This is a genomic window from Vibrio sp. R15-SG3-ISO1B, from assembly GCF_059833835.1.
Genome location: NZ_JCBDGG010000037.1, coordinates 1 through 54,265, shown reverse-complemented (window position 1 = coordinate 54,265; position 54,265 = coordinate 1). Strand labels below are relative to the sequence as shown.

The following is a 54,265-nucleotide window of genomic DNA, read 5'->3' as shown; positions in this document are numbered from 1 at the left end:
GACAAACCCACTTAACGCGAGGGCGGTGATTAACGTGGCGTTGAGAGTTTTCATTCTTTCATCCTTGTTGTATTGATTTGACTGGTCACCAGTCGTGTAGGGTTGAAGTGGGCGCGACAGGTTTAGCCTGCTTAACATGGCGCTCCGTTTTTTGTTGTGACCCATTGGGTATAGCAAGGGGTTTGCCAACTTGTTGTGATAATGTTAACTGTTTGCGCCGAGTCCGGTGATGAGAGGGCTGAGCGAGCCGACTAGGCGTGATGAACGGCGCAATTTAGACGCAGCAACAAGAAAATCGGCCAAATTTGGCTCATCCTTGTGGGGGCTGAGTGATTGGATGCGCCAAATTTGGCCGATGGCAGCGAGTGCTATTTGTGTACCTATTAAGATTCACGCCGTCGCGCGTCCATCAGGCTTGTTGCTAAGCGGCAGAGGGTACAGGCTGGCGCGGTTTTTGAGTTGCTTAAGTTCAGTGAAAGGCACAATCGTCGTCGTACAACAGAGAAGGGAAATCATGGTCAGTAAACCGGCGTGGTGGGCGCTGCACCTCGAGAGCAGTAGAAAAGTCACGGTCTGGATCGTGGTGATTGCAACGGTACTGGCTATTGTTATGGCTCGGTTATGGATCGAGAGTATCGAGACACGACATTTTGCGCAGCTTGATACCGTCGGTGAAGAGAGGCTGAACCTCTACGCCTCTACCGTTGAGGCTGAGTATCAACGCTTTCACTATCTTCCGTTTATTGCCGCGCAAGATGATGACGTGCAGCAGCTGCTGGCAACGCCAAAGAAAACGCGGCTGATTGACGAAGTGAACCAAAAACTGGCTCAGTGGCAAAGTGAATCGGGTGCGGATGCACTGTATCTAATGGACAAATCAGGGCAAGTCCTTGCCAGTAGCAACTGGAACCAAGAGGGCAGCTTTGTCGGTCATGATTACCACTTTCGCCCTTACTTTACCGAGGCGATGGCGGGCCGCAATGGTCGATTTTTTGCCATTGGCGTGACCACAGGTGAACCGGGTCTGTTTCTCTCTCGTCCTGTTCGCGTCGAAAACCAGATTGTTGGTGTCACTGTCCTCAAAGTGGACATGTCTCAATTAGAAGCGAGTTGGCACGCAGGTGGCGAAGGGGTTTGGGTCAGTGATGCTGACGGTGTGATCTTTTTGGCCAGTCAGCCGCATTGGCGATACCGCACCTTGGGCGCGATTTCTGACCAAGTCCGAGAGGCATTACGCCAAGCAAAAAAGTACGCCAATCACCCGATTGAGCCGCTGAGCTATACGGCTTTGCCTAGCTCACCACAAGGAAAAGCAGTGTTGGATCTTCGCGGCGAGGATGGCGTTGCGACACGCTACGTTCTCCATCAACGCGATATTCGTGCGCTCGGTTGGCGATTGGTCTACCTCAGTGATCTGCAAGACCTTACCCAAAGCAAATACAACGCGATGATCGTCTCCGCCTTGCTAACGACGGTGTTAGCGCTGGTGGCGCTCTATTTGATGAGCCGCTTTCGCCATCAGCAGCAGCTCGAATGGCGGGTGGCGCAGCGTACCAACGCCCTCAGGCAGAGTAACTCGCAACTCAAACGAGAGATCGAAGAGCGTATCCGTACGGAAAACATCTTGCGGCAAACCAACGAAGAGTTGATTCAGGCAGAAAAATTGGCCGCGTTGGGTCAACTGTCTGCGGAGTTGGTGCACGAAATTAGTCAGCCATTGCAAGCCACGTTGACCTATCTAGCCAGTACTCAATTATTGGTTGAGCGCGGTGGCTATGAGATGGCCCAAGAGAATCTCGACGAGATCGACCACCTTATTCGCCGCGTGACGAAAATCATCTCACGCTTGAAACACTTTGCCAGCAAGTCGGTCAGCGCGCTATCGCCCGTTGATATCGCGCAGTCAGTGCGCAACGCGCTGGTGGTGGTTCAACCTAGGTTAGACAAACATCACATTGTACTCGATTGGCAGCCGCCGGAATCACCGCTGCTTGTACGCGCGGAGGAGATCAAGTTAGAGCAAGTGTTAGTGAATGTGCTGCGCAATGCCGCCGATGCGATTGCTGAAGACGCCAATACCGCAAAAGAAGACGACACAAACGGGCATCGAGAGCACGGTAAGATTCAGATTCGCACTTGGCAGCAGGGCAGCGAGGTGTTGCTCTCGGTGACCGACAATGGCGCCGGCATCGCGGCGGAACACTTGGCGAGTTTGTTTGAGCCATTTTTTACCACCAAACCGGCAGGGAACGGGGTGGGCTTAGGGCTTTCCGTCTCACGCACGATTGTCGAAGAGTTTGGTGGGCAGTTGGAGGTGATTGCCGCCGACAAGGGCTGCGAGTTTCAGTTGAAACTCCAGTGCGCCGAATCGCCTGAAGCAGAATTAAGGAGTTCCTCATGACACACCCTTTTCCCCCGTTAGACGAGTTGGCGACGCTTGGTCACTCTTTGCCGCCCGAAGTCATCTTGGTTGATGATGAAAGTGCAATCCGCCGAGCGACCAAACAGTGGTTGCAGCTGGCCGGATTGAGGGTGCGAGATTTCGCCGATGCGCAGAGCGCCTTGGCCACCATTGATGCCCAAAGCCATTGTGTGGTGGTGTCTGACATCCGAATGCCAAAAATGGATGGCCTAGCGTTTGCCAAGGCAGTACAAACCATCGACAGTGATATTCCGGTGCTGTTGGTCACGGCGCATGGGGATGTCAAAATGGCGGTCGACGCGATGCGCGGTGGTGTGTATGACTTCATTGAAAAACCAGTAGAGCCAGATTTGTTGATTGACAGAATTCAGCGCGCAGGCGAGAAGCGGCGGCTTGTGTTGGAAAACCGGAACTTGCAGCGCTTACTCAGTCAGCGCCCTACGCTTGAAAGCAGAATGATTGGCGAGTCGCCAGTAATGAATGCCCTTCGTCAGCAGATCTTAATGCTCGGCCAAACTCCCCTGGATACAGTGATCAATGGCTCGACCGGGACCGGTAAAGAGCTGGTGGCGCGATGTTTACATGAGGTGAGCGCACGGCGTGATCATCCCTTTGTGGCGGTCAACTGCGGCGCCATACCGGACAATTTGTTTGAAAGTGAGCTGTTTGGCCATGAGAAGGGCGCGTTTACCGGCGCTCAGTCTAAGCGCATCGGGAAAATTGAGCACTCGAACAAAGGGACGCTGTTTCTTGATGAAATAGAGAGTATGCCGATCAGTTTTCAAATTAAGCTGCTGCGTGTGTTGCAAGAGAGGAAAGTGGAAAGAGTCGGTTCTAACCAAGAGATCGCATTGGATTTGTGGGTGATCGCGGCAAGTAAAGTCGATCTCAAACAGGCGTCTGAACGGGGCGAGTTTCGTGAGGACCTCTATTACCGATTCAATGTCATGGAACTGCATTTGCCAGATTTGGCCGATCGCCGTGAAGACATTCCGCTCTTGTTCGAATTTTTTGCACGCAAAGCCGCGATGCAATACCAACGTGACTATCAGCCGCTCAGCGACCAGGAGAGTTTGCTACTGTGTGAACAAGAGTGGCCCGGCAATGTGCGCCAGTTGAAAAACAGTGCCGAGCGGTATGTATTGGGTATCGGCCAGGGCGTCAATTTGGCCAGTGTACTGGGGACGGAGCCGCTAACGCCGAGCCCGAGCTCAAACAACCTCGCGGATCGCGTGCACAGCTTTGAACGGCAGGTGATTGTTCAAGCGTTTAAACGCCATAAAGGTAACGTGCAAGCAGTGATGGACGAATTGGAACTGCCACGACGCACACTTAACAACAAAATGACGCAATACGATATCCAGCGCCGTGACTTTGTGGATTAAAAACGAGCCGCTAGGTTATTTGCCGTCATTGTCCTCGATGACCGATAATTTGGCGCGAATAAACTCGCTGTGATCCACATACAAGAGTTCAGCGGTTTTTCTGATCACGGCGTCTTCAAGTGGGTCGATGTTGCCGTCGGCGTGTGCGACTTGCCACATGGCTTGAATCAACTCAAAACGCGTCTCTTGGCTGAGTGAACGAAGTTGGGAAGTAAAATCATACAGCGAGGCAGAGTGCTGCGTCGTCTCTTTTGCTCGGGAGAGGAGGTGGGTTGCTTGTTGGTGATCAACCCCGACTAGACGCGACAGCAATTGCTGTTTGGCTTGGGCCTCTTCTGCGCTCACTTGGTGATCGGCACCGGCCACTTCGGACAGCAAACAGGCGATCGCCAGATGCGGATCTTGGCTTGATTGCTCTCCTAAGTCTTTGCCTTCCACCAATTGCTTAAAGAGTTTAGATAGCGCATTCATCATCGTTATGACCTCAATACATTCGATATGATATATACATAGTGATGATTGACAGCGATCACAAGCCTCTTTACACAATCCTTACTTAACGCCACCTAATCGCACCTAGTGGATGAAGTCGGGTCTAACGGGAACTCTTTATGGGTGGAAAAGCGATGCGCTTGCCTTCAGACGTCAAAATTTCGATCGATTTGGGGGCACCTTTTTCATCGAGGTGGAGCTCGCCAATCGCGCTGGCATTAATCAGTCTGCGCAGTCTCTGGCTATCAGGATCACGTTTACGAACCTTCAAACGCTTACGTTTGGTAAACCAGTTGAGTGGCGAGCGCGGTGAATAGAGCAGTCTGTCCGCGTGATCGCAGATCGCCAACAAGGGCTCTGGGAACTGGCTCTTAAAACCACTGCAGGTGAACTGATAAAGGTGTGGGCTATTTTTACGAAAGCGCAACTCTATGTCATAAGCGAAAGAGTAGTGCACATCGCCAGAGAGAATAACAAAGTTGGTCGGCGTCTGGGTATGAGTGAAAATACTCAGTAAGGTGTTGGCACTGCCCGGGTGCGCCATCCAGTTTTCCGCATCCACCATCAAAGGTTTACCTAATAGGGTAACAATGCGTTGTAGCGTTTCGATAAATTTAACGCCAAACATAGGGGCAGGAGAAACGATGATCACTTTTTCTTGATGGAGCAAGGCTTGTTGCAGTTCCATCAACGCTTCCCAATCCATCAAGCCCGACGGTTTGTTCATCCTAGATTCCGAGCGCCAGCGGCGGGTACGGGTATCGAGCACCACCACCTTAGGCGAGGTGTCAATGGTGTAATGCCACTGCTCAAAACTGAGCAAATGCGCGATAAAAGCATCGTGATGCTGGGGGGCGCGGTCTTCAAAATAGCGCTGCGCTAGACTGATAAACTCGGCGTCAAAATGGTCGGGCTCATTGCCCCAACCCTGACACAACCAGTAGCCGATGAGCGCGTTGCCAATAATCCGTTTGGAAAAGGGGTGCTGATAGACCTGATATTCCCAGCCGACGGTTAAATTCCAATCATCGGTGACATCGTGGTCGTCGAAAATCATGTAAGTGGGAATATGAGCCAACAACCGTGCTACCTTGGGCAAGCCCACCACAAACGCCTCCATGACGTTGGCTTCGTGCTCAAATGTGGTTTGCCATTGCTCGGGAATGGTCGGTAGTTCCGTCTCAGTGTTAGGCTTGTTGAGGCGTTCTCGATCCACATGTCGCCATAAGACGGGCGACCACACCAATAGATACATCGCGATAAATTCCGCGCAAGCAATCAGGTGGTTCTCTGCCCCCGTGGCGCTGAAAACAGGCTGCTCAGAGGGCTTAAAAAAGGCGTGCCACCAGCGCTTGTCTGGGTGGTAGGTGGGCAAAATGTGCTCTCGGCCATAAAGGTGATGAGTGTGTCGGCGCAGCGCTTTGTCATTGTCAACACAGGCCCCTTCAAACATCTCTCCTCTCAGACCGAGCAGAACGATAACTTGATCAATGGCATCTAATGTCGGCCCTGCAACATGATCGGCGTAGATTTGGTCACCGGCCATCATCAGCAAATCTGGCCGCTCTTCAGGTGATTGGGCAGAGACTTTCGCTTCCATTGCCACCAATGCATCACCGCTGGGGTGATGTGGGTTGCGGCACGACCCATGCACAACGTAGTTTGCTTGGGTCGACAGGTGAAAGTGTAAGCGGGTCTCACCGGGATAGAGCAAATAAGGCGCCAGTTCAGCCAGGCCACCGTGAGGGGTGACAAAGTCGTAACTCAGTGTTTCGTTGGCTGGGAAATGGCCGCGAAAATGTGCCAAGGTCACGTACGCGTGTTCGCCTATCTGAATCGATGAACACTGACTGAGTGAATCCTTCAATAGCGGTTGCCCTTGCTGGTAGAGCTCAAAAGAGCCGTGCAAAGGGGCAGAGGTGACCAACCAAAACACTAGGTGTTCAGGCGTCGCTTTGCGCAGGATAGGGCCTGCAATGAGGTAAGGTAGTGTCGTTTCTTTACTCATCACTCTCTTTGGGGGTTGATGGCTCGGGTGCCAGCTCGGGGCCTTCGAGTCGCTCTATCACTTCTGAACTGGATTGCTCATGCGCCATCAAGACCAAAGCCAGCAGTGCATCGATTTTGCTTTCGCTATCACTAGGCTCATTGAGTAGCGAGCCTAAGCGTTGTCGAATGAGCTCAATTTCGTGCTCGACAAAGCCTCGCCCTTCTTCCTCTCCGGAGGATTCATCAGGTGCAGTATCAAAATGCATAAACAGCAGATCACCGTCAACGTGAGTGTCGAGGAGTTGCTCGGGTAACCACTCATCGCCGGTGACGATGTCTGGGTCGTCACCTTGAGGTAACGCGCTTAGAAGTTTCTTTAGTTCAGATGCTTTCACAATGGTTCGATTTAAGAGATCATATAGCTATTCTAGCGGCTAACCGCGCTCAAACATAAGTACTAAGCACACTGATTGGCGACAAATTGTGTGGTTCAATCAATATTGGATACAAAATGGCAACAATCTCATCTCTTCATTGGCGCTCGTTTTCCTGCACCGCAGCGCTCACTTTAGCCGGCGTCAGTACTGCTCACGCAGACGTCTCTCAACCGGTTACGCAAAGTGAGCAGCAGTGGGGCATTGCAGCCATGGTGCGTACTGCGTCCATCCCATTTGATACGACGACTGGCGATCAATCGGTCAACACCTTCATTCCTATGCTGTTTTTTAGCGGCGACACCTTTTACATCGATGGCACTGAAGGCGGGGCGCATCTTTGGCGTGACGACAGCGAACAATGGCAACTTAATGCGTTGATGCGCTTGCGATTTGTCGACGTCCCTGCCTCAAAGCAAAACCAGCTTATCACCGACACGCTAGACGCCGGATTACAAGCACAATATAAGATCAATGATGAATGGCGAATGAATACCGAGTTAATGGCGGATTCGGATTTTCGCTTTCACGCCAACCTGACGTTTAAAGGGGAATATCAGTCGGGTGATTGGCAATGGTCACCGTATGCCAAAGTGCGCTACAAAGACGCTGACTTCAACAGCTACTACTACGCGATGTCCGAGTTTAGTGGCGAGACGGTCGGGGCAGGCGTTGATGTGAATGTGGGAATGAGTGCACGTTATCATGTGATCTCGAATCTCTATCTTTTGGGTGAGACCAGTGTAACGCGCCTTGATGATAATGCCTATCAGGCCAACATTGTTCAAGACCGCTATCAAGGTGAGCTGTTTCTCGGCTTTGGCTTTTTTAATGATCAAGCACGCGCGCCAAAGTCTGAGCTGAATAACCATCGTTATCTTCGCGTCGCACACGGCTGGGCGACACCATCGAATATCGGTGAAATCTTCCGTTTTGATGCGGAAAAAGATCCTGATAACAACCAGTTGACGTCGCTGTTTTATGGTCATCCCTTAACGGATGAGTTGTTTGGCTTGCCGCTGGATATTTATTTAACGCCGGGGATCGTTCACCACTGGTCATCGGACGTACAATCGGCGTCAACCGAATACGTCGCGGCGATCAAAGCCTACTACACGTTCAACTGGCCAACGCAATGGCGCTTTGGCGTCGCGGAGGGGATGTCGTACATTGACAGCATCACCCATATTGAGGGGACAGAAATGGAACGTAAAGATAGAGAACCCAGCAAGCTTCTCAACTATCTTGATTTCTCATTTGATGTCAATGTGGGGTCATTGCTCGGCAATACCGACCTGAAACGTCTCTGGTTTGGCTACTCTCTGCATCATCGCAGCGCCATTTTCGAAAAAGCCTCCCAGTATGGTCGCATTAAAGGTGGCAGTAACTACAACACCGTGTATCTGCAATACGAGTTCTAATGAGTGGGCGTATTGGCGCTTCCTTTTCCTGTCACGCGCCCAGCATGTTTGCGACGGGCGCGTCGCCACACAGTTGTGATACAATCCGCGCAGTTTTATCGACAGTAACAAAATAGGACATGCTTTGACCTCGTCACAGCCAGATAAAAAGAGCGCGCCAGCCGCGCAAGTGAATTCACCCGCTCAATTACGTAAGGCGCTGGAGCAGTGTATGCTTCGCGATCGCTTTCGTTTCAGTAAACGCATCAGCGGGGCAAGTAAAATCAAAAAGGACGCGGCGCGTCATGCCGCGTTTGATGACATCGCACTCGATATGGCCAAGTCTATCATGCAGGCCGAGCTGCGAGGGCAACACACGCCGACTATCGACTACCCAGCGCAGCTGCCGGTCAGTCAAAAGAAAGACGACATCGCGAAGGCGATTGCTGAGCATCAGGTCGTGATTGTGGCCGGTGAAACCGGCTCAGGTAAAACGACTCAGTTGCCTAAAATTTGTGCCGAGCTTGGCCGTGGTCAGTATGGCTTGATTGGCCATACCCAGCCCCGTCGTCTTGCAGCGCGCTCAGTAGCGAACCGTATTGCTGAAGAGATGGAAACGCCGCTCGGTGAGTTTGTCGGCTACAAAGTGCGTTTTAACGATCAGATTTCTGACAACACCCAGATCAAGTTGATGACAGACGGTATTTTGCTGGCTGAAATTCAACACGATCGTTTTCTCAATCAATACGACACCATCATTATCGATGAAGCGCACGAGCGCAGTCTGAACATTGATTTCATCCTCGGCTATCTGAAAGAGCTGTTGCCAAAGCGCCCAGATCTGAAAATCATCATTACCTCGGCGACCATCGATCCAGAGCGTTTTTCAAAGCACTTCAACCAGGCTCCGATCATTGAAGTTTCTGGTAGAACCTACCCAGTGGAGACGCGCTATCGCCCACTGAGCGGTGAAGACGAAAGCGATCGTGATCAGCTTGAAGGTATTTTTGATGCGGTGGATGAGCTGTGCGATGAAGGGCTCGGCGACATTTTGATCTTCATGAACGGTGAGCGTGAAATTCGCGACACCGCGGACGCACTCGCTAAGCGCAACCTGAAAAGTACCGAAATTGTGCCTTTGTACGCGCGATTGTCTGCAGGTGAGCAGAACAAAATTTTCCAACCTCACGCAGGGCGTCGAATTGTGCTCGCGACCAACGTCGCGGAAACCTCGCTAACGGTACCGGGAATCAAATACGTGATTGATCCTGGTACGGCGCGCATCAGTCGTTATAGTTACCGCACCAAAGTTCAGCGCTTACCGATTGAGCCCATTTCACAAGCCAGCGCCAATCAGCGTAAAGGTCGCTGTGGACGTGTGGAAGAGGGGATCTGTATTCGCCTCTACTCAGAAGAGGATTTTAACTCTCGCCCAGAGTTTACCGATCCTGAGATCTTGCGCACCAACTTAGCGTCAGTCATTTTGCAGATGACGGCTCTGGGTCTTGGTGATATCGAAGCTTTCCCATTTGTTGAAGCGCCTGATAAGCGAAACATCCAAGACGGTGTGCGTCTGCTCGAAGAACTTGGGGCGATCAACGAAAAAGCCAAAGATCCGAAAAAACGTCTTACTCCGACTGGGCGTCAATTGGCCCGTTTGCCGATTGACCCACGTTTGGCGCGTATGGTGTTGGAAGCGCCGAAGTATGGCGCACTCAAAGAGGTGATGGTGATTGCCTCTGCGCTCTCCATTCAAGATCCGAGGGAGCGCCCAAGCGACAAACAGCAATCGTCCGATGATAAACATCGCCGCTTTTTCCATGAAGAGTCGGACTTTCTGACCTTCGTTAACCTATGGGATTACATCCAAAAGCAGCAGAAAAAATTGACGGGCAACCAGTTCCGTAAGCAGTGTAAAGAGGACTATCTCAACTACTTGCGAATTCGTGAGTGGCAAGATGTCTATTTCCAACTGCATCAGTCAATGCGAGAGATGGATGCAAAACTCAATGATGAGCCTGCGAGTTACCAAGGGGTGCACAGTGCACTGCTAGTGGGGCTATTGTCTCATATCGGTATGAAAGATCAGGAGAAGAATGAGTACCAAGGGGCACGTAATGCGCGTTTTCATATCTTCCCTGCCTCTGGCCTATTCAAAAAGCAACCTAAGTGGATTGTCTCTGCCGAGCTGGTGGAAACATCCAAACTTTGGGGCCGCATTATTGCCAAGATTCAGCCTGAGTGGGTGGAACCTCTAGCGAAGCACCTAATCAAACGAAGCCACAGTGAGCCTCATTGGTCGAAGAAACGCGCAGCGGTCATGGCGTATGAAAAAGTGATGCTGTATGGCATCCCTATTGTACCCAAGCGCTTAGTCAACTACGGAACGATTGATGCTGCGGTCAGCCGCGAAATCTTCATTCGCAGCGCATTGGTTGAGGGAGAGTGGGAAACCAAACACGCTTTCTTCAAGCAAAACCGTAAGCTACTCCAAGAAGTGGAAGAGCTCGAGCATAAGTCACGTCGACGAGATATTTTGGTCGATGATGATGAGCTGTTTGATTTTTACGATCAGCGTGTGGGGACGGACGTCGTTTCTGGGCGCCATTTCGATACTTGGTGGAAAGCGGCGGCAAAAGAGAATCCTGAGCTGCTCAATTTCGAGAAAGAGATGCTGTTCAAAGGTGATGCGAGCCATGTGACTGAGCTCGATTATCCGAATTTCTGGTATCAAAATGGTCTCAAACTCAAATTGAGCTATCAGTTCGAGCCCGGTGAGAATAGTGACGGCGTCACTGTGCACATTCCACTGCCGATTTTGAACCAAGTGGAACCCGTGGGGTTTGACTGGCAAATTCCTGGCCTGCGCCATGAGTTGGTTGTCAGCCTGATTAAATCCTTGCCCAAAACGGTGCGGAAAAACTTTGTCCCCGCGCCCAACTACGCGGATGCCTTTCTTGCCCGTGTGACGCCGATGGCGCTGCCACTGCTCGATGCATTGGAAAAAGAGCTGCGCCGCATGACGGGTGTGGAAGTGTTACGTGAAGATTGGAATCTTGCTCAGCTCCCTGATCATTTGAAAGTGACGTTCCGCGCAGTTGATCATCGCAACCGTAAACTGAAAGAGAACAGCGATTTGCACGCGCTCAAAGAGAGCCTGAAAGAGCAGGTGCAAGAGACGTTATCGAAAGTGGCCGATGATGATATCGAACAGCAAGGTCTGCACACGTGGAGTTTTGGTGAACTGCCAAAAGTCTACCAGCAGAAGCGGGGTGGGTATGATGTCAAAGCTTACCCTGCCATCATTGATGGCAAAGACAGCGTAGAAATCAAGCTATTTGAAACCGAGCAAGAGCAGATTCAAGCAATGCAAGCGGGTCAGCGCCGTTTGATTTTACTCAATGTGCCATCGCCGATTAAGTATCTGCACGCCAATCTGCCCAACAAATCGAAACTCGGTCTCTACTTTAACCCGTATGGCAAAGTGATGGACTTAATTGATGACTGCATCGCGTGTGGCGTCGATAAGCTCATTGAAGAGCAGGGCGGCTTGGTGTGGCAGCCTGAACAGTTTGAGCAGCTGAAAGAGCATGTACGCGGCGAGCTTGGTGACACAGTCGTGGATATCGCCAAGCAAGTCGAAACAATATTAACGACCGCGTTTAGCATCAACAAAAAGCTCAAAGGCAAAATCGACTTTACGATGGCGTTCGCCTTATCAGACATCAAAGCGCAAATCGAGGGGTTGATCTTCAAAGGGTTTGCGACGGAATGCGGCTGGAAGCGATTGCCAGACATCTTGCGTTACATGAAAGCGATTGAACGTCGGATGGAAAAACTGCCCATCGACCCGAATAAAGATAGGCTGCATATGCTGAAAATTGAGTCGGTGACCAATGATTACAAGGAGCTGCTCAATAAGATCCCTAAAGGGATGGCCATTCCTGAGTCCGTTAAAGAGATTCGCTGGATGATAGAGGAGCTGCGTGTCAGTTACTTTGCCCAGCAACTGGGTACGCCGTACCCGGTGTCAGACAAACGGGTGAAGAATGCGATAGATGATATCTAAGGTTACTTACCGAGTACGATTAAGCAGTGAATAGATAGGCATAATACTTGCTTAGATTTAATCACGGTACGGTATTTTGACGATTGACAGGTAATGGATTGCCGCTTGCTACTCTCCATTACCTTTTTAAACGAGAGAAGGTTAATTATGAAAAAAACACTACTAGCGCTCGCTTTGATTGGGGCATCAGCGACCGCGTCAGCAGACTCATGGATTTACGGCGGCGCTTCAGTCGGTAACTCGGATTTCTTAGGAGATAGTTCAACGGCGTACAATGTTCATGTCGGTACGGGTATTTTGCCTTTTATTGGCCTTGAGGCGGGCTACAACAATCTTGGTGAGTTTGAGACGGGTACTTCAAAGGTCAAACTAGACAACGTTTACTTTGCGGCAAAACCAAGCATCAATCTTGGTCCCCTTCAAGTGTATGGTAAAGCTGGCGTGCACTCTTGGGAGCAATCTTCAAGCAACGCAGCACTAGAAGATGATGGCTACGACATCATGCTTGGTGTGGGTGCAGACTACCAAATCTTTGGCCCGCTCACTGTCGGTGCCAAATATGAGAACTACAAAATGGATAAAGAAGACATGGGTGTGTTCTCGCTAACGGCGTCATTGAACTTCCTGTAATCTTTGTTTACCAAATTTCTTAAGCGGCCAAATTGGCCGCTTTTGGGTTTTATACCTTCCCATCCAGCCTTAACGTAATCCTCGCGTAAGCCGGCTAAACCTAAAGCCATAGGTTTTGACGATTGAATATATAGGCGAAATAACCTCGTGAAATAGACAAATCTTTTCTATGCTTCCTGTGTCAATTCAAGCAATTCCTACACAACGTCAGGCTGTGTTTTTGATTTAGATCAAATAGGGTTTTCAGTGCCCCTGCCAACATAGATGTGGTTTAGGAACAAATACACAAGAGCAAGAAAGGGATAAGCAATGAAAGATCAAAGCACTCAAGGGGCTGGTCAATGCCCGGTAATGCACGGTAGCCATACCGATGCCAGTTCATCCAATGTCGCGTGGTGGCCAAAGGCGTTGAACCTAGACATCTTGCATCAACATGACAGCAAAACGAATCCTCTCGGCGCGGATTTCAACTATCGAGAAGAGCTCAAAAAACTCGACGTAGAAGCGCTTAAACAAGATTTAAAAGCGTTGATGACCAACAGCCAAGAGTGGTGGCCTGCAGACTGGGGACACTATGGTGGCTTGATGATTCGTATGGCGTGGCACTCAGCAGGTAGCTACCGTACCGAGGACGGTCGCGGGGGCGGTTCGACCGGTAACCAGCGCTTTGCACCACTCAACTCTTGGCCAGATAACGCCAACCTAGACAAAGCACGTCGGTTACTTTGGCCAATCAAACGCAAATACGGCAACAAAATCAGCTGGGCGGATTTAATGATTCTTGCCGGTAATATGGCGTATGAATCAATGGGCTTTAAGACCTTTGGTTTTGCCTTTGGTCGTGAAGACATTTGGCACCCAGAAAAAGACATCTATTGGGGTAGCGAGCAAGAGTGGCTAGCGCCATCTGGCTCAGAGAATAGCCGTTACTCCGGTGAGCGTGATCTTGAAAACCCATTGGCTGCGGTAATGATGGGCCTTATTTACGTTAACCCAGAAGGGGTCGACGGTAACCCAGATCCACTCAAAACCGCTCAAGATATGCGCGTGACGTTTGCGCGTATGGCGATGAACGATGAAGAGACAGTGGCACTGACGGCAGGTGGACACACCGTCGGTAAGGCGCACGGTAACGGTGACGCGGGCGAGCTTGGTCCAGATCCAGAAGCCGCAGGTCTTGAAGAGCAAGGCATGGGCTGGATGAACCATAAGTCGCGTGGCATTGGTCGCAACACAGTGACCAGTGGTATCGAAGGTGCCTGGACAACTAACCCAACCCAATGGGACGACGGCTACTTTGATTTGCTGTTTAAGTATGAGTGGCAGCTCACCAAGAGCCCAGCTGGTGCGTGGCAATGGGAGCCGGTGGATATCGCAGAAGAAGATAAGCCGGTTGATGTGGAAGACTCATCAAAACGTTACAATCCAATGATGACAGACGCTGACATGGCGCTGAAAGTGGATCCTGAGTACCGTAAGATTTCTGAACGTTTCCACAAAGATCCTGCCTATTTCGATGAAGTATTTGCTAGAGCATGGTTCAAGTTAACCCACCGCGATCTTGGTCCGAAAGCACGTTACTTTGGCCCTGATGTACCAGCGGAAGATTTAATTTGGCAAGACCCAATCCCAGCAGGGAAATCCGACTACGATGTTGCGGGTTTGAAAGCCGCGATCGAAGCAAGCAACCTGAGCGTCAGTGAATTGGTGACAACGGCTTGGGATAGCGCTCGTACCTTCCGTGGTTCGGATAACCGTGGCGGTGCAAACGGTGCGCGTATCCGTCTTGCTCCACAAAATAACTGGGAAGGCAACGAGCCTGAGCGTTTAGCCAAGGTACTGGCTGTGCTAGAACCGCTTGCTGCGCAGTTTGGCGCTAGTGTTGCGGATACCATCGTACTTGCCGGTAATGTCGGTGTTGAAAAAGCGATTAAAGCGGCTGGGTTCAATGTACCTGTTCCATTTGCACCGGGTCGAGGTGATGCGACCGATGCGATGACAGATGTGGAGTCTTTCGACGTGCTGGAGCCTTTAGCGGATGGTTTCCGTAACTGGCAGAAGAAACATTATGTGGTGAACCCAGAAGAAATGCTGCTCGACCGTGCTCAGCTGATGGGCCTAACGGCGCCAGAAATGACAGTACTGCTTGGTGGCCTGCGCGTTATTGGCACCAACCACGCTAGTACAGAGCATGGTGTGTTTACTGACCGTGTCGGAGCACTGACCAACGACTTCTTCGTTAATCTAACGGATATGGCCTACAGCTGGGAACCGAAAGGTCGCAACCTGTACCACATCAATGACCGTAAGACAGGCGAAACTAAGTGGACAGCCACACGCGTTGACTTAGTCTTTGGTTCTAACTCTATCCTGCGCGCTTACGCTGAGGTGTACGCACAAGACGACAACCAAGAGAAATTGGTTAAGGATTTCGTCGCGGCGTGGACCAAAGTTATGAACGCGGATCGTTTTGATTTAGCGTAACTCTTGTTACCTAGTCTAAGTTTCACAAACCGCTCTTCGGAGCGGTTTTTTTGTGGCGGATTTTTTGTGAGAGGTTGAGGGTAGTGAATAGTGTGATCAAAGAGGTTTCCAATCATGAGCAAAATGGGTCACAGTGTTGCCATGTGAGAGACTCGAACCAATAAGGAACAGGCATGACTAACCAACCACCGCTGATGTTGAACAAGGCGACCACGGGGTTGCTGATCATCGATGTGCAAGGTGAGTTAGCGCGTCTTGTACAAGAGAGTGATTCGCTGATAGCGCATTGTCTCGCGTTAGTGGAAGCGGCGAAAACGCTAGCGCTGCCTATTGTCTGGGTCGAGCAACACCCAGATAAATTGGGTACGACCACGCCTGAGCTTCAAGCCGCCTTAACCCCGCATCAACCATTGGCAAAATGGACATTTGACGCCAATGCTGAGCCAGCGGTGGTGGAGGCTCTCAATCAAAGCGCTCGAACCCAGTGGTTAGTGTGTGGCATAGAGACGCACATTTGCGTCTATCAAACTGTGCTGGGACTTAAGCGATTGGGATGGGAGCCTCATCTTGTGGTGGACGCAACATCATCGCGAACGATGAGCAACAAGCAGTTGGCGTTAGAGAAGATAGCGCGAAGCGGTATAGCGCTGACTAGCGTGGAAATGGCGCTCTATGAACTGGTGAAAGATTGCCGAGACCCTGACTTTAAAGCGCTATTAAACCTGGTGAAATCACTCTCCAACCGGCAATCTCCCAGATAACAAAACGGCCTCGTAATGAGGCCGTTGGACAATGAATAGCGAGTGGCTTGCGATTAAGCTTCTTGCTTTTGCAGCTCTTGCTGTTTCTCTTCTTCAACCAACGCATCAACGATAACCGCACACGCTGCATCACCTGTGATGTTAAGCGCAGTACGAATCATGTCAAAAATACGGTCTAAAGCGAACAGCAGTGGTAGACCTTCGATTGGAATACCCGCCGCAAGCAGGACAGCAACTACAAGGAATGATGGTCCCGGTACGCCCGCTTGGCCAACTGCACCCAAAGTCGACGTGACGATGATCGCAATGTATGCACCCATCGATAGGTCAATATTGAACAGTTGTGCGAAGAAGATGGCTACCAAGCCGTAGTAAATGGCGTTACCAGACATGTTGATGGTCGCACCTAGCGGCAGTACGAATGATGCCGTTGAGTTTTTCACACCCAGCTCGTGCTCCACGGTGTCCATGGTGACGGGTAGTGTCGCCATTGAAGAGGCAGTCGACAGTGCTACCGCTTGTGGCTTCTTCATTGCAACTAGGAACTTCTTCGCAGATGTCTTCGTGAAGATGTGAACCATCAGCGGGTAGGCAATGAAACCGAAGATAAGAATCGCGGCAACGTAGACAACGAATAGTTTGAATACCACCATGAGTGCGCCAAATCCAAACGTACCGACTGCTTCAGCCATCAGGCCAAATACACCGATAGGAGCGATGATCATCACTTTGTTGATCATCCAAACCATCGCGTCAACAATGCAGTTTACGCCGTTGATGATAGGTTCGCGGCGTTCTTTCGCTTGCTTCGAAATCGCAATACCAAAGAACAGACAGAACACAAGGATCTGAAGGATGTTCGCATCATTGAGTGATTGGAAAACGTTGGTTGGGATCATACCAGTGACGGTTGCCCAGAAAGTTGGAAGTTCACCCTTTGAAGCATACTCAGCTGAGAACATGCCTTCAACACCAGAGACATCAATGCCTAGACCCGGTTTGAAGACTTCACCCATTACCAAAGCGAGGGCAACGGCAGCGGCAGAGGTCAGGCCGAAGTAGGCCAGTGTAGTGATGCCCACTTTACCCGCATTTGAGCTGTTGCCCAGACCCGCAGCCCCTGAGATCAATGCCACAGCGACCAATGGGATCACGAGCATCTTGATTAGGTTGATAAAGATGGCACCAAGAGGCGCAAATACTGTCGCACCATCACCCATCATGGCACCAACGGCAGTACCAACGATCATTGCAATCACGACTTGCACGCCGATGTTGCTTAGCAAACTCTTTTCTTTTAACACTTCCATAACCTCTGTGCTAATAAATTATAAAATCCTAGAATTACCCTCTAAGTGAAAACTTATCTTTGGATAATAATATCGTGAGGTTTTTTACACGTAATTTTTACAATTGGCAATAGTCGGAGGGAGTGATCGGAGGAATAAAATACAAATTTATTGATAAGCGACAAGTTTTCACAACAAAGCAAACGTTTGCTTGTTTCGGTTTAATGGTAAATATAATGACTTGGCGAATAACTTGGGATGGAATGATTGATTGGAGGGGTTGTTTGTTTTGTTAATGAAATGTTCGGTTTCTCACAAAAGTGAGAAACCGACTTCATAGAAAGTAAAACGGAAAGGGGTTAGCGCTGTGTGGCCGCTTTCATCTCGCGAGTGAAAGTGGCGAGTTCCGTTAACATTTTTTCACAATCTTCGCGGTTTGTTTCGATGATTTTTACCACGGCCGACCCTGAGATCGCGCCTGCTGCACCGGCATCGAGCGCTTGTTTGACCTGACTAGGCTGCGAAATACCGAAACCGAGTAACGCCGGTGGCGCATCGAACTGGCGCAGTTTATCCAGCATATGATCAACGGGCATGTTTGCTTTGGTTTCTGCACCGGTGACCCCGGCACGTGAGAGCAAATAGGTATAACCACCACCTAGACTAGCCACCTGCTTCAACGTTTCGTCACTGGCGGTCGGCGGGGCGATGAAAATCGGGTGTACACCAAATTTCTCCGCGGCGGCGACAAACTCGGCACTTTCATTGGTGGGAACGTCGGCGATCAATATCGAATCAATGCCTACTTGGGCACAGCGTTGGTAAAAATGCTCAATACCGCGTGCGTAGACGAGGTTGGCATACATCAACAGACCGATCGGTAGCTCAGGGTATTGCGCGCGAATTTTGCCGATTTGCTCAAAACAGATATCGGGTGTCGCACCGGCATCAAGGGCACGAATGTTGGCCCCTTGAATGGTCGGGCCATCGGCCAGCGGATCTGAAAACGGAAAGCCAAGCTCTAGTGCATCCGCACCTGATTCGACAAGGGTCTGCATAATGCGCAGGGATTGCTCAGGGTTTGGATCACAGACTGTGACGAAGGGGACAAATGCGCCTTGGTTACGTTCAGCGAGTCGCGCAAACATGTTTTGATAACGGCTCATTAGATCACTCCTTTTTCTTCTAATAGGGCGTGCACAGTGAAAATGTCTTTATCCCCACGACCGGATAGGTTGACGACCAACAACTGTTCTTTTTCTGGATTTTCTCGCGCCATTCGCAGCGCATGAGCGAGGGCATGCGAGGACTCGAGCGCAGGAATGATACCTTCATTACGAGCGAGTTCTTGGAAAGCTTCAAGGGCTTCGTCGTCAGTGACGTTGTCGTACTCCGCTCGGCCAATCGCATTGAGGTGCGCGTGCTGAGGACCAACCGATGGGAAATCCAAGCCAGCCGATACTGAGTAGGACTCTTCGACTTGTCCGTGCTCGTCTTGCATCAGAGGTGCTTTCATGCCAAAGAAAATACCGGTTTTACCGTGTTTGAGCGGTGCGCCGTGTTGGTCCGTATCGATGCCTTTGCCTGCGGGTTCCACACCGATGAGGCGAACGCTCTCTTCTTCAATAAAATCTGCAAACATGCCGATGGCGTTTGAACCGCCGCCTACACAGGCAATCACGGCATCAGGCAAGCGCCCTTCGCGGGCAAGAATCTGGTTCTTGGTCTCTTCGCCAATAATGCGCTGGAATTCACGTACAATGGTCGGGAAGGGGTGCGGGCCTGCCGCCGTACCCAAGAGGTAATGCGCGGTTTCGTAAGAGCCCGACCAGTCACGCAGCGCTTCATTACACGCATCTTTCAGGGTCGATGAACCAGAATGGACGGGAATCACCTCTGCGCCCATCAATTTCATGCGAAACACGTTCGGGCTTTGACGTTCGACATCTTTGGCCCCCATGTAGACGCGACATTTAAGACCAAGCAGTGCGCACGCTAACGCAGTGGCAACCCCATGTTGACCCGCGCCTGTTTCGGCGATGATCTCGTTTTTACCCATGCGTTTGGCGAGCAGAGCTTGACCCAACACTTGGTTGGTTTTATGCGCGCCGCCGTGAAGTAAATCTTCACGTTTCAGGTACAGCTTTGTCTTGGTACCTTTGGTGAGGTTGCGCGTCAAGGTAAGTGCGGTTGGGCGTCCTGCATACTCTTGCAGCAGAGACATGAACTCGCTGCGAAAGTCATCATCCTGCTGCGCATCAATAAAGGCTTGCTCAAGCTGTTCAAGCGCAGGGACTAGGATTTGAGGGACATATTGACCGCCATATTCACCAAAGTAGGCGTCGAGTTTTGCCATGATGTAATTCCTATCTATGTTGTCGCGATTGCTCGCGCAATCAGTAATGTCTAATGGCTGCAAACGCTTGTTGCAGCTTCTCTTGATCTTTTTTACCCGGCTCGCTTTCGACCCCTGAATTGAGATCCAATCCGAGGCAGCCCTGTGAGGCCGCTTTTTGGGCGTTAAATGGGGTGATTCCACCGGCGAGCATGATGCGCTCAGGGTTGTCAATCAGTGACCAGTTGAACACCAGACCGGTGCCGCCTGTCTGGCTGCCCACTTTGGTGTCCAACAGATGACGATCCACTCCCTGTGCGATAAGCGTCGGGAGCGAATCTTTAATGCCGTACGCTTTCCAAATCTCAACCCCTTCAGGTAGTGCGGCTTTCAGCTCGCGCACGTAGTTCTCATCTTCATCGCCGTGTAGCTGCACCGCATTCAAACCGAGGGATTGTACGCGCTCAGTGACGCTATCAAGCGGCTGGTTTTGAAACACGCCGACATAGCGCAAAGGCGCGCCGCTCATGGTTAAGCGCGCGGTTTCAAGGTCGACATAACGTGGAGACGCGTCGACAAAAATCAGCCCGCCAAACACGGCGCCAGCGTGGTACGCTTTTGCGGCATCATCAGGGTGAGTGAGACCACACACCTTGTTTTCACCTAGGGTGACTTTGCGCACCGCTAGCTCAAGATCTTCTTCAGCCATTAAGGAGCTGCCAATCAAAAAGCCATCGGCGTAGTGGGCTAGATCTCGGACTTGCTGGTGGGTATAAATGCCTGATTCCGAGATGATAATGGCGTCTGGCGCAAGTTCGCGCAGCGTCGGCGCCAGTGCTTTCGTGCGACTAAGATCGGTGCTCAGGTCGCGCAAGTTACGGTTATTGATGCCAATGACACGGGCGCCCAAGTGAACGGCGCGGTGCAACTCTTCTTCGTTGCTCACCTCGGTCAAAACGCCCATGTTGAGGCTATGAGCCGCCGACTCCAAGGTTTTGTATTGCTCATCATTAAGTACCGAGAGCATCAGCAGAACCGCATCCGCGCTGTAATGGCGAGCTAAGTAGACTTGGTAGCTGTCGACCATAAAGTCTTTACACAACACGGGTTGTCTCACTTGGCGGCGCACTTGAGGCAGAAAATCGAAGCTGCCTTGGAAGTATTTCTCATCGGTCAGTACCGAGATAGCATTGGCATGCTTGTCGTAGACAGAGGCGATGTAGTCCAGATTGAAATCATCGCGGATCAGCCCTTTCGATGGTGAGGCCTTTTTGCATTCGGTAATGAACACCGTTTGTTCACTGCTTAACGCGCCATAAAAGCTACGGTCAGAAGGCTCGAGTGCTGACTGAAATGTGCTCAGAGGCTCGGCGACTTTGCGCTCTGCGACCCATTGGTACTTATCACGTACGATCTTAGCCAGCACTTCCGCCATTTGTGCTTCTTGCTGTGAGACGTGTTCGGAGAGTTGCTCCGTTGAAGGTGTGTTGACGTCAGTCATGGTCTCTATTCCTTAAGCATGGGCGGCAAGACGTTGAACAAGCTCAAACGCTTTACCGGAATTCATTGCCTCGATGGCTTGTTGAGTGTTGGCTTTGAGATCGTCGTGGCCAAATAAGCGCATCAACAACGCAACGTTTGCCGCGACCGCCCCGAGTTGCGCCTCTGTGCCTTTCCCGGTGAGCATATCGGTAATGATGGCTTGGTTTTCTTGTGGTGAGCCACCTTTGATCGCCTCTAGCGGGTGTTCACCTAAGCCAAAATCCGAAGGAGTGAGGGTGTATTCGATGATTTGCCCCTCTTTGATCTCAGCCACCGTTGTCGGGCCATGAATGGCTACTTCATCCAAGCCACTACCGTGCACCACGGCCGCGCGCTTCATTCCCATTTGTAACATGGTTTCAGCGATAGGACGAACCAGTTCTTCACTGTATACCCCCATCAATTCGATGTTAGGGCGGGCAGGGTTAATCAGTGGGCCTAAAATGTTAAAGATGGTGCGAGTTTTCATCGTTTGGCGCACCGGCATCGCATGACGAACGCCGCCGTGATATTGCGGCGCGAACAGAAAGGCGACGCCAAGTTCATCCACCGCTTTACGGGTCTCTTCTGCGCTCATCGCGAGATTTATTCCAAACGAGTCGAGTAAATCTGATGAGCCAGATTTGCTCGATACGCTGCGGTTGCCGTGTTTGGCCACTTTTAGCCCACACGCGGCGGCGACGAATGCTGCGGTGGTCGATATATTGATGGTGTCGTGACCGTCGCCACCGGTGCCGACAATGTCGGCAAAATCGTAATCTGGACGTGGGAACGGATTGGCGTTCGCCAACAGAGCTTTGGCCGCACCAGCAATCTCATCGGGTGTTTCCCCTTTGATTTTCAGTGCCGTTAGCGCTGCGGCCATTAAGATCGGATCCAGTTCGCCACGGATAATGACATCGAACAGCTGTTGGCTTTCAGCTTGCGTCAGTGAGATTTGGTCATACAGTTTGTTGATGATGGCTTCCATTGTGCTTCTCCAATTCTTATCCGTGTTGTTTCTCAAGTGCCCAGTCAATCGCGTTGGCGAGCAGTGTGGCGCCATAAGTCGTCATAATCGACTCTGGGTGGAACTGGAATCCACACACTTTATCCTCTTCTTGAACCACTGACATCACTAAGCCATCCACTTCTGCCGTGACCGTTAACGTCTCAGGCACCTTGGTGGCCACTAAAGAGTGGTAACGAGCGATGGCGAGCGGTGACGGTAAGTTTGCGTAGGTCGCGTGCTTTTGATGTGACATCATGGAGACCTTGCCATGAACGATGTCTCCCGCACCTTCCACCACGCCACCATAGGCTTCAACAATCGCTTGGTGGCCAAGGCAAATGCCGATCATCGGTACTTGGCCTTTTAGGCGTGTAATCAGTTCTGGCATTGAGCCTGCTTCGGACGGCGCCCCCGGGCCAGGTGACAGCAACACCACTGGGTTGTCGAGTTGATGAACGGCTTGCTCAATCACCTCGGCCGCAATGTGGTTGCGATAAATTTTGACGGAGTGACCTAGTGAGCGAAATTGGTCGACCAAGTTGTAGGTAAAGGAGTCGAAGTTATCAATAAATACGATGTTCGCCATGAGATTACTCCTTATGGGCCGCTTGAATAGCGGCAATTACCGCCTGTGCTTTGCCACGGGTTTCGTCGGCTTCAGCTTGTGGGTCGGAATCAAACACCACGCCAGCCCCCGCTTGGACTTGCGCAATACCATTCTCAACATAGGCCGAGCGAATAACGATACAGGTATCGAGCGTCCCTTCGCCAGTTAGGTAGCCGACGGCACCGCCATAGCTGCCGCGTCTGGCACCTTCGACATCGCGAATCAATTGCATAGCGCGAATTTTTGGCGCGCCAGTGAGGGTGCCCATGTTCATGCACGCTTGATAGGCATGCAGCGCATCAAGGTCGCTGCGCAGTTGGCCCACCACGCGTGACACGAGGTGCATCACGTGGCTGTAACGGTCCACTTTGAGGAGATCGGCGACGTGGCGTGTCCCCGCTGCACTGATGCGAGCGACATCGTTGCGCGCCAGATCCACCAACATCATGTGCTCGGCGTTCTCTTTTTTGTCTGTACGCAGCTCCAGTTCAATTCGGCTATCGAGGTCAAAATCAATCTCGCCGTTTGCACGTTTACCGCGACGGCGGGTGCCGGCAATAGGGTAAATCTCGACCTGGTTGGTGTGGGTTTCGTATTTCAATGCACTTTCAGGTGAGGCGCCAAACAAAGTGAAGAGTTCATCTTGCATGTAGAACATGTACGGGCTTGGGTTGCTCTCTTTGAGTGCTTTGTACGCCGCCAGTGGTGAAGGGCAGGGCAAGGTAAATCGGCGTGACGGCACCACTTGAAACACATCACCTTTAACGACGTACTCTTTGAGATCGCGAACGGTCTGGCAGAAATCATCATCGCTGACGCTTGGTACGGCATCGACTTGAGCCAATTTTTTTGCCTCAGGCAAAGGTTTTAGTGCTTGGCACTGGCTTTTGATCGCCTCGAGACGAGAGAGCAGCGTCGGCGCTTCACTCTCGTTGGCAAATAGGGTCGCTTGAAGTTCGCAGCTTTCGCGTTGGTGGTCGACAACCAACAGAGTTTCAGCCACATAGAAGACGTAGTCAGGACATTGGTTGGCTTGGGTTGCATCACCGAGCGGCTCAAAATTGGCGACTAAGTCATAGGCAAATAAACCGCCAAGAAACAGCGCGTGCTGATCGTGCGCTTTGAGATCGAAGCTATGTTGAATCAAACGTAACGCATCGAACGACGATGCTTCGCACAGACGAGAGTCCTCATCGAGTGTGTCGCACGGCGCCTCAAAATGCAGCGTCAGCGTGGTTGGGGTCGCTTGGTGTTGAATCGTGTCACGAATATTGTGGTGAAGATGGTGAAGTAGGTGCTCGCCGTTGGCTGTGAGAGCAGTGAAGGTAACACTGTGGCCCATACAGACGATCCGCACTGCCGAATCAACAATCAGCAAGCTTTTCAGGTTTTGCTTCGAGTCGATTTCTGCCGATTCAAGCAGCAGGCTATCTGTTTTGTTCTCACACAAGGTGTGGAAAAGCTGCGTCGGGTCTTTGGCATACGGCGCACTGTCTTGAATGATATCAAGTTGACCTAGCTTTTTAATTTCAATGGCCTTGTTCACAAGACCTCCTTATTCATTCTTATATCCTGGTGCCATAGTGGCATAAAGCATCGGTTTACCCAATCGAGATTTGGCGAAAAATGCCTACTCTTTAAACACTTAAACCAGAATTGTAAACAACAAAAAGCCCGCATTGGAGCGGGCTATGACACGATGAAGAATCGATTACTTACGTGCAACTGCCCACTTAGCCTGTAGCCAAGTGCGCCACCACACCATAACGTGCGTTGCAAACGTGGTTGGCAAACAAAAAATCGTATCCACCAGAACGCGAATCGCATCGGTAGCGATCACTTTCACATTCTGATTTAGGTTAATTTCTTGTAACATAGTGTGCCTTGACTAAAAAATAGTGCGCCTTAACGTTTTGCCGGTTAGCGAGCTAACTCAACGACTCTGAATTTGTGTACTAGTTAACTAGTGCAAAGATAAAAAGTCAACCAAAAAAATGAAAATATGAGAATTGATTTACACAGCCATACCACTGCCTCAGACGGTCGACTCAGCGTCACTGAACTGATCGACCGAGCGCTAGGCTTTAACATTGACGTATTGGCGATCACTGACCACGATACGGTTGAAGCGCTCGCACCTGCCCGCGCCTACATCAAAGAGCAAGCGCTGCCCATTACCTTAATCAATGGAATCGAGATCTCTACCGTATGGCAAAACAAAGACATTCATATTGTCGGGTTGAATATTGATCCTGATGCCTCGTCACTAACCCAGTTGATTGAGCAGCAACAGCAGCACCGTGTCGGTCGAGCGCAGCTCATTGCGCAGCGTTTAGAAAAAGCGACCCGCGAAGGCATATTTGAAGAGGTGAGTGCCATCGCGGGCGACGCGCCCATCACCCGCGCGCATTTTGCTAAGTGGTTAGTGGACAATGGTTTCGCGAAGACGATGCAACAGGTGTTTAAAAAATATCTAACACGCGGTAATCCCGGCTACGTGCCGCCCAGTTGGTGCTCAATGTCTGAGGCGGTAGAGGCCATTCACGCCGCGGGTGGTCAAGCGGTACTCGCTCACCCCGGTCGCTATGACTTAACAGCCAAATGGCTAAAACGTTTGTTGGCGGCATTTGTGGAAGCCAACGGTGATGCGATGGAAGTGGCTCAGCCACAACAAAGCCAACAAGAAAGACGCAATTTGGCCGATTATGCTATACAATACAAACTATTAGCTTCCCAAGGCAGCGACTTCCATTATCCTTCTCCTTGGATGGAACTGGGGCGCAATCTATGGCTGCCTTCTGGCGTCGAACCAGTATGGAAAGAGTGGGGCTTATCGCTCACTGATGACCTTACTGGCCTAGACTAAACATGATGTGTTATAGAGTCGTGAGGCTCGATATTGAGGATTATTATGAGCCAGTTTTTTTATGTTCACCCAGAAAACCCGCAAGCACGCTTGATTACCCAAGCGGTCGCCATCATTCGTAACGGCGGGGTTGTGGTTTACCCTACCGATTCTGGTTATGCGCTTGGCTGCCAACTTGAAAACAAACAGGCACTTGAACGTATATGTCAAATTCGTCGTTTGGACGAGAAGCACAACTTTACACTACTGTGTAGAGATCTCTCTGAGTTGTCACTCTATGCTCGAGTGGATAACACCGCCTTTCGCTTGTTGAAAAACAATACGCCAGGTCCGTACACCTTTATCTTCAAAGGCACGAAAGAAGTCCCACGCCGTTTGATGAACGCAAAGCGAAAAACCATCGGTATCCGTGTCCCTGATAATCGCATTGCTCTGGATTTACTCGAAGCGTTAGGCGAGCCTTTGATGTCGACCTCGCTTATCTTGCCGGGCAACCAGCACACTGAGTCAGACCCGGAAGACATTCGTGATAAGTTAGAGCATGCAGTGGATGTGATCCTCAACGGTGGATACCTAGGCGAACAGCCCACCACAGTGGTCGATTTTAGTGATGGTGACCCAGTCATCGCACGCATTGGCGCAGGAGATCCGCAGCCGTTTGAGTGATCAAAAAAACGTGATCTTTGGCAAGGATTTTGAGATAATACGCGGCCGCGATTTTTGGGTCGCACTTTTTTATTTCGACGTCTGTGAAGACGACACATAGGTAAATCAATGAACGAAAAATTACAGAAAGTTTTAGCACGAGCTGGTCACGGATCGCGACGCGAGTTAGAAGCTTTAATCAAAGCTGGCCGCGTGAGCGTCAATGGCGTTGTCGCTAAACTTGGTGAGCGACTAGAAGATGAGAACGCCATCGTTCGTATCGACGGCCACACTGTCAACGCTAAAGCGCAAGAAGAAGTGATTTGTCGCGTACTAGCGTACTACAAGCCGGAAGGCGAATTGTGTACTCGTCATGACCCTGAAGGTCGTCGCACTGTATTTGACCGTTTGCCTAAGATCCGTGGTTCTCGTTGGATCTCAGTAGGGCGTCTGGATGCCAACACCTCGGGTCTGCTGTTGTTTACCACCGATGGTGAGCTCGCCAACCGTCTGATGCACCCAAGCCGTCAAGTGGAACGTGAGTACCTTGTACGAGTCTTCGGTGAAGTGAACGAAGACAAAGTGAAAAACTTGGTTCGTGGTGTTCAACTCGAAGACGGTTTAGCCCGTTTTGAGGATGTGGTTTACGCGGGTGGTGAAGGTATGAACCACACCTTCTATGTGGTGATCAACGAAGGTCGAAACCGCGAAGTTCGTCGTTTGTGGGAGTCTCAGGACTGTACCGTTAGCCGCCTGAAACGTGTGCGCTATGGTGATATCTTCCTCGACAAAAAACTGCCTCGTGGCGGTTGGATGGAACTGGATCTCAAAGAAGTGAACTACCTGCGTGAATTGGTGGAGCTTCGTCCTGAAAAAGAAACCATGTTGGATGAGAACAAAGCCAACACCTCACGTAAACGTGAGCGCTCACGCAGCCAGAAGATTCGTCGTGCCGTGAAACGTCATGAAGAGCGCGTCAACAGTGGCGGTGGTCGTAGCAACAACCCTGCACGCCGTAAGCCACGCAAAGGCGCAACCGAGCAGTCACCTCGTAAAAATACCCGTCAGCGTTGATACCACAGGTGTTAATGTGTAGGTATCACTGATACATCTATTGATTGATGCCATTGTTCAATTTGTGAAAGCAGCCGAGTTAGGCTGCTTTTTTTTCATCAATTTATGACTAACCTTAACTTTAGAGTGAAAACTGATACTTATCTCAATTGTGATGGGTGAAGAGAGACAAAGAATCGTATAGTGTGTTCGATCTATTTTAGGTCGGTGAGCTATGACGCTTTACACTATCCTTAAACAGAACGGAAATAGAGCCGCGGCTTGTCAGGGATCTTAGACGTATGGCATTGATTAAAAAAAATATTTGGTTAGCGTTTTATTTTATTCTGGCTCTATGGTCAGTGATAAGCGCGATCGCTGCCTATATGTCGTACCAAGACTCCTATGAAGATATTACTCAATCGCAAGTTAATCTCACTCGTTTGACCGCGCACGCATTCAAGTCATCCCTCACCCAGTACCAAACCATCATAGATATTGTCGGCAGTGAATTATCACGATTGGATTTTGAGCACGATCTCGACCATATCAATGCTGTGCTCTATGATACCACCAGGATTGAAAAAACCATTTTAGCGCTGGCGCTGTTTGATGTAGAGGGCTATCCGCTGACGAGTTCGCCGCGGATGGTGGATGGGCACACCAACTATCTGCGCGATAATCCTGAAACCAAATTGACCTTCGAGAAAACCCTTGCAAGTGACGAAGCGGTGATCGGGCGTACCTATTTTCATAAAGACATTAGCGAGCTTATTATCCCTTTTCGCAAAGCCATTCGTGACGAAAAAGGTGTGCCTAAGTTTGTCTTGTCCATCTCTATCTCACTTAAAGGTGGTTTTGAGTACTTCTTGACCAATAAAACTGAGATGGAAAGCCACAGCTTTGATACCTTCTTATTTCGTGAAAATGATCGTTACTTCCAGATTGCGCCAATGGAGCGCATTTACGATCCGCAAGTGTATCTATATCAAGTACCACAAGAGGAGATGGATCGCAGCATACAACGTTTAGAAGTTATGACGGGGATGACTTTTGAAGAGATAAAACAAAGCAACAACGTTCATATTAACGAATTGACCGCTCCATCAAGGCAATCATACGCTGCCAGCACTTATATCAACAAATACGATCTTTGGATAACTACTGAAGTGAAAAAGAGCGTAATAATGGCGCGATTTGTTGAGAAATTGCCTAATCTTATCGCTCTCTATATGGTGGCAGTGAGTGTGATGTTTTTCCTATTTCGTAATATCGCGCTCAGTGAACAGCGCAAGCAACAAGAGCTTGCTCACCAAGCGAACCATGACTATTTAACCGGTATTGCCAATCGGTACAGTCTCGAGCGTTATTTATCGGGGTTGGATAAGCACGCTCGCTACAGCCTGCTGTGTATCAATGTCGACAGTTTTAAATTGGTCAATGACAACTTTGGTAACCCGGCAGGGGATGCGGTGCTGAAAAACATCGCCAATCGTTTAGTGGCCAGTGTCGGTGAAAAGCACGCGGTGTTTCGCTCTGGTAGTGACGAATTTGTTGTAGTGGCGCATACGTTAGACAGAGAAGCGCTCGATGCCACCATTGATCTTTGCCGAAGCTGTTTTACCCAGGCGTTCCTCTATCGTGACTACGAGATTGTGTTAAGTTGCAGCATCAGCGTCGCCTCATCCGGTCAAGACGATGTCGATGCAGAAGCGGTCAAGCGCAACGCTGAACTGGCGATGTCACACGCTAAACAGACACGCAACGGGATTGTGTTTTACCAGCCGCGCTTTCTCACAGAGCACCTGGATAAGAGTAAAATCGAACTCGAACTCAAACGAGCGATTGAGCGCGATGAGATTTATATGATGTATCAGCCGCAATTTACCTCAAGTAAAACGCTTAAAGGGGTCGAGGCGTTAGTGCGTTGGGAGCACCCTGAACTGGGTTTTGTGCCACCGGATAAATTCATCCCTGTGGCTGAAAACTGTGGCTATATGAACGAGCTCGGTGAGTTTATCGTGCGCCGCACGTTAGCCGAGCTCTCTGAGCTGTTTGAGGCTTTGCAGGTGGAGCTTGATGTCGCGATCAATGTTTCCGTTAAGCAGTTTCAAAGCATGCAATTTATTCCAATGTTGGAACAGGCGATTGAGGAGCGACGCTTTAACAAACACCGGTTGATTGTTGAGATCACGGAGAGCGTCTTAGCCGACGATTTTGAGCGCATTTGTGCCTTGCTCAATGCCCTAAAAGCCGAGCAGATTCGTGTCTCATTGGATGATTTTGGTACCGGTTACTCTTCGCTGAGTGTTCTTAAACACTTCCCCATTGACGAAGTCAAAATCGATAAGAGTTTTGTCTCAGATATGTTGGTGAGCGAGTCCTCTTATTCTATGCTGGCTGGCGTGTTAGGCATGGTGCAAAAATTGGGGATGGAAACGGTCGCTGAAGGGATTGAATCAGAAGAGGAAGCGGGGGTGTTGAGGCGTCTCGGTTGTGATGTCTTCCAAGGGTATCACTTTGCCCGCCCGATGAAATTAGAGGCACTTCGCCGCTTTATCCTCGACAACCGATAAGCTACTTCGCAGCACATCTAAAACACAACGGCAGCTTGTGCTGCCGTTGTGACTGATGGTTTAGAGCGTTTGAGTCAACTGATAATAACGACCTTGTTGTTCGAGCAATGAGGCGTGGCTGCCATATTCGACCACTTGACCTTGCTCGACCAGACAAATGGCGTCCATCTTATCCAAATGAACCAGTCTGTGGGTGATAAACAGGACGGTTTTGCCGACAAAGTGCTGCTCAAACAACGTCATGATCTGTTGTTCAGTTTGTTTGTCTAGCCCTTCCGTTGGTTCATCAAGCAGCAGAATCGGCGCATCATGCAGCAGCGCGCGGGCAATTCCGATGCGACGCTTTTCGCCGCCGGAGAGTTGTCTTCCGCCGTCCCCAAGCCAAATATCTAATCCTTGAATGTCGAGCAGTGCAGCAAGGCCAACTTTATCCAGTGTCGCGCTGAGCTCGGCATCATCGGCCTCTGGCTTAGCCATCAATAAGTTATCACGCAGAGAGCCGTTCAGTATGTCGACCCGTTGGCTCACCACACTAATAGCAGCTCGCAGCTGTGATTCACTCCACGCCGCTATTGGGCGCCCAGCGAGGCGTATCTCACCTTGATTGACATCCCAGTAGCGGTTGAGTAACTGAATCAAGGTCGATTTACCACTGCCGGTTTGGCCGACAATAGCGACACGATGTTGAGAAGGTATGGCAAGGGTAACGTCTTTAAGCACCGTTTGATGGCTATCAGGATAAGAGAAGGAGACCTGCTCATACTCGATGGAAAATTCGTTTTCATGTGCCACATCTTGGTCAGGAAAGACCACATCCGGCGTAGACAAAATAATGTCATTGAGACGTCTTGCGGAAGTGAGCGTTTGGCCTAAATGCTGGAAAGCCGCCGCAATCGGCATTAGGAGCTCAACGCTGGCCATGGTGGCAAAGACCACCAACGCAATTTTAGGATCCGGTGACAAGCCGCCCACGCCATCGGCCGCCAACCACAGCATTAAGACTAACGTCCAGCCATTGACCAGCAGTAACAGCGCTTGCGCTAACCCGGAAACATGAGCGTTGAGGCGCTGATTGGCAAGCAGTTTGTATTGGGCGTTGAGGATCGCGTCTCGGTAGCGCCGATTGGCGCCAAATAACGTCAGTTCGCTGTAGCCTTGCAGCCAGTCGAGCGTAGTAATGCGAAGATCCGCTTTATGTTGTGTCAACTCGCGGCCATTGCGTTTGCCTAACTTATAGAACAAAACAGGCCAGGTGAACAAGACCACCAATAGAATTGCGCCTAGCGTTAAGCCTAACTGCTGATCAAACCAAGCGACCAGCGCAGTGAGACCAAGGATACCGAGGGTACCAACGATCATTGGGCTAACCAAACGTAGGTAAACGTGATCCATCGCATCAATATCAGACACTAGGCGGTTGAGCAGATCGGCATCGCGCAAGTTTGACACTCGGCCCGGAATGAGCGGTGCGAGTTTGCTGAAGAAGAAAATACGCAGATCGGTGAGCAGCTTAAAGGTGGCGTTGTGGCTGACCACGCGCTCACCCCAGCGTCCTGCGGTGCGTCCCATGGCAAATCCACGCACAAACGCCCCGGGTAACATGTAGTTGAAGGTTTCCCGCGCAATAGTCAATCCGGCCACGGCGGCGGCAGACAAAAACCAACCGGACAGTGTTAATAGGCCGATGGAGGCAAACAGGGTAAGCAGTGCCAGTAGCATACCGAGCGACAAGCCAAACCAATGCTTTTTATACAATTTGAGGTAGGGGGCTAATTCACGCATCCAGATTCCCCTTATCGGTGTTTGTCATAGACATACTGGCGTCCAACATCTGCGCAAAGCGTCCTGGTTGATGGGCTAAGCTGGCGAAGTCCCCACATTGAATCAACTGACCTTTGTCCATCACTAAAATCTGATCCACATTCTTTAAGGGCGTGAGTTGGTGAGTGACCATCAAACAGGTTTTGTCTTTGATTTTTGCATCCAGACCTTGCATAACAAGACGCTCGCTACGCGCATCTAAGCTGGCGGTTGGCTCATCGAGGAGCCAAAATGCACCGTCTTGAATCATAGCTCGCGCGAGGGCCAAGCGCTGCGCTTGACCGACGGACAAGCCACCGCTTCGGTCTGTCACGACATACTCTAACCCGTGATGCTCGACAAATTCGCGGCTGAAAGATTCATCAAGCGCGCCATCCAGTGCTTGTTGGCTCGGCTTGTTGACCCCAAGCGTGAGATTGTCATAAATGCTGCCGTGCAGCAGCAGTGGGTTTTGTCCTACCCAACTGATCTGCTCGCGCCAGTGCGCCAAATCCAACTCACTGCGCTCAACGCCATTAATGGTTAAACTGCCTTGGTAAGGAAGGAAGCCGAGTAGGGCGTTAATCAGGCTCGTTTTCCCCGCACCGCTCGGGCCGACGAGTGCGCAGGTTTCCCCTGCTTTTAGTTCGAAACTGACAGGGCCGAGTAGCGCCGTACCTTGTGGAGAATAGACGCTTAACTCAGTGGCCTTAATGGTTATCATGGCCGGTTCAGTCAACTTGCGATCGCCTGATTTTACCGAAGTGACATCGGTATTAAGAAATGCCACGATGCTTTCTGCAGCGCCAACGGCTTGCTGTTTGCCATGATAAAAGGTCCCTAGGTCACGCAGCGGTTGGTAAAACTCCGGAGCGAGAATTAACACAAATAGGCCAGAAAATAGGGTGACGCCCGCGCCGTAGTCACCGAAATTGAGCTCACCAATAAACGCGAAGCCGAAATACACCGCAGTGAGGGCGATAGAGATAGAGGTGAAAAACTCCAATACAGCCGATGATAGAAACGCAATTTTCAACACGTCCATCGTGCGGGTACGAAACACTTCAGATGCGCCGCGCAGCGTGTCGGTTTCTGCGCGCGTGCGATCAAACAGTCGAATGGTGGTCATCGATTGTAAGCGGTCATAAAAATGTCCAGACAGACGTTGCAGTGCCTTGAAGTTTTTGCGACTGGCATCCGCCGCTTTGATGCCCACTAAGGCCATAAACAGAGGCACAAGGGGGGCGGTGATCAGAAATATCAGCCCGGCTGCCCAGTTGACAGGGAAGACCACTACTAAGATAACAAGCGGTATCAACACGGAAAGGGCCATTTGCGGTAGGTAGCGAGCGAAAAAGTCGTGCATATCTTCGACTTGTTCCAGTAATAGCGTTGCCCACGCCCCGGCAGGCTTTCCTTTGATATACGCTGGGCCGAGTTCGTCGAGCTTGTCGAGAATCAATTGACGAATACAAACGCGAATCTGTTCGCCGCAGCGAAAGCCGGCGATCTCTCGTCCCCAAGCGCACAGCGCACGCACAACGACAGTGGCGGCGAGACAGGCAAAATGGGGTAGAAGTTCAGTTTTATCGACGTGTTCGATAATAAGAGCATGCAATATGTGAGCGAGGAGTGATGCACCAATCAGCAAAAATACGCTTGAGAGCACACCAAGGCCAACGGCAATCATCAACCAGCGCTTGGCTTGGCGACTTTGCTGCTTTAGCCATTGATTCAAGCTACGCTGTTTCTTTTTATCCATGGTAAAGGCTTAATGAGAATTATTATTTTGATTTAAGCCGCGCATTATACAAAAGAAAACCTCGCGGGAATACCGCGAGGTTTTAGGGATTTGAGATAAGCGCCAAAAAGCGCCACAAGCGATTGGCCGTTAGGCTGATTGCGTATCCGCGAGTCCATCCAGGTAGCGCTCTGCATCTAACGCTGCCATACAGCCCGTTCCCGCAGAGGTGATAGCTTGACGGTAATTGTGATCCATCACATCACCTGCTGCAAAAATGCCAGGGATGCTAGTTTGGGTTGCGTTCCCGTCTAGACCCGATTTCACCACGATGTAGCCATCTTTCATTTCAAGCTGATCAGCGAAAATGGCGGTATTGGGTTGGTGACCGATGGCGATAAATGCCCCCATTACGTCGATTTGCTCAACCGCATCGGATTGGGTGTCCTTGATGCGTACGCCTGTTACGCCCATGTCATCACCAACGACTTCTTCAAGAGTACGGTCGGTGTGCAGAACAATATGGCCGCTTGCCACTTTATCCATCAAGCGTTTGATGAGGATCTTTTCCGCTCGGAACGTATCGCGGCGGTGAATCAAATGCACTTCAGAGGCGATGTTGGATAGGTACAGCGCTTCTTCAACCGCGGTGTTACCACCGCCCACGACCGCGACTTTCTGGTTACGATAGAAGAAACCGTCACAGGTCGCACAGGCGGAAACACCGCGCCCTTTAAACGCTTCTTCTGACTCCAGACCAAGGTATTTTGCCGACGCGCCAGTAGAGATAATAAGAGCATCACAGGTGTAGTGACGGCTGTCGCCTTTGAGCGTAAATGGGCGCTGACTGAAATCCACTTCATTGATGTGATCAAATACAATCTCGGTCTCAAAGCGTTCTGCGTGCTCTTTCATTCGCTCCATTAAACCGGGTCCGGTGAGACCTTCAGGATCGCCAGGCCAGTTTTCCACTTCCGTTGTGGTGGTCAACTGACCCCCTTGCTGCATGCCGGTAACCAGTACTGGGTTAAGGTTGGCTCGTGCGGCGTAAACCGCTGCCGTGTAGCCAGCAGGGCCAGAACCGAGAATGAGTAATTTACAGTGTTTTACGTCGCTCATTTGTGCTCCATCGCGGTGACGCTTATTGATTTTTAACTTCTCGATTATATGGGTCTAAGCACGGCGTTAACAAGGTCTGTCACTGGAATAAATGGTTATAGATTAGATCAACAAGGGTGGAGTGTGGGCGCAAAAACAGCCACTAACTCTTTGATTACAAGCATCCTCTTCAATTTGAGTAGTGAACCGTGCTGGTTTTCTCATCTTCCTTTGTTATCAAATGGTTTACTTCACTAACTATTAATTATTAATTGGATAAAAATTTTGTATTGTTAATATTGTTGGATTTAAATGCCAAATAAAGTTGATTTAACGGGATATGTGCGCAAATAATAAATGTAAAATATATGTTATAAAAATTGCAGTGTATCTTCATTAAGGAGTCGATGATGCTACATAACCATGAAACAACCCTACAATTAACTCAGCTTAGTGAGAAGGCGATTCAACAACTAGCACCTTCCTTTTCCCATCTTCCGCACACTGAGCACGCCGATGGTCAGTATCGTCTGCGTCGCTACTCCGTGGTAGCTTTTCGTGATGGACAAGTGGTTGATCTGGATAAGCATGAGTTTATGCAAACCAACGATATCAACCGTTTTCAAGGGGATGTAGTGCGTCAATTCGAACCCATTGAAGCCTCGACCTTGCAAAGTGATGGCATGAGAGAGATCTGTGAGGTGTTTGTCGAATCGAACGGTTTGGCCAATGGTCAGGAGATCGAAATTCATCAAATCCGTATTTCTGCGGTTTACGACGAAACCCAAGTGGCACCAGAGGGCGTCCACCAAGATGGCTTTGACCATATTGCGATGGTCGGGATGGGCCGCCACAATATCGAAGGGGGTGACATCATGCTCTACAACAGCTTCAATGAAGCGCCGTTTTTTAGAAAAACCTTACAAAGCGGTGAAGTGGCGATGCTGGCTGACAACAAACTTTGGCACAATGCGACGCCGATTCGCACCGTGATAGAAGGAGAAGAAGGGCATATGGATGTGTTTGTGTTGACGGCAAAGGATGCGGTAAATGAACTTCACTCCTAATTTAGTCCGCTCACAATTTGGTGCCTTAAATCAGATCCACAACCAATTGCCAGTCATCTTTCTCGATGGTCCGGGCGGCTCACAAGTGCCATTTTCGGTTCTGGAAGCGATGCAGGGTTACCTTGGTCAATACAACGCCAATTTGGGTGGACACTATTTCTCCAGTCAGCACACGACCTCGTTGATGGCCAAAGCGAGGGAGGCCGCCGCTGCGCTACTCAACGCGCCTTCGGCTGACAATATTGTCTTTGGGCCTAACATGACCTCGCTCACTTTTCAGCTTAGCCGGGCCATCAGCCGTGACTGGCAAATCGGTGATGAAGTGATTGTGTCAGCGCTGGATCACTATTCGAACGTCTCTAGTTGGCAGCAAGCGGCGCAAGATAAAGGCGCGGTGGTTCATCAAGCACGCGTCAATCAAGACGATTGCAGCTTAGATATTGACCACCTGCTCACGTTACTTTCACCGCAAACTAAACTGGTGGCGCTGACTTTGGCGTCGAACACCACCGGTTCTATTGTGGATGTCAAACGTGTCGTTGAGGCAGCGCAACAAGTAGGCGCTATGGTGTACGTTGACGCAGTGCATTACACGCCGCATCACTTGGTGGATGTGATGGCACTCGGTTGTGACTTTCTTGCCTGTTCCTCCTATAAGTTTTTTGGTCCTCATGTCGGCATAGCGTATGTGGCGCCAAAATGGTTGCAGGCACTCACGCCTTACAAGGTGGAGCCCGCAACAGACTTAGGCCCTGGTCGCTTTGAGACGGGTACGCAAAACTTTGAAGGCTTGGCTGGGCTGATTGCCGTGGTACACTATCTTGCTCAGTGGGGCGAACAAGGCGATTCGTTACGTGACAAATTGGTGGTTTCATTTCGTCAATACAATCAGCATGAAACGGCGCTCAACGAGCGTTTTCTCTCTCGTTTGGATGAGCTACAAGGTGTCACCTTGTGGGGGCGGACTCATGCGAGCAGTGAGCTGCGCACGCCGACCTTTGCCTTAACCTTTGATGAGTTTACGCCAGAAGAGGTCGCGAAACGTTTGGGTGAGCGCAACATTTGTGTTTGGAGCGGCCATTTTTATGCACTGGGTCTGGTGAAGCAATTAGGGCTTGAAGCCAGTGGTGGTGTATTGCGTGTCGGTTTTATGCACTACAACACCCTACAAGAAGTGGATCTGTTTTTTGACGAGCTAAAACGCATTCTCAATCCATAGCACATCGCCACACTATCCCAACGTACAAAAAGCGCCAAATGGCGCTTTTTGTACGTTGGGAAAAAGACTATGCGATCAACTCATCATTAAGTCTGCTAATGCGGTTGGGGCAGTGATTATGCACTCACTTCCACTTCGTAAGAGGTGAATTTACGAATATTGATCACACCTGTGTCAAAAATCATGTATTGACCTTTGATGCCTTGTAGAACGCCACTCACGACAGGTTCTTTGTCAAAGTTGTGCGAGGTGATCTTAGTCGGGTGCTCTGTCACGGGGTAGTGAATCGGAGTTATCTGGCTCGGTAGCACCTCAATCGCATCGTCACCAAATTGTTGTTTGATCTCGGCGATCTTCTCTTCAACCAGCGGCAGTAGCTCGGCAAACTTCTCTTCCAGCGCTATTGGGGCACCGTCTTCTTTAAGCAGGGTTCGCCAGTTGGTCTTATCGGCAATGTGTTTGGCCAACTCCACTTCAATCAGACCAGAAATATGGCGAGTTTTCACTTTAAATATGGGAAGACCTTGCGTGGCTCCTTGGTCAATCCAGCGGGTTGGGATCTGGGTGTGTCTGGTAATACCCACCTTGAGGCTAGAGGTATTGGACAGATACACATAGTGATCGACCATGCAGTTCTCTTCGCCCCACTGCGGCTCACGGCAGGTGCCTTGATCATAATGGCAGGTTTCTGGCTTCATGATGCACATATCACAACTGGCCAGTTTTTTCATACAGACAAAGCAGTGACCTTGTGAGTAACTTTTTTTGGTTTTCTTGCCACACGAACAGCAAAAGATGTTTCCAGTGTGCGTTAGGGTCAGCGTTTGACCGATGAGTGGGTTGAGTGCGACAGATGACTCACCGACAGGCAGTGAGTATTGGACTTGATCTCCCAGCGATGCCGTCATCTTGCTGAGGGTGCCTTTTACGATTAGTGACATGACATTACTCTGTTTTATTTTTTATCCGCATGGCTTACGCCAAATACGTGTTCGGCCTGAGTGTAACAGAAAACAGGATGGGATTCTTGCCACCATTTTTCGCGACATTGGCCGAGATTCTCGGGCGAATGTGTGACATTGAGTCAAGGATAATGTCGCATTGTGGTAGAGTCTGTCTCATACTTTATTGACTCTTTTCGTTGTAGCTATGGGTGTAGATTGAAAGCGATCCATAAAACGGTATTTGGCCTTGTGGTGCTGACCTTAGTGGTGGTGTTGCTGTATGGGAGATATGGTGACCGGCGAGTGTTAGCCGTGACGCCCGATGCGTATTCGTTTTATCCGACCAGTGATCAAGGCCAAGGCGGACGCTCTCAAGCATCGTTGGCGACAGAGTATCAGCGCAGCGTACTCCAATGCAAAATTCGCTCATCGGAGAAATACCGTTGGCCCTATTGTGGCGTCGCTATTCATATTGATAGCCAGCCTGATGTCGGGCTTGACCTGACCCATTATCACACCATCAAACTTGCTGTTTCACTCACAAATCAAGAGGGTGAACGTGTGCCAATGCGCTTTTATTTGCGCAATTTTAATCCAGCCTATTCAACCATCGAAGATGAGTATACTCACAAATACAATGGGCTTGAGTTTCTGCCACCTGATTCTGCGCAAGAGATGACATTACCCAAAGCCAATTTACAAGTGATGACGTGGTGGCTGGCGGATTTGGATATTCCTATTGAACATGCCGCGCCTGAGTTTACCAATGTGAATCGAATTGAGTTTGCCACCGGGTCAGGCATGGACGAGGGCGACTACACTCTGGTGATTGAGCGCATTGAATTCATCGGGGAGTATGTCTCTGGCGAAACCTTGATGGCGCTATTGTTGGCCTGTTGGGTGGGCTTAGCACTGTCTTACAGCATGTACGAAATTAAGCGAAGTCGCCTTGCCATTCAACGAGTCAAAGCGCGCCAACATCACTTACATGCGATGAACCAATCGTTGCGCGCTAAGAACATCGAGTTTGCCGAGCTTGCGCATCGCGATCCCCTTACCGGCGCGATGAATCGCCACGCGATCCGAGATTGGCTCAACAAGCATTATGATGATCTGCCGATAGGCGGCAAAGTGTTGTCGATTCTCTATTTGGATATTGACCATTTTAAACAGGTCAATGATGAGTATGGCCATGCCATTGGCGATGACATTTTAAAAGAGTTTACAATGGTACTGCTGACGTCGCTTCAAGCAGAGCAGCGTTTGGTTCGTTGGGGCGGCGAAGAGTTTGTGGTGTTCTGTCCGGGGATGAATGTGCTCGACACCTACGAACTTGGCGAGCGGCTACGACGTAAAGTTGAGGCGCACATTTGGGTGCACGGTGATCCGCTCACCACCAGTATTGGTGTGGCAACACTGGGCGAAGAGCGCACCAATGAGATGTTGATTCGTGCGGATGAAGCGCTCTATAAAGCCAAGCGCAGTGGGCGGAATCGTGTTGAACTGAGTGAGTAGTGGCGTTATTGCGCTGATTCTGCGTCGCTGCCCGCTGCATCTAGATACTCGAACAGCGGTTCGTCGAAGTCGTCACTCTCTACCTGTTGTTCGACGGGCTCGGCGCTGGCCATAATTGGCTCTTTGGGGCCAAGAAATTTAGGCTTGGCGTTAGTGATGTAAAGGTCCAACACCGCTTTTGCCCGCGCAAACACTTCTCTTAAACGCACCTTAGATCCCGATTGATCCGATGGGCCTGCGACGGCATAACAGCGGGCGTTGATTTTGTGATAGTTGGCGATGAACAGCGCGCGTTCACAGTGAAATTTCTGGGTGATGATTAAGAAGTTATCGGTATCGAAAATCTCCTTGGCACGCACCACAGAGTCAAGGGTTCGAAAACCCGCGTAATCGAGAAAAATGTGGTTTTCTGGAACGTTAGCGCGCAAAAGATCGCGTTTCATTGTCCAGGGCTCGTTATACGAACGGTGGGCATTGTCACCGCTGAGCAAAAAGTTCGATACTTTACCTTGATCATAAAGAGCGATCGCGGCGTCAATACGGTTGATGTAGTATGTGTTGAGTATTTTACCGAGGTATTTGCTCGTCCCGAGAACCACGGCCACATCAAATTGGTCAATTTGCTCCGCGCTGGTAAACAACTGCTCGCGAGTTTGCATCGATACCCAACGATCGATCGCGACTAACGCGATGGCGAGCGCAATCGTGGCCAATAGCAGCCATTTCACCAGTGATTTGATAATTCCCAGTGTGTGTTCGGTGGTTGAGCGGCGGTGAAACAGTTTACGCACTAAATTTGTCGATTCCTTTGAGCCCATAATCCTATGATGATGAAACAGAGTATCACGATGGAAAACATCATCCCAGGTTGGAGGTTTCTCAGTGTCATATTGAGGTAAGGCGTTGCTTTTACGATGATTAAGCCGTAACCAAACGCATTAATCAAGATAAACACTCCGGTGCGGATTAAGAAATGGTAAGGGCGTAACCAACGTCTCAAAAGCGCGTTAATATCACCCCCGCCCATGACGAGCAAACAGGCGATGAGTGCAGTGGATATTTCACTGAGGTAGGGCAAAAGCCCGCGACCCAATGGGTCAAGATAGTTAAATACAATCATCATAAATAAAAGCGCCCCTGCTGAGCAGAGGCGTTGAGACGGGTTAGAATGCAGTACGTTTGTAGCGGCGGTACACCGGCTGCCAGAAACTATTATCAATCGCTTCTTCTAGCGCTTCGTCAGTAATCTCAAGGGCGACCCCTTGTTCAATGGCTTTTTTGCCCACGGCGAAGGCAATCTTCTTCGATACAGAATGAATCGCTTCGAGCGGCGGCAGCAGGGCCCCTTGACCATTAATCGCCAGCGGTGAGCAGGTCGCCAATGCGCGGCTTGATTCCATCAGCATTTCGTCTGTCACTCGCTTAGCTTGTACGGCAAGGACACCCAAGCCGATGCCTGGGAAGATATAGCTGTTGTTGCACTGTGCGATCGGGTAGGTTTTGCCGTCCAACACCACCGGCGCAAACGGGCTACCTGTTGCAACCAGTGCTTCACCATTTGTCCAGCGAAGGATGTCGTTTGGCGTCGCTTCCACGCGGCTTGTTGGGTTCGACAGTGGGAACACAATCGGGCGAGGGCAGTGCGCGTGCATCTCTTTGATCACTTCTTCACTGAACAGCCCTGGCGCGCCTGAAACGCCGACCAGCACAGTTGGTTTGGCGTTGCGAATCACATCAAGCAGCGAGAAGCCAGTCCCTTCAGATTGCCACGCTTTGGTGTTGCTGTGTTTTTGTACCAAACGCTGTTGGAAATCGAGTAGATTTGGCATGCCTTCTTGAAGTAGGCCCCAACGGTCGACCATGTAGACTTGAGAGCGCGCTTGCTCATCAGAAATCCCTTCAGAGACCATTTGCGCGATGATCGCTTCAGCAATGCCGCAGCCAGCCGAACCTGCGCCCAAGAAGGTGACGCGTTGCTCAGAGAGTTTGCTGCCAGCTGCCTCACACGCGGCCAACAACGAGCCCACAGTGACGGCAGCAGTGCCTTGAATGTCATCGTTAAAGCAACACACGCGGTTTTTGTATCGCTCAAGCAGTGGCATTGCGTTCTTCTGCGCGAAATCTTCAAACTGAATCAACGCGTCAGGCCAGCGGCGGGCAACGGCTTGCATGAACTCTTCAACAAATGCGTCATACTCAGCACCAGTAATGCGCGGATGACGCCAGCCCATATACATAGGGTCAGCGAGGCGTTGCGGGTTGTTTGTACCCACATCCAATACGATCGGAAGTGTGTAGGCAGGGCTGATACCGCCACACGCAGTGTAGAGCGCCAATTTACCAATTGGAATGCCCATGCCGCCAATGCCTTGGTCGCCCAAGCCGAGGATACGTTCGCCATCGGTCACCACGATCACTTTGACGTTGTGGTTCGATGCATTGTTGAGGATATCATCAATGCGATCTCGATTGGCGTAAGAGACGAACAAGCCTCGTCCGCGACGGTAAATATTGGAAAAATTCTCACATGCTGCCCCAACGGTTGGGGTGTAGATGATCGGCATCATCTCTGAGACATGATTTTGCACCAAGCGGTAGAAGAGCGTTTCATTAGTGTCTTGAATGTTGCGCAAGTAAATGTGCTTATCCATGTCATTTTCGAAGCTTTTGTACTGTTGGTAAGCGCGTTCAACCTGTTCTTGAATGGTTTCCGTGGTTTCGGGAAGTAAACCTTCTAAGTTAAAAGAACTGCGTTCTTCTGCGGTGAACGCACTGCCTTTGTTGAGCAGAGGAGTGCTAAGAAGTGCTGGCCCTGCAAAAGGGATATAGAGTGGGCGTTTATCGTTATTCATCACATGCCTATAAGTAGGGTGTTGGCCAATGGACCTTTGGAACTAGGAACCCGAAAATGATAGGGATTCGCAAACCTAAAGTAAACCGAATATTAAACGCACGCACAGAGGGTGTGAGGTTGGGCTTTACCTCGATGCTCGTTATACTCACCCCTTTTACTATCAGCGCTTATCAACTATGTCATCGTTACCCATTGATCACTTAAAAACCGAGTTTCTCAAACGCATCCAGCACACGGATTTGGTGGTGGAAGCGCAAACTGGATCGGGAAAATCGACCCGTTTGCCTCTGTGGCTCAGTGAACTAGGTCGAGTGCTAGTTGTCGAGCCAAGGCGCATTGCCTGTACCTCGTTAGCGCAGTTTCTTTCAACCACTACCGAGAGTGAGCTTGGTAAAGAGATAGGCTATGCCATAAAGCTAGACAACCGCTACGACGACAAGACAAAAGTGGTGTTTGTCACTCCGGGCGTCGCACTGCGTTGGTACAGTGAGAACCAACTGGCCGATTTCGATTACATTGTGGTGGATGAATACCATGAGCGTCGCTGGGATACCGATTTACTGGTTGCCTTGCTTCGCCGCCCAAGAGCGCAAAAACTGGTGGTGACGTCAGCCACGCTGGATGGTGAAAAGCTTGCGCGTTACCTCAGCGCCGAACGTTTATCGGCAGAGGGTCGAGTGTATGAGGTCTCCCTTTGTCATCGTGCTACTTACTCGCAACAGTTGCCAGATGGACGTCGGTTAGACGAGCGAGTGTTCGAGGAGGTAGCTGCGATGCGCGATCTCGATGGTGACATTCTGGTGTTTCTACCCGGGCGTAAAGAGATCGCACAATGTGCTAGCCGACTTGCGCAATTAGAGCAGATTATCGTTGCGCCATTGCATGCGTCTGTTACTGATCATCAACGAGATGTCGCCTTGACGGTACAAGCCAAGAAAAAGATCGTGCTGGCGACCAATGTGGCGGAAACGTCGTTGACCATTGATAACATCGGGCTCGTCATCGACAGCGGACTTGAGCGCAGAACCGAGCAACGCAATGGTAAAACGACCTTGAGTTTAAAAGCGATCTCAAAAGCGAGTGCCAAGCAGCGAGCGGGGCGAGCAGGGCGCGTGATGGAGGGCGTCTGTGTGCGTTTGTATGGTGAGCATGCAGCGCTGATTGAGCACACACCACCAGAAATGCAGCGTGAAGCCCTGACCGAAGCCATGTTAGCGGCGGCGGTGTGCGGCAAGCCTCTGTCACAGTTGGATTTTTTAGAGCCACTACCAGAACGTTCGCTGAATCAAGCGGCGTCACTTCTTCGCGCGATGCAAGCGGTGGATAAGAAGGGTGTGGCGACGGAGCACGGTAAGCGACTCTATCCTTTGCCCATTGACGCACTCTATGCCGACCTTGTCTCACGTATGCCGAAAAGAGCACTCAAAGAGGCGATGATTGACATGACCGCAGTGCTTGCCACGCCGGCTTCACTGTACAAACTGACTGCAGATGAGGAGCGCCTAAGTAAGTTGGATCAGCAAGAGCCGCTAGGCTGTGATGGCGCCTTGGCCATTGGGTTAGTGCGTGGCAAGCGATATACCGGAGTAGAAGTCGATGCCGCTGCTCTTGACGAAGCTCAGCGGTTATCCATGCAAATGCGTGAGCTGTTTGAATTACCTCAACTTGAGGTGGCTTCTCGCTATCAACACAGCGAGCTGATTGCGGAAATCGCTCGCTTGCACCCAGAGCTCGCGTTTGTGCGTCGCTTAAAACGGCCAGACGCATTCGCTAATGGTGAACTGGAGGTACAGCTGCCTCGCCAGCACCGCCTGAAAGCGCAGACGCAGGGGGCTCTGGTCTTAGATACGCACAGCTTACCGGGGCGAGGCGTCAAACAAACGCTGAATCTGGCAACGTTTATTCTGCCGTTGCCGTTAGACACCTTTGCGACGTTAAATCTTGGTGAGTGGCGAGAGGGTGAAGTAGTGGAGGGTGATCAAACCCAAGTCACCCTTGAGCTGGTGTATGCGGGAAGAGTCGTGGCTGCTCGACTTGAAGAAGCGACAGGGGCACTGGCGATGACGCCGCTCATGGACGCGGTGTATGCACAGCGAGTGTTGCCAGGGTTTGCTCACAAGATGACCAAAGCGATCAAGCATTACGTACTCTACCAACAGTTGGCGGGTGAGGTGGCGCCAGCGGTGACATTTGACTCTTGGTTCCGAGAACAGCTGGCGTTACTTGAACTGTCGAGTGTCGAAGAGCTCGCCCTATTTAGTGAAGACGACTTCGCGTTCGAAGGTATTCCGTATTGGGAGTATGAAGAGTTTGCTCAGGCGTATCCGTTTGAATGTTACCTCGGTGATTTAAACCTGCGTGTCGAATACTACCCGACAAGAAAATGTGTTGAGGTGATTTATGACTCGGGATTGAGGAAAGGCGACCCAAAACGTTGGGAGTTGCCAAAGTGGCAAGGGTGGCGCGTTCAATATCGCAAAGCAAGTCGAGTCGTCGATATTCGCTAGGATAAATTTCGCTGCTGAAAATATTTCTAGCCAATATCCAGCTTGTCTCGCTCTTGTACAGCAATTGTTACCGTATTGCTTTTTATATAGCCGTTTTAAACGAAATAGAGCTATAAAAGACCAATCTTCTATATCCTATTGCTATATGCAACCGAATCATTGATATTGAGTGGAACGTGTTGCCATGTGTACGGGGGATGATATGGAACATCAAAATAGCGCAAGAGTAGAATTTGACTACACGTCGTTCTTAAGTGCCTCATGCAGTAAAAAGTGGACATTTCTCGAAGCGATGAGCACTTTTGCCCCGATCTTTAGCCTTGCATGGAAAGACACCATCAAAGAGACGGTATCGGTTGAGGATAGGCTGTGGGACAACGCGCTAAAATCACTCTCGGCAAATCGCAGTGATGAATCCAATATTGTTATCCTGTTGGAACTCGCAAAGCTCGAAGGGATATCTGAACTCAAGTTGGTGATGCCCTACGAATTGGAGCCGTCTCAGATCGAGCGAGTATGTCGCCAGTCGCATGCTAAAATCGAATCTAATCAACAAGATGAGCTGATTATTACTTTGTAGATCAGGCGCACGCAGCCATGATGAAATTTGCGCTATAGTGAAAACACTGAGTGAATACTTTCATGGAGCGTAAGTAGTAACAATGAAACGCCATCTCACATCTTCTCTTCTCGCTAGCCTTGTCGCTTTGTCGATGAGTGTATGGGCGGAATCTTCACCGTCAGCGCCTTCTTCAAACTGGCACAACCACTATGATTACTTGGGTGCCTACCTCAGTGCTGGCTCAATGGATCAATCTGACGCCGATAGCAAAGTGACCGATGTCACCGTCGCTGGCCGCTGGGCTGTCGGGGAACACTGGTTTACTCAGCTCGTTTACTCCGCGCGTTTTTTGCACCCAGACGACATCACCACCAACCTTTATACCCTTCTGCCAGGCGTCGGCTATCGTATTGCGGCCAGTGACAAACTTGATCTGTTTGCAATGGGTAAGTTTGGCTACCTCTGGGCTTCGCAAACCGATGATGCGACGGATGATAAATTTTACAGCGATCATACAGGCGTATGGGGCGCAAGTGTTGGTGCTCAATATGCGCTATCGACACATTGGAAATTGGAAGGGCAGGCCCAGTTGACGCGCAGCAACATAGTTGACGAGCAGAGCTATTCCATTAGTGCGCATTATCGCATCAGTCAACGTTTCGTTCTGGGCGGCTTTTACACTTATCGCGATAGTGATTATGATACTGCAAGCCAAGCCGGTAGCGCGCAAACTAACGAAGCGGGCGTGTCACTGCGATTTCTGCTCTAGCTTAGGCGAGTATCCCGCAAAATAAATCGCTTATCGAGACGCGAGCATTTGGCAAACTAGCTGACCGATAAACCCCACAAACAAAAATAGCCAGCGTATCCGCTGGCTATTGTCTATCAACTTATGAATACCGAATTAAAGTACGGCAGCGATTCCCTGACAAAGTGGCAGCATGTTTGAACGTGTCATGCCTGCAACGCTGATGCGGCCAGAGCCGACGATGTAGATAGCAAACTCATCTTTTAGGCGCGCGACTTGCTCTTTACTTAGGCCAGAGAAAGAGAACATGCCGTTTTGACGTTCAATGAAGCTGAAGTCAGCATCGACGCCTTGCTCTTTCAACGTCGCAACAAACAGTTCACGCATCGCTTGAATACGGTCGCGCATCTCTTTCACTTCCGCTTCCCACTCGGCACGAAGCTCGGCGTTGCCAAGAATGTGCGTGACGACAGCACTGCCGTGTGCAGGTGGGTTCGAATAGATCGAACGGATGATGGCTTTGACTTGAGAAAACGCAGTTTCAGCGATTTGCTCGGTTTGTGCAACTAAGGTGAAAGCACCCACACGCTCGTTGTACAGACCAAAGTTTTTAGAGAACGAGCTCGCGACCAAAATTTCTTTATTGTATTGAGCGAAAATACGTAGACCTTCCGCATCTTCTTCCACGCCTTTAGCAAAACCTTGGTAGGCAAAGTCAAACAGAGGGAGAAGTTGTTTTTCAGCAACCAGCTTTGCAAGAGTTTCCCACTCTTCCAATGTTGGATCGATGCCGGTTGGGTTGTGGCAGCAGCCGTGCAGCAGGACAACATCACCCGCAGATGCTTTTTCAAGATCGGCGAGCATTGCTGCGAAATCTTTGTCTTTAGTTTCGGCGTTGTAGTAGCTGTATTGCGCGGTTTCGATGCCTGCGGCGGTAAATACGCCGTTGTGGTTTGCCCAAGTAGGGTTACTGATCCAGATCTTCACATCGCCCAATTGACGCTTAATGAATTCGCCAGCTACACGTAGCGCGCCTGTACCACCAGGGGCTTGCGCTGTTTTAGCCAGTTTGTTCACGACAATGTCCGACTGCTCGCCAAACAGCAGCTTTTGTACGGCAAGACCGTACTCTGCTGTGCCTTCAATCGTTAGGTATGACTTGGTTTTTTCAGTTTCGACCAGTGCAGCTTCCGCTTTTTTTACCGTGGCAAGAACAGGGGTTTCGCCTTGTTCATTTTTGTAGATACCGACGCCAAGGTTAATTTTTTCAGCGCGTGGATCTTTTTTAAACTCTTCAGTGAGTCCAAGAATAGGATCTGCCGGAGCAGCTACAACTTTTTCAAACATAATCGTCATCCATGTTAGTCGAAGGGAGGCGTTAATAAACTTGGTTATTTATACCTTTCTCCTAACAGCCATACAACCGACAATTCAGGGAAAAATGAAGAAAAGTTATATTTGGTCAATTTTTAACATCAACGCGCCTTTTTCTTGGGTTAAGTCCTCCCCTGAAGGGGAAAAGCGGGGCGCAATTTTTATGAGAAAGTGAAAAAAACCTCCGTGTGAGACGGAGGTTTTTTTTACACTAAATCGAGAGGCCGAACATTTAGAAGTTCGCTGAGCGTGGCGTACGTGGGAATGGGATCACGTCGCGAACGTTGCCCATACCTGTTACGTAAGAGACGAGACGCTCGAAGCCTAGACCAAAGCCTGCATGTGGCACGGTGCCGTAACGACGTAGGTCGCGGTACCAGCTCATGTGCTCGGGATCGATGCCGACTTCGCGCATACGTGCATCTAGGATGTCTAGACGCTCTTCACGCTGAGAACCGCCGATGATTTCGCCGATGCCAGGTGCCAGTACGTCCATTGCTGCAACGGTTTTACCGTCATCGTTCGCACGCATGTAGAATGCTTTGATGTCTTTCGGGTAGTTCTTCACGATCACCGGTGCTTTGAAGTGTTCTTCAGCAAGGAAGCGCTCGTGCTCAGAAGACATGTCGATGCCCCATTCCACTGGGAACTCGAATTCACGCCCAGAATCAAGCAGGATCTGGATGGCGTCTGTGTAGTCCACTTGTGCGAAGTCAGAAGAGACAAACTTCTCTAGACGAGTGATGGCCTCTTTGTCGATGCGCTGTGCGAAGAACTCAAGGTCATCACGACACTCTGCAAGAACGGCGTTAAAGACGTACTTCAGCATGTCTTCCGCCAGTTTAGCAACGTCGTCTAGCTCGGCAAACGCCACTTCAGGCTCAACCATCCAGAACTCCGCTAGGTGGCGGCTGGTGTTTGAGTTTTCCGCGCGGAAAGTCGGACCAAAGGTGTACACCTTGCTTAGTGCACAGGCGTATGCTTCCGCGTTAAGCTGGCCAGATACGGTTAGGAAGGTCTCTTTACCAAAGAAGTCTTCGTTGTAGTCCACTTTACCTTCGTCAGTGCGCGGCAGGTTTTCCATGTCTAGCGTAGAAACACGGAACATCTCACCAGCACCTTCTGCATCAGAAGCGGTGATGAGTGGCGCCGATACCCAGAAGTAGCCTTGCTCGTGGTAGAAGCGGTGAATCGCTTGAGATAGACAGTTACGTACACGTGCCACTGCCCCCATCACGTTGGTACGCGGACGTAGGTGCGCCACTTCACGTAAGTACTCGATAGAGTGGCGAGTTTTCGCCATAGGGTAGGTTTCTGCGTCTTCGACCCAGCCGACCACTTTTACGTTTGTAGCGGCAAGCTCAAAGTCTTGGCCTTTCGCAGGAGACTCAACAATCTTACCCGTTACTTCAACAGAGCAGCCCGTGGTGAGCTTAAGTACTTCGTCGTCGTAATTATTAAGATTATTAGGGACCACGGCCTGAATCGGGTCGAAACAAGAGCCGTCATAAATGGCAAGGAAAGAGATTCCAGCTTTGGAATCACGACGTGAACGGATCCAGCCTCGTACAGTGACTTCACTGTCTACCGCTAGCTGACCTTTCAAAACGTCTGATACAGGCGCGTAAGTCATGTTTTCAATATTCTCCATTGAGTAAAAATTCAACCCAATGTTTGCAAAACCGTCATTGGACAATGCGTGAGCAAAACATTGGGTTGGGTAGAATTCTAACTATTCAATGGGACATATTACCTTTCAATTAATATGCTTCAACCATTAATGTCGATAAGTTGGCGAAAAACCGTTCATATCCACTCATTTCGGTTGAGAAAGAGAAAACTGATTAAGAAGATCCTCTAGTTGTTCGGATAACTGTTCAAGATTCATACTAATGTCTCGTGTTTGTGCCGCCGAATCCGAGGTTGCCCGGGCGTGTTGAGTGATGACGTCGACTTTCTGCTGAACTTCTTGCGTCAAGTGCGAGGTATTGCTGCTCTGACTTTGAATGCTGGTGGCGTGGGAGAGGGCTTGCTGCATCTCTGACACCACTTCGGACATGGCGACGGATAACTGCTCCACCTCACTTGATCGTTGATGGGCGGTGTCGCACACCGTATCGACGGATGCGAGCGACGTTTGGCTATCGCTTTGAAAATCCGCAATGATCTTTTCGATACTGCCGGTCGCCTCTGCGGTGCGACTGGCCAACTGCCTGACTTCATCCGCAACTACCGCAAAGCCACGTCCTTGTTCGCCAGCACGGGCCGCTTCAATGGCCGCATTCAGCGCCAATAAGTTGGTTTGCTCTGCGATGCCTTTGATAACTTCTAAAATCGATGAGACTTCGACGGTTTGCTGATTCAAATCGACCAAATTACCTTTGACTTGCTCAATATCGGTCACAAGATGTTTGATTTCGTCACTGGCGTTGTGCGCTCGTGTGGCACTGTGCTCGGCAATCGTGGTGGTGTGCTTGATCAGTTCAGAGGCGTTCACCGTCGCTTGTTCGACATCGAGTTGCTGCGCTTGCATCTGCTCAATATTGGCTTGAACTTCGTCGGTCTCTTGCTGCTGGTTACCAGCGGCATCGTCGGTAATTTGCGCCACGTGCGTTAACTGATTGGCTGAGTGCGCCACCTGATGGGAAGTCGCTTGCACTTGACTCAGGCTGCTGGTCACTGTGTCCATAAATGAGTTGATGGCTTTGGCCAGTTGGCCAATTTCATCACCTTGCTTGGAGACGACGCGCTGAGTAAGGTTTTTGGAATCACTGACGCTTTGCATAAAGCGCGAGGTCTTTTGGATGGGCTGAACAATGGTTTTGCGGATGATACCCATAGTGACGAGAAAACCGACGAACCCAAAGCCGGACATGATCGCTAAGGCGATCAGTGTACGCTGGCTGACCATCTGATTAACGTGTGACAGATTGTACTCAAGGCGGATAGCACCGAGCACTTCGCCTTCTGGTGCCATATGACAGGCCACGCAGTTCGTGCCTCGATAGTTCTCACTCGATTTCATTGGCATGGCGACCACAATCCCTGAGCCCCATTCTGCTTGAATGGGCTCAATCACCAATTCGCCGCTGAGCGCTCGTTGGTCAATGTCATCGACGGGGCTTTGATTGTCGTTGCCTGGGCCGTAAAGCTTGCTGACGAGATCCGAGCGCAACACACGTACTTGTTCAATGCCATCTTGAGCTAACGCCTTCTGACGCAAGGTTTCTTTTTGCGCCATCGTGCCTGTCAACATCATCATATTGAGGCTATCAAAGTAGTTGCTGGCTTTATCATGGAGCTGCTCACTGAGTACCGAATTTAATAACTCACGTTGCTGAACGTATTGGTAGCTTGTCGAGGCAAGCAACACCAAACCAAAAACGGAGAGTAGGGTAATCAAGAGTTTTGTTGTTATGGTTAGACGCATGATCGTTTCTTGGTATGAGTTGGAGCTGACATCACTATGATCTTGGATAGATACCGCTATAGAAAGTAGGTTTATTTGAGACTGTGATGCGACACATGTTAGTAGTGTGTAAATGTGATGTGTAACTGTTGTAATCAAAAACTTGACGCTGTGACGTTTTTCCGCCGTGCTACAGATAAGAGGTGTGGAAGGGAAAGCGCTTGCTTGGTCATTCAACGGATTTCGCGCTTGTCTCGACTATACTAATTCCTTAGTATTGCCACTCTTTAAAAACCCGAGAGTCAAAATGAAAACTGAACTATACAAAGAATTCATGTTCGAAGCCGCGCATCACTTGCCCCATGTGCCAGAAGGACACAAATGTGGTCGCCTTCATGGTCATTCTTTCTTAGTTCGCTTGTATGTCGAGGGTGAGGTGGATCCTCACACTGGTTGGGTTGTCGACTTTGCGGAAATCAAAGCGGCGTTTAAACCGATTTATGACCGCCTTGACCACTACTACCTTAATGACATCAAGGGACTGGAAAACCCAACCAGTGAGGTATTGGCGAAATGGATCTGGAACGAGCTCAAACCGTCACTGCCATTATTAAGCAAGGTTGAAATTAAAGAGACCTGCACGGCCGGTTGTATTTACAAAGGCGAGTAATCGCCACAGCGTAGTGGCCGGTAAAGAATTCTGTGTAAAAAGCGAAGAATAGATGACTTCGCTTTTTTTGTGTGCTCGTCCATCGACGTTGGGTTCATCGTGTTGCGCACTGCGCTGGCCAATAATTCATCACTCAACGTGGCAGGCGTTGCAATCACGAGGATGATGTTTAAGATGGCTGAGCCCAAACTGGGCACGGCAGCAGAGGATAGGCTGTTTTTCTGGCACGGATTGCTGCATCGCCTTGGATAGTTCAATGATTGTTAAAATTACTACGCCTATTATCGAGCCGACGGAAGGGTCGCCACACTGTGCTGTCACGCCTCTTCACTCGCTCTATTCTCATTCTGCTTCTTTATCGTCACTTTTCTCCCTATATCACGACGTCAAACACCATTATTCCTATTGTTTCTGACCGTTAGCCACTGCGCTAGGCAGCGCACATTTACTCAACACGCACTAACACAGAAAACAACGTTATGAATACAAAACTCCTGGGAAGCTCCCTCATTATTTCGGGTACGGCACTGGGTGCCGGCATGCTCGCTATACCTATGGTATTGGCGCAATTTGGTCTTTGGTCTGGCACCTTACTGATGATCGTGATCTGCGCCGGTACCACCTACGCCGCCTTACTACTGCTTGAAGCAACGTTAAAATCCGGTGGCGGACTTGGCCTGAACTCCATCGCGCGAAACACGTTAGGAAAAAGTGGTCAATGGATCACCAACGCGCTTTTATACGCGCTGCTCATCTGTTTATTGATGGCCTACATCTTAGGCGCAGCGGATTTGGTCAGTCAGTTGATGGCGGCAATGGGCTTGGCTATCACCCCCACTCAAGGCCAGATTGGCTTTACTGTCATCGCTGGTGGAGTGATCGCCGCCGGAACCGGTATAATCGATAAGCTTAACCGCGGCTTATTCTTGGTCATGATCGCGTGTCTCGCGACCACACTGGCGTTTTTGCTGCCAGATTTTCATTTTGATCACTTAAATCGAGTGCTCAATGACAATCATTGGCAACTGTTCAAAACCAGCGCCGTACTCTTTACCAGCTTTGGTTTTATGGTCGTGATCCCTTCTTTGGTTGCTTACAATTCGCAGGCGACGGACCGCGAATTGAGAAACATGGTCATCATCGGTTCGGTGATACCGCTTTTCTGCTATTTGTGTTGGCTGTTTGCCGTGGTCGGGAATCTGAACCCTACTCAGTTGGGTGAGTTGAAAGGGGTGGGCGATTTGATCGCGGCTTTCGAGCATCATTCCCGCTGGATTGGCACCTTGCTGTCACTCTTTACCGGGTTGGCATTGCTGACATCGTTTTTTGGTGTCGCTATGGCGCTGTTCAACCAGAATCGCGATATGTTCCACCAAAACCGCGTCGTGACCTATGTGTTGACGTTCATCTTGCCACTTCTGGGATCGCTGTTTGCGGCGGATAAATTCTTAGCGGTGTTGGGCTATGCCGGAATTATCTTGGTGTTTTTAGCGGTGTTTGTACCGCTTGCCATGGTGTATGCACTGCGACTGGCTGATACACAATCACAGCGTTACACCGCAGAAGGTGGGCCGTTGATGCTGGTGCTGTCATTGCTGTTTGGTAGCGCGCTGCTCGCTTCACAAGTGCTGTTGTGATGCGTATTTTCGAGTTGAAGTAACCCAACGAAAAAGGGAGCGCTGATATTCAGCGCTCCCTTTTTATTCAAACCCGAACGAGTGTAACCGACTCAAAGGTAAGCGATTACATCATCGGATTAGCAGATCACTTTAACGGCCAAACCACCTTGCGAGGTTTCACGATATTTGGCGTTCATGTCTTTCCCCGTCTCCAGCATGGTTTCGATCACTTTATCCAGTGATACTGTTGGTGCTGACGAGCGGCGAAGCGCCATGCGAGTCGAGTTAATCGACTTCACAGCGGCAATGCCATTGCGCTCGATACAAGGGACTTGAACTTGACCTGCAACAGGGTCACAGGTAAGGCCAAGGTTGTGTTCCATCGCAATTTCCGCTGCCATACACACTTGCTCAGGGCTACCGCCCATAAGCTCAGCGAGGCCCGCCGCTGCCATCGAACAGGCGACACCCACTTCACCCTGACAACCCACTTCAGCACCAGAAATCGAGGCGTTACGTTTGTACAGGCCACCAATTGCGCCAGATGCAGCAAAGTAGCGGATGTAATCTTTTTCTGTCACGGTTTGAATGAACTTGTCGTAGTAGGCGAGCACAGCAGGGATGATGCCACATGCCCCATTGGTTGGCGCTGTTACGACACGGCCACCCGCCGCGTTCTCTTCATTCACCGCAAAGGCGAACATGTTCACCCAATCGACCACAGACATAGGGTCATTGGTCGTCTTTTCAGAGGTCAACAGTTGCTGACGCAACGCCGCAGCACGGCGCGGTACACGCAATGGTCCCGGAAGAATACCTTCGGTGTTCATACCGCGATCCATACACTCGCGCATGGTTTTCCAAATATTGGCAAAGTAAGTGCGAGACTCTTCATCAGAGTGCATTGCCGCTTGGTTTTTCATCACCAAGGTGCTGATGGATAGCCCGCTCTCTTTACATTGATTGACGAGCTCTTCCGCTGATGTGAACGGGTAAGGCACCTTGATTGGGTTGGCTTCTTCTTTACCAAAGTTTTCTTCGTCAACGATAAAACCGCCGCCGATAGAGTAATAGGTTTTAGAGTAGGCTTTCTCTTCACCAATCCAAGCATGAATCTGCATGCCATTTTCATGCAAAGAGAGGTTACTACGGTGGAAGTTCATTCCTC

General features: G+C 50.2%; 41 protein-coding genes. 19 read left to right on the top strand and 22 right to left on the bottom strand.

What is annotated here, in order from left to right; genetic code table 11:
* Nucleotides 1-514 precede the first annotated feature (514 nt).
* Together AC6R0S_RS11215 and AC6R0S_RS11210 are read left to right on the top strand one after the other, a co-directional pair.
* Nucleotides 515-2,401 (top strand): sensor histidine kinase, encoded by a 1,887-nt coding sequence (locus tag AC6R0S_RS11215; RefSeq protein ID WP_500637941.1) that lies wholly within the window; start codon nt 515-517, stop codon nt 2,399-2,401.
* Nucleotides 2,398-3,807: a sigma-54-dependent transcriptional regulator gene (locus tag AC6R0S_RS11210; protein ID WP_500637940.1), complete on the top strand. Its 1,410-nt coding sequence runs from the start codon at nt 2,398-2,400 to the stop codon at nt 3,805-3,807. Before AC6R0S_RS11215 ends, AC6R0S_RS11210 begins: the two co-directional genes overlap by 4 nt.
* 15 nt (nt 3,808-3,822) lie before the next feature.
* On the opposite strand, the gene AC6R0S_RS11205 is transcribed toward AC6R0S_RS11210, so the two are convergent.
* The 3 genes from AC6R0S_RS11205 to AC6R0S_RS11195 form a co-directional block, all read right to left on the bottom strand.
* Complete coding sequence (locus AC6R0S_RS11205) at nt 3,823-4,281, bottom strand: tellurite resistance TerB family protein (RefSeq protein ID WP_500637939.1); 459 nt, start codon at nt 4,279-4,281, stop codon at nt 3,823-3,825.
* 121 nt (nt 4,282-4,402) lie between these two features.
* The gene (locus tag AC6R0S_RS11200; RefSeq protein WP_500637938.1) at nt 4,403-6,307 is read right to left on the bottom strand and encodes a metallophosphoesterase family protein; all 1,905 of its coding nucleotides are present in this window, start codon (nt 6,305-6,307) and stop codon (nt 4,403-4,405) included.
* A complete protein-coding gene (locus tag AC6R0S_RS11195; RefSeq protein ID WP_487901179.1) occupies nt 6,300-6,683 on the bottom strand; it encodes a VC1380 family protein in 384 nt (127 codons plus the stop codon). Before AC6R0S_RS11195 ends, AC6R0S_RS11200 begins: the two co-directional genes overlap by 8 nt.
* Before the next feature lie 116 nt (nt 6,684-6,799).
* Here AC6R0S_RS11195 and AC6R0S_RS11190 point away from each other — a divergent pair, with 116 nt between their 5' ends.
* The 5 genes from AC6R0S_RS11190 to AC6R0S_RS11170 all read left to right on the top strand — a co-directional run bounded on the left by AC6R0S_RS11190 (nt 6,800) and on the right by AC6R0S_RS11170 (nt 16,066).
* Nucleotides 6,800-8,143: a MipA/OmpV family protein gene (locus AC6R0S_RS11190; RefSeq protein ID WP_500637937.1), complete on the top strand. Its 1,344-nt coding sequence runs from the start codon at nt 6,800-6,802 to the stop codon at nt 8,141-8,143.
* Nucleotides 8,144-8,267: 124 nt separating this feature from the next.
* Entirely contained in the window at nt 8,268-12,191 is a 3,924-nt protein-coding gene (gene hrpA / locus AC6R0S_RS11185; protein ID WP_500637936.1) for an ATP-dependent RNA helicase HrpA, read from the top strand.
* A gap of 147 nt (nt 12,192-12,338) precedes the next feature.
* A complete protein-coding gene (locus AC6R0S_RS11180; protein WP_487901182.1) occupies nt 12,339-12,821 on the top strand; it encodes an outer membrane beta-barrel protein in 483 nt (160 codons plus the stop codon).
* A 309-nt stretch (nt 12,822-13,130) separates the two neighbouring features.
* Nucleotides 13,131-15,305: a catalase/peroxidase HPI gene (katG, locus tag AC6R0S_RS11175; protein ID WP_500637935.1), complete on the top strand. Its 2,175-nt coding sequence runs from the start codon at nt 13,131-13,133 to the stop codon at nt 15,303-15,305.
* Between the two features lie 194 nt (nt 15,306-15,499).
* A complete protein-coding gene (locus tag AC6R0S_RS11170) occupies nt 15,500-16,066 on the top strand; it encodes an isochorismatase family protein (RefSeq protein ID WP_500637942.1) in 567 nt (188 codons plus the stop codon).
* Between the two features lie 53 nt (nt 16,067-16,119).
* Here the strand turns inward: AC6R0S_RS11170 and AC6R0S_RS11165 are convergent, their stop codons facing one another.
* The 8 genes from AC6R0S_RS11165 to AC6R0S_RS11130 all read right to left on the bottom strand — a co-directional run bounded on the left by AC6R0S_RS11165 (nt 16,120) and on the right by AC6R0S_RS11130 (nt 24,706).
* On the bottom strand, nt 16,120-17,376 hold the full coding sequence (locus AC6R0S_RS11165; RefSeq protein WP_500633786.1) for a dicarboxylate/amino acid:cation symporter: 1,257 nt from the start codon (nt 17,374-17,376) through the stop codon (nt 16,120-16,122).
* A gap of 338 nt (nt 17,377-17,714) precedes the next feature.
* On the bottom strand, nt 17,715-18,521 hold the full coding sequence (trpA, locus tag AC6R0S_RS11160) for a tryptophan synthase subunit alpha (protein WP_500637934.1): 807 nt from the start codon (nt 18,519-18,521) through the stop codon (nt 17,715-17,717).
* Nucleotides 18,521-19,711, bottom strand: coding sequence for a tryptophan synthase subunit beta (gene trpB / locus AC6R0S_RS11155; RefSeq protein WP_500637933.1), 1,191 nt, complete (start codon nt 19,709-19,711; stop codon nt 18,521-18,523). The genes trpA and trpB overlap by 1 nt, the downstream gene beginning before the upstream one ends.
* A gap of 40 nt (nt 19,712-19,751) precedes the next feature.
* Complete coding sequence (gene trpCF, locus AC6R0S_RS11150; RefSeq protein ID WP_500637932.1) at nt 19,752-21,191, bottom strand: bifunctional indole-3-glycerol-phosphate synthase TrpC/phosphoribosylanthranilate isomerase TrpF; 1,440 nt, start codon at nt 21,189-21,191, stop codon at nt 19,752-19,754.
* Nucleotides 21,192-21,203: 12 nt separating this feature from the next.
* A complete protein-coding gene (trpD, locus tag AC6R0S_RS11145; protein ID WP_500637931.1) occupies nt 21,204-22,202 on the bottom strand; it encodes an anthranilate phosphoribosyltransferase in 999 nt (332 codons plus the stop codon).
* Between the two features lie 16 nt (nt 22,203-22,218).
* Nucleotides 22,219-22,809: an aminodeoxychorismate/anthranilate synthase component II gene (locus AC6R0S_RS11140; RefSeq protein ID WP_500627563.1), complete on the bottom strand. Its 591-nt coding sequence runs from the start codon at nt 22,807-22,809 to the stop codon at nt 22,219-22,221.
* 4 nt (nt 22,810-22,813) lie between these two features.
* Nucleotides 22,814-24,376, bottom strand: coding sequence for an anthranilate synthase component 1 (locus AC6R0S_RS11135; protein WP_500637930.1), 1,563 nt, complete (start codon nt 24,374-24,376; stop codon nt 22,814-22,816).
* 165 nt (nt 24,377-24,541) lie between these two features.
* A complete protein-coding gene (locus AC6R0S_RS11130; RefSeq protein WP_500628629.1) occupies nt 24,542-24,706 on the bottom strand; it encodes a hypothetical protein in 165 nt (54 codons plus the stop codon).
* A gap of 126 nt (nt 24,707-24,832) precedes the next feature.
* Between AC6R0S_RS11130 and rnm the strand changes: the two genes are divergently transcribed.
* The 4 genes from rnm (at nt 24,833) to AC6R0S_RS11110 (ending at nt 29,970) form a co-directional block, all read left to right on the top strand.
* Nucleotides 24,833-25,696, top strand: a complete 864-nt coding sequence (gene rnm, locus AC6R0S_RS11125; RefSeq protein WP_500637929.1) for an RNase RNM — start codon at nt 24,833-24,835, stop codon at nt 25,694-25,696.
* 45 nt (nt 25,697-25,741) lie between these two features.
* The gene (locus tag AC6R0S_RS11120) at nt 25,742-26,362 is read left to right on the top strand and encodes an L-threonylcarbamoyladenylate synthase (protein WP_334552436.1); all 621 of its coding nucleotides are present in this window, start codon (nt 25,742-25,744) and stop codon (nt 26,360-26,362) included.
* Nucleotides 26,363-26,470: 108 nt separating this feature from the next.
* A complete protein-coding gene (rluB, locus tag AC6R0S_RS11115; RefSeq protein ID WP_500627567.1) occupies nt 26,471-27,415 on the top strand; it encodes a 23S rRNA pseudouridine(2605) synthase RluB in 945 nt (314 codons plus the stop codon).
* 281 nt (nt 27,416-27,696) lie between these two features.
* Nucleotides 27,697-29,970, top strand: a complete 2,274-nt coding sequence (locus AC6R0S_RS11110; protein WP_500630404.1) for a bifunctional diguanylate cyclase/phosphodiesterase — start codon at nt 27,697-27,699, stop codon at nt 29,968-29,970.
* A gap of 60 nt (nt 29,971-30,030) precedes the next feature.
* On the opposite strand, the gene cydC is transcribed toward AC6R0S_RS11110, so the two are convergent.
* The 3 genes from cydC to trxB all read right to left on the bottom strand — a co-directional run bounded on the left by cydC (nt 30,031) and on the right by trxB (nt 34,630).
* Nucleotides 30,031-31,752, bottom strand: a complete 1,722-nt coding sequence (cydC, locus tag AC6R0S_RS11105; protein ID WP_500637928.1) for a heme ABC transporter ATP-binding protein/permease CydC — start codon at nt 31,750-31,752, stop codon at nt 30,031-30,033.
* Nucleotides 31,745-33,532 (bottom strand): heme ABC transporter permease/ATP-binding protein CydD, encoded by a 1,788-nt coding sequence (cydD, locus tag AC6R0S_RS11100; RefSeq protein ID WP_500637927.1) that lies wholly within the window; start codon nt 33,530-33,532, stop codon nt 31,745-31,747. The genes cydC and cydD overlap by 8 nt, the downstream gene beginning before the upstream one ends.
* A 129-nt stretch (nt 33,533-33,661) precedes the next feature.
* On the bottom strand, nt 33,662-34,630 hold the full coding sequence (gene trxB / locus AC6R0S_RS11095; protein WP_500637926.1) for a thioredoxin-disulfide reductase: 969 nt from the start codon (nt 34,628-34,630) through the stop codon (nt 33,662-33,664).
* 386 nt (nt 34,631-35,016) lie between these two features.
* On the opposite strand from trxB, the gene AC6R0S_RS11090 reads away from it, so the two are divergent.
* Both AC6R0S_RS11090 and AC6R0S_RS11085 read left to right on the top strand, forming a co-directional pair.
* Nucleotides 35,017-35,676 carry a 2OG-Fe dioxygenase family protein gene (locus AC6R0S_RS11090; RefSeq protein ID WP_500630407.1) on the top strand — a complete coding sequence of 220 codons (660 nt, stop codon included), beginning with the start codon at nt 35,017-35,019 and terminating at the stop codon, nt 35,674-35,676.
* Nucleotides 35,660-36,895, top strand: a complete 1,236-nt coding sequence (locus tag AC6R0S_RS11085) for a cysteine desulfurase-like protein (RefSeq protein ID WP_500637925.1) — start codon at nt 35,660-35,662, stop codon at nt 36,893-36,895. Before AC6R0S_RS11090 ends, AC6R0S_RS11085 begins: the two co-directional genes overlap by 17 nt.
* Nucleotides 36,896-37,011: 116 nt before the next feature.
* On the opposite strand, the gene AC6R0S_RS11080 is transcribed toward AC6R0S_RS11085, so the two are convergent.
* The gene (locus AC6R0S_RS11080) at nt 37,012-37,836 is read right to left on the bottom strand and encodes a DUF2797 domain-containing protein (protein ID WP_487901198.1); all 825 of its coding nucleotides are present in this window, start codon (nt 37,834-37,836) and stop codon (nt 37,012-37,014) included.
* A gap of 219 nt (nt 37,837-38,055) precedes the next feature.
* On the opposite strand from AC6R0S_RS11080, the gene AC6R0S_RS11075 reads away from it, so the two are divergent.
* Nucleotides 38,056-39,354: a GGDEF domain-containing protein gene (locus AC6R0S_RS11075; RefSeq protein ID WP_500637924.1), complete on the top strand. Its 1,299-nt coding sequence runs from the start codon at nt 38,056-38,058 to the stop codon at nt 39,352-39,354.
* Nucleotides 39,355-39,359: 5 nt separating this feature from the next.
* On the opposite strand, the gene AC6R0S_RS11070 is transcribed toward AC6R0S_RS11075, so the two are convergent.
* Genes AC6R0S_RS11070 through AC6R0S_RS11060 form a run of 3 tightly spaced genes read right to left on the bottom strand, consistent with a single transcriptional unit; the run spans nt 39,360 to nt 42,206 of the window.
* Nucleotides 39,360-40,172 carry a SanA/YdcF family protein gene (locus AC6R0S_RS11070; RefSeq protein ID WP_500637923.1) on the bottom strand — a complete coding sequence of 271 codons (813 nt, stop codon included), beginning with the start codon at nt 40,170-40,172 and terminating at the stop codon, nt 39,360-39,362.
* Nucleotides 40,145-40,474, bottom strand: coding sequence for a DUF3392 domain-containing protein (locus AC6R0S_RS11065; RefSeq protein WP_500627734.1), 330 nt, complete (start codon nt 40,472-40,474; stop codon nt 40,145-40,147). Before AC6R0S_RS11065 ends, AC6R0S_RS11070 begins: the two co-directional genes overlap by 28 nt.
* 43 nt (nt 40,475-40,517) lie before the next feature.
* The gene (locus AC6R0S_RS11060; protein ID WP_500637922.1) at nt 40,518-42,206 is read right to left on the bottom strand and encodes an NAD-dependent malic enzyme; all 1,689 of its coding nucleotides are present in this window, start codon (nt 42,204-42,206) and stop codon (nt 40,518-40,520) included.
* A 178-nt stretch (nt 42,207-42,384) separates the two neighbouring features.
* Here AC6R0S_RS11060 and AC6R0S_RS11055 point away from each other — a divergent pair, with 178 nt between their 5' ends.
* The 3 genes from AC6R0S_RS11055 to AC6R0S_RS11045 all read left to right on the top strand — a co-directional run bounded on the left by AC6R0S_RS11055 (nt 42,385) and on the right by AC6R0S_RS11045 (nt 46,046).
* Nucleotides 42,385-44,715, top strand: a complete 2,331-nt coding sequence (locus AC6R0S_RS11055; protein ID WP_500637921.1) for a DEAD/DEAH box helicase — start codon at nt 42,385-42,387, stop codon at nt 44,713-44,715.
* 202 nt (nt 44,716-44,917) lie between these two features.
* A complete protein-coding gene (locus AC6R0S_RS11050; protein WP_334552424.1) occupies nt 44,918-45,295 on the top strand; it encodes a transporter in 378 nt (125 codons plus the stop codon).
* 82 nt (nt 45,296-45,377) lie between these two features.
* A complete protein-coding gene (locus AC6R0S_RS11045; RefSeq protein ID WP_500637920.1) occupies nt 45,378-46,046 on the top strand; it encodes an outer membrane beta-barrel protein in 669 nt (222 codons plus the stop codon).
* Between the two features lie 135 nt (nt 46,047-46,181).
* Here the strand turns inward: AC6R0S_RS11045 and AC6R0S_RS11040 are convergent, their stop codons facing one another.
* The 3 genes from AC6R0S_RS11040 to AC6R0S_RS11030 form a co-directional block, all read right to left on the bottom strand.
* A complete protein-coding gene (locus tag AC6R0S_RS11040) occupies nt 46,182-47,372 on the bottom strand; it encodes an amino acid aminotransferase (RefSeq protein ID WP_500630414.1) in 1,191 nt (396 codons plus the stop codon).
* Between the two features lie 259 nt (nt 47,373-47,631).
* Nucleotides 47,632-49,032, bottom strand: a complete 1,401-nt coding sequence (gene asnS, locus AC6R0S_RS11035; protein WP_500637919.1) for an asparagine--tRNA ligase — start codon at nt 49,030-49,032, stop codon at nt 47,632-47,634.
* Nucleotides 49,033-49,215: 183 nt separating this feature from the next.
* Nucleotides 49,216-50,829 (bottom strand): methyl-accepting chemotaxis protein, encoded by a 1,614-nt coding sequence (locus tag AC6R0S_RS11030; protein ID WP_500637918.1) that lies wholly within the window; start codon nt 50,827-50,829, stop codon nt 49,216-49,218.
* A gap of 286 nt (nt 50,830-51,115) precedes the next feature.
* On the opposite strand from AC6R0S_RS11030, the gene queD reads away from it, so the two are divergent.
* The gene (queD, locus tag AC6R0S_RS11025) at nt 51,116-51,478 is read left to right on the top strand and encodes a 6-carboxytetrahydropterin synthase QueD (protein ID WP_334552419.1); all 363 of its coding nucleotides are present in this window, start codon (nt 51,116-51,118) and stop codon (nt 51,476-51,478) included.
* Between the two features lie 479 nt (nt 51,479-51,957).
* Nucleotides 51,958-53,115, top strand: a complete 1,158-nt coding sequence (locus tag AC6R0S_RS11020; RefSeq protein WP_500637917.1) for an amino acid permease — start codon at nt 51,958-51,960, stop codon at nt 53,113-53,115.
* A gap of 119 nt (nt 53,116-53,234) precedes the next feature.
* Here AC6R0S_RS11020 and AC6R0S_RS11015 read toward each other — a convergent pair.
* A partial coding sequence (locus AC6R0S_RS11015; protein WP_500637916.1) for an L-serine ammonia-lyase occupies nt 53,235-54,265 on the bottom strand: 1,031 nt, incomplete at its 5' end.

Bases quoted from the DNA above. Each gene is read 5' to 3' on its own strand.
- AC6R0S_RS11215 (WP_500637941.1), top strand. From the start codon at position 515: ATGGTCAGTAAACCGGCGTGGTGGGCGCTGCACCTCGAGAGCAGTAGA.
- AC6R0S_RS11210 (WP_500637940.1), top strand. From the start codon at position 2,398: ATGACACACCCTTTTCCCCCGTTAGACGAGTTGGCGACGCTTGGTCAC.
- AC6R0S_RS11205 (WP_500637939.1), bottom strand. From the start codon at position 4,281: ATGATGAATGCGCTATCTAAACTCTTTAAGCAATTGGTGGAAGGCAAA.
- AC6R0S_RS11200 (WP_500637938.1), bottom strand. From the start codon at position 6,307: ATGAGTAAAGAAACGACACTACCTTACCTCATTGCAGGCCCTATCCTG.
- AC6R0S_RS11190 (WP_500637937.1), top strand. From the start codon at position 6,800: ATGGCAACAATCTCATCTCTTCATTGGCGCTCGTTTTCCTGCACCGCA.
- AC6R0S_RS11180 (WP_487901182.1), top strand. From the start codon at position 12,339: ATGAAAAAAACACTACTAGCGCTCGCTTTGATTGGGGCATCAGCGACC.
- katG (WP_500637935.1), top strand. From the start codon at position 13,131: ATGAAAGATCAAAGCACTCAAGGGGCTGGTCAATGCCCGGTAATGCAC.
- AC6R0S_RS11170 (WP_500637942.1), top strand. From the start codon at position 15,500: ATGTTGAACAAGGCGACCACGGGGTTGCTGATCATCGATGTGCAAGGT.
- AC6R0S_RS11165 (WP_500633786.1), bottom strand. From the start codon at position 17,376: ATGGAAGTGTTAAAAGAAAAGAGTTTGCTAAGCAACATCGGCGTGCAA.
- trpA (WP_500637934.1), bottom strand. From the start codon at position 18,521: ATGAGCCGTTATCAAAACATGTTTGCGCGACTCGCTGAACGTAACCAA.
- trpB (WP_500637933.1), bottom strand. From the start codon at position 19,711: ATGGCAAAACTCGACGCCTACTTTGGTGAATATGGCGGTCAATATGTC.
- trpCF (WP_500637932.1), bottom strand. From the start codon at position 21,191: ATGACTGACGTCAACACACCTTCAACGGAGCAACTCTCCGAACACGTC.
- trpD (WP_500637931.1), bottom strand. From the start codon at position 22,202: ATGGAAGCCATCATCAACAAACTGTATGACCAAATCTCACTGACGCAA.
- AC6R0S_RS11140 (WP_500627563.1), bottom strand. From the start codon at position 22,809: ATGGCGAACATCGTATTTATTGATAACTTCGACTCCTTTACCTACAAC.
- AC6R0S_RS11130 (WP_500628629.1), bottom strand. From the start codon at position 24,706: ATGTTACAAGAAATTAACCTAAATCAGAATGTGAAAGTGATCGCTACC.
- rnm (WP_500637929.1), top strand. From the start codon at position 24,833: ATGAGAATTGATTTACACAGCCATACCACTGCCTCAGACGGTCGACTC.
- AC6R0S_RS11120 (WP_334552436.1), top strand. From the start codon at position 25,742: ATGAGCCAGTTTTTTTATGTTCACCCAGAAAACCCGCAAGCACGCTTG.
- rluB (WP_500627567.1), top strand. From the start codon at position 26,471: ATGAACGAAAAATTACAGAAAGTTTTAGCACGAGCTGGTCACGGATCG.
- AC6R0S_RS11110 (WP_500630404.1), top strand. From the start codon at position 27,697: ATGGCATTGATTAAAAAAAATATTTGGTTAGCGTTTTATTTTATTCTG.
- cydC (WP_500637928.1), bottom strand. From the start codon at position 31,752: ATGCGTGAATTAGCCCCCTACCTCAAATTGTATAAAAAGCATTGGTTT.
- cydD (WP_500637927.1), bottom strand. From the start codon at position 33,532: ATGGATAAAAAGAAACAGCGTAGCTTGAATCAATGGCTAAAGCAGCAA.
- trxB (WP_500637926.1), bottom strand. From the start codon at position 34,630: ATGAGCGACGTAAAACACTGTAAATTACTCATTCTCGGTTCTGGCCCT.
- AC6R0S_RS11090 (WP_500630407.1), top strand. From the start codon at position 35,017: ATGATGCTACATAACCATGAAACAACCCTACAATTAACTCAGCTTAGT.
- AC6R0S_RS11085 (WP_500637925.1), top strand. From the start codon at position 35,660: ATGAACTTCACTCCTAATTTAGTCCGCTCACAATTTGGTGCCTTAAAT.
- AC6R0S_RS11080 (WP_487901198.1), bottom strand. From the start codon at position 37,836: ATGTCACTAATCGTAAAAGGCACCCTCAGCAAGATGACGGCATCGCTG.
- AC6R0S_RS11070 (WP_500637923.1), bottom strand. From the start codon at position 40,172: ATGGGCTCAAAGGAATCGACAAATTTAGTGCGTAAACTGTTTCACCGC.
- AC6R0S_RS11065 (WP_500627734.1), bottom strand. From the start codon at position 40,474: ATGATTGTATTTAACTATCTTGACCCATTGGGTCGCGGGCTTTTGCCC.
- AC6R0S_RS11060 (WP_500637922.1), bottom strand. From the start codon at position 42,206: ATGAATAACGATAAACGCCCACTCTATATCCCTTTTGCAGGGCCAGCA.
- AC6R0S_RS11055 (WP_500637921.1), top strand. From the start codon at position 42,385: ATGTCATCGTTACCCATTGATCACTTAAAAACCGAGTTTCTCAAACGC.
- AC6R0S_RS11050 (WP_334552424.1), top strand. From the start codon at position 44,918: ATGGAACATCAAAATAGCGCAAGAGTAGAATTTGACTACACGTCGTTC.
- AC6R0S_RS11045 (WP_500637920.1), top strand. From the start codon at position 45,378: ATGAAACGCCATCTCACATCTTCTCTTCTCGCTAGCCTTGTCGCTTTG.
- AC6R0S_RS11040 (WP_500630414.1), bottom strand. From the start codon at position 47,372: ATGTTTGAAAAAGTTGTAGCTGCTCCGGCAGATCCTATTCTTGGACTC.
- asnS (WP_500637919.1), bottom strand. From the start codon at position 49,032: ATGACTTACGCGCCTGTATCAGACGTTTTGAAAGGTCAGCTAGCGGTA.
- AC6R0S_RS11030 (WP_500637918.1), bottom strand. From the start codon at position 50,829: ATGCGTCTAACCATAACAACAAAACTCTTGATTACCCTACTCTCCGTT.
- queD (WP_334552419.1), top strand. From the start codon at position 51,116: ATGAAAACTGAACTATACAAAGAATTCATGTTCGAAGCCGCGCATCAC.
- AC6R0S_RS11020 (WP_500637917.1), top strand. From the start codon at position 51,958: ATGAATACAAAACTCCTGGGAAGCTCCCTCATTATTTCGGGTACGGCA.